The following is a 54,505-nucleotide window of genomic DNA, read 5'->3' as shown; positions in this document are numbered from 1 at the left end:
ATTTTCGATCACGATGTGTATGCACCAGGACAGCACCAAGGCTAAGGCCGTCGCAATCAGCAGCGCAAGAGCTGACGGTAAGCCCCAGCCGACCATGAGCCGGATACCTACATATCCCATTGCCGCATGGCACGCGTAAAGCGGGAAGCTAATATCGGCGAGGAAGCTGAACACCCGGCCACCGGTCCAATCACGCGCAAACAGGTACATGATTGTGAACAGGACAAAGCTCGATATGTAGGCAATCAAAACAATGTCGGCCCATTTCTCTTTGGCACACACGTAAGAGAAGACGCCAATCATAAAGATGGAGATAGCAAAAAGCTTTTCTGTAGTTAGGGTTCCACGATAGTGATAGTTGAATACTATCCCTATGCACATGAAGAACAAGTATTTAATCGGAAACAATATATTCAAAAACAAGGTATCCGGATTAGAAACACCAACTCCATATCGAGAAGCAAAAACCATTGCAATACAGAGAACAGCTATAGGCCACAGCTTTTGATTCGCGATTGCCCCCCAGAAAACCAGCATAAACAGATAGAATTTCGCCTCGACCTCAAGAGTCCACACGACCCCATCAATAGCTAAATAGCCAGTCCAGTCACGAAAAAGAGACACATGTGCCAGAAGGTGACCGAGCGTATAAGACGTTGCCGTTCCGGAAACATAAGACGCTATTTCAAGCGCTGCAAGCGAAACCGCGAAGCCCACGGCATACGTAGGCCATATGCGGAACACTCGATTTATAAAAAATCGGGTTCGCCCTGAGTTTTTGGAGGCAAATGAGGAAACTGAAAACGGAATAACAAACCCACTAATGAGAAAAAACAAAGACACCCCGAAAGCGCCCAAGTTAATCATCGAGAAAAAGTTTACGGAATTAACAAGCCACGGATGATAAAAAGCCCCAGGCAGAGAGGACAACCCCGCGTAACTGCCTTGCATATAGTTAATCATCAGTACGTAGTGCAGTAAAAGAACACTTAGGCTCGCGACACCGCGTAACGTATTCGCAAAAGCAATCCTTTGCATAGAAACCTCAGACACCAAGAATGTGTCATTTTTACTACAATTAAGAATTTTTCTCCACCGAAAAACACAGCACGCCTTGCTTTTTATGGTCTAGGTGATTTTCTAGTGTGTCATTACTGATACATCAGCCACGACGGTGGCGAATGACTTGGTACCGGTATTTCCAGAGTTCAGGGATTTCCGTGTAGCGAAGACTCGACATCGGGAAGCTCAGCGACCTTAAGTCTCGACCGAAACCATCGTCCAAGCTCAGGGGGTCAGATCGAGGGCCTGGCAATGTGCGGAAGGCTTTCCCAGTAAAGCGGCATCCACGACTTCGTTGCAGCGCTGAGCATGCCCAATGCACTTGCGAACTCCATCGGTGAATTGCCCATGGAGCGCTACAACGTCGCCCCGACAACCCAAGCCACCCTTCTCCACCTGCAGGGCGATCTGCTACACAACGACCTGGTGTGCTGGGGATGGCGACCGCACTGGGCCAAGGATCGCGCCGCGCCAATCAACGCCCGCATCGAGAAGGTAGCCCACGGCCCGTTCTTCAGTGCGATCTGGCCCCACAGGGCAATCACACCCGTCGATAACTGGTTTGAGTGGGTGGACGAAGGCGGCCGAAGAAACAGCCCTACCTGATCCGCCACCGGCATGGCACGCCCGTGGTGTGCGTCGCCATTGGCCATCTGTACGACAGCGATGAAGGTCCGGGCAAGCAGAATGGTTTTGTGATTATCAACACCGATAGTACCCACGGCATGGTCATCCACTACCGATACCATGCAGCCCTAAAACCGAAAATCGATTGGGGCTGACTGGATCGGTCCACATCAAGGCGCGCAAAACTAATGATGATGGCCTCTAGGGGAACCTTCCGAAGTGTATGAGGGGTTCGAAGCAGTTACAGCCCTTGCCTATTCAATAAGCAGGAGGCTGTACCAATAGAGCTCAGCAGCCGATAACAACCTTAATTAGTAACATCCGCAAAACTGGAAAGATAAGAATCTCAAATTGGAATCAAACTGGCTTGATTTTCATAAAGTCTTTGAAGCCGATTATCTCGCCAACCCACGAAGAAATCATGGATGTCATAGCTTTGTGAACGGCTCCATTGCCCCAGGTATCACCAAACTCGGTAGCCGCTGACGCCTCAGGAACAAAAAACAGGCGAAACCCCCTGTGAAACATCGGAATCATGCCGGTAGGCATCCCGATGACACAGATGTTTGAAGCAAAGCCTGAATATATGAGCGTAGTAATTCCGGCTCCCCTTAAATAGACCTCAAAACTCCTATCATCTACATCAGAGTGATAAAGAACGCTCGCCTTTCCCGCATCAACTATTGCTTGTAAGGCTGGGTAGATTTTTGACGCGTAACCTAGATTTACTTTGGCGGGATCATTGGTAATGATAACAACCTTAAAGCCCATCTCGACGGCATGCTTTACCAGCGGGACAAGCCTTTTTGAAAAAACATTTTTAAAATGCTCATTCATCTTTGGAGACCCGCTATCCTGCCAAGGATCCATAACCACCAAAGCCGTTTTATCTTTTGGAAGCGCTCTGACAAATGTATACTTACCTTCTTTGACCTTATAAAAAGCCTTACCATGCCGCTGCTCTGGTATGAGCGCGCCATTTTTATCCAGCGCAAAGTGGGACTGCCGCCAAGTCTTTATCGGATAACTCGGTTCTGGCACTATCACATCAGAGTAGGCAGACGCCGACACAATAAAAAACACGAAAAAAACTACGATTGAATTTATTCCCACAATGACTCTCTCGACGTCTAAACTTAGCCACTAAATTTCTTTAGAGTTTTATTTACTTGCTTTGTACGGCCATTATATCACACTCATCACTGATGAATTACCCAGAAATTCAGGCATCAATATTTGCCACATTATGTGTCGATCATATGGTATTTTTAGGCCCCAAAAATCATAGACGCCTCCGACATGGGAAAGTCCATTTTAAGTATTCCGGCCAACCCTAGCCGCTCGCAAAATATCGACACGCTTCGATTCCTCCTCGCCGTCTGGGTTGTCGTGACCCATCTTGTGCCATGGATTTTCGCCATTCAAGGGCCGGAAGCAATACCTTTTGCCCTAGTCTGGTTTACGAAAAAAATGGAAATATTGTTCCAAAGTGGTGGTGAAACACACCCTGCAGTTTTAGGCTTTATTGTATTGAGCGGTTATTGCATTCACCGGAATGGACTTCGCGGGCATTCCGGAGGAGTGCGAGCGTATTTAATACGTAGATTTTTCCGAATATACCCAGTCTTCTTCATCGCTTCATGTTTCGGCTTCGGCATATTTTACATAGCATCGCAAATAAATCCAGACTCTGTATTTTCTGTATCAGGAACTAAAGAGCTTGCATTCGAAAACATATTGAGGAAGCTATTAACCACTGAAGTATTAAACCCACAAGACTACTTCCTTTCAATTCAAGGTAATGGCCCCCTGCAAACCGTAGCAGCAGAAATGTGGCTTTATGCGCTCTACCCAATCGCATTATGGGTAATTACTCGCACGTCAGACTTAACATGGTGGATAATAGTAGCTATTTGCATGATCTCCACAGCCTGCATCAATACATTCATACCGGAATGGCGCCCATGGTCATTCAATGCAAGCTTAATTGGGTTTATAACATCCTGGTGGATTGGCCTAAAGTTTACCGACAAAAAATTCGCAAATTCAATTTGTCGCTCCATCATGCTTCCAGCAGGCATTTGGATAGGGCTAACTTTAATTCAAAATGACGCACAGCAATATGACCAACTATTAACTATAGTGCGCCAGATAATGCTTTCCCTCTGCTTTGGATGCTTAATAGCTTCTATCGATAAAGAGACAGCTGAATTCAATATCCCATTGAGATCTGTAGGATCTGCTGGTTATAGCATATATGCATTTCATGCCCCCATCGTTTATTTGATGGTGCTATGCGACGCTGCATGGTGGGTTATAGGCTTGACAGCAGTCGCCGCTGGAGTTGTGGCATTCCATTTAATTGAAAAACCCTTCATAAGAGTAGGCAGAAGACTCACCCGAATCCCCCCCCTGACTGACCAACCAGCTTAAGAAATTGGCAACCACCAGTATGCCCTGCTCATAGATTCTCTTACCGAGACTAAGGCATTGCTACGGAAGGCGCGATAGAACGAAAGCAGTCAAGGTCGCAATGACGGAACGCGAAGAACTGAATAGCGCATGCACCTAGCTCCAAACTATTAGCAGGAAGCTAGCAGCACAACAGCGCGATAATCAGTTCATGCTGCGGGAGCTTGGCCTACTCACAGCCCTGACGTACGCCTGGCAAGCCCGCAGCGCGATCAATCCTTGGTCTCCGGCGTCGGTGATGCCGATAATTCGTTGAGCATGCGCTGGGTCAAGTTGGGCTCTACGGGCTGCATGAACCACGCCGACGGCGCCGGGGGTGGCAGGCACGTTGCAGCCACTGGCTGAATCCGTGGCGTCGAGAAGGACTGACAGCCGCACATTTGCAGTAGCAAGGCGGTCACGCAGTAGAGCCTGGTTGCGCTGGGCATCGGATAATTCCTTGGTGTGTTGTTGATCGGAGGCGGCCAGTTGCTGCTCGGTGGCCAGCCGCTTTTCTTGCTCGGTACGTGCCTGAGCTGCAGCGGCATTGCCGATCGCGGTCAGGTCCGTTTCGAACTGGGCGCCCTGCTCTGCCACCACCCTGCCGAGGCGCCAGTCCTGCACCTGCCAGGCAGCGCCGAAGCTCGTGGCCATGGCCATGGCCAACAGGATCAACGCAGCCAGCCCGGCAAGCTTCTGCACGAGCGTCATACCAGCACCCGCAATGCCGTCTGATACAGCGCCAGGCGATCGGCTGCGCCATTCGGCACCTTGCCCTTGCTGCCCGTGTTAATGAGGCTGCCGATGTTCTGCATGTCGCCAGAATCGGCCAGGGTATTCAGCCCGTTTACGGACCAGTACCAGGCCGCAGACAGCGCGGCGTATCGGGGTTGCTCCAGCAGCTCAGGGTGATTGATCAGATCGATACCCAAGGCCTCACCGCACGCCCGATGGTTGTCCTTGCCGGTGATCTGGATCAGGCCGCGACCCCGGTAGATATAACCCTCACCAGATGCTTCCGGGCCGTTGCCCATACGACCGCCATAGACGGCATTCCCCATCCGCGCGGAGCTTCCCGCCAGCTCGGCGGCACGCGGCACCAGGGACCGCCAGCGGGAACCCGGGCTGGCGGCATTACCCAGGGCAACGATCCGGTCCGCCCTGTAGTTCAGGCTCTCGACCAGGCGCGTCAAATGGCTGGACTCGTGCCCGATTTGGGCGATGAATGCCGCGATGCGCTTGGGCGTAACGATGCCGTACTTGCTCATCGCAGTATTCAGCACATCGACAAAGAGCCCGGCTTGGCGGCCAGCGTTCGGGAGGATCAACAGCAACTGCTGCAGGGTGATAGACATGTTTTCTCCAGGCAAAAAAAAGCCGCCAATCGGCGGCGGTCAGAGTGGTTAAACGGGTGTTCCTGGGAGTGATGTCAAAGCTCTAAAACCTTGACCACCTTGGTTTGCTTCGTCTTCTTGCTTTTGGCCTTGGCCTTCCCTTTCTTACCGCCGTTGCACTCAACGGTGGTGGACCAGCCCGCTTGGGTGAACACCTGCTCAACCGAGTCGACCAAGTACTCACCATCGATGCCGACCTTGAAGCCGGCGGCGTTTACCGATCGCTCGGCAAACAGGTCGGTACGTCCTACCATTTCAAGGCGCACACCCGCCGAGGACCGATTGAAGGCGGTCAAGCGAGCCTTGGCGGCCTGTTCCGCTGCGGTTTTGTTGGGGTAGATATGGCGATCGGTGTGTACCGCCGGCAGCCCGTCGGGCGCATCGGTGTTGTCCAGGCTGATCAGCTTCAGCTCACCGGTTTTCTTGTCCTGGTGCTTGGTGGCCACCGCCTTGTGCGTGTTGCGATCACCTAAACGGAACTGCCACCGGCTGACGTCCGCGCGCGTGATGGTGACGGCGCCAAAGGACTTGCCGCTCGCGCTGGTACCGCCGTCGCGCGTCATCACGATCAACTTCCCATCCGCCACCTTGGCCGTGCAGTCGTGCTGCTTGGCAATGCGAGTGATGAAGTTAAAGTCGGATTCGCTGAGCTGGTCAGCCCGGGGCACGTTCGTGGACACGTTGCATACCGGCGTCCAGCCGTTGCGGGCAGCCACGTCGGCCACGATCTTGGACAGCGGCACGTCTTCCCAGCTACCGCTGCGCACCGTCTTACCTGAGCCGCGCATATCGCCGGCCTTGCCGCGTATTACGATGGTGTCAGGTGGGCCGGATATCTCGACCTCATCCACCATGTAACGCCCCAGGCGCACCATGGACGTTTCGGCGTAGCCCATGTAAATCTCAATGCCGGCGCCGCGCTTGGGCAGCGCCACGGCGCTGTCGCGGTCATCGATGCGCAGCTCAAAGTCATCCGACTCCATGCCGGGCTTGTCAGTGGTTTTCAGCAGCAACAGGCGGTCATTGATCAGCGCGGTAATGTCTTTACCGTCTGCAACGACGCGAAAGCTAGGGGTCATAGGTTCACCCGGTTACCCCGCCAACGCGGGGGAATGTCGGCGGCCGTTACGCGTAACGGAAAGAAAGGACAGTCAGGCCTGGCTAATCCCAAAGCATCACAAGTTCTTCAGTCGGTGCCGGCATGTCCGGCAGGACAATCACCACGCCTGCCCGATACGGCTGGGCCTCATCAGCCAGGCCCTGATTGGCATCCAGCACGGCCTCCACCGTGCCGCCCAGATGCCCGTAGTAGTTGTGACAGATGGTGTCCAACAGATCCCCGTCAGACGTTCTGCATGTCGTCGCCATAGCGTACAAACTCCAGGGTAAAGCCTTGCTTACGCGGGATGCCGCCTGCCAGCAGCGCGCTTTGTTCTTCTTCAACGCTGGTCATGCACCAGGTGCCCAGCACGTCGCCGTAACCGGTGGTCAGTGTCAGGGGCTGCAACTTGGCGCCCAGACTGCGCAGGGTATCCAGTTGCTTGATGCCACCCCTGAAGCCCGGAAAGATTGCGCCCTTCAGCGTCAGCTTCTCGTCACCCATACCGACAGCCTGTTGCGCGGGTCGACGCGTCAGCCGCTCCTGGGAGGCCCAGCGAAAGGCAGACGAGCGCCGCAGCTCATCAAAGGCCGCCGTATCCAGGTTGAAGAAGTACGGCTGCTGCTTCGGATCGCGCGGCTGCATGATCATCAGGTGCGGGAAGGGTTTCACCGCCTCCGGCGCCGGCGTGGCATCCGCCGCAAAGGCCCCGGTCGGAACGATGCCCGACAGTGAGGGGCTGACCTTGCCGGCGATGTTGTTGATCGCCGTTGCCGCCCGGCCGGCCTGCTCCTTCAGCGCACCCAAGCGCTCATCAATCTGAGACGCTGCCCGGGTGGCCGAGCTGTACACCGACACCAGCTGGCCAACCTTCGCCTGGGCCGCCGTTACGCCACGCATAACACGCTGCAGCTTTTCGCCAACGGCCGGCCCCACAAAGGGCAAGCCCTCCAGCTCAGAGGCCGCACCGCTGAGTTCACTGATTGCGCCGTCCACCGGCGCTATCATCCCGTCCAGGCTGCGGCGGCCGGTCTCACCCGCCGCCGCCAAGGACTTCACGCTTGATTGCAACTGATCCATGTAGCCCATGGTTTCCCCCGTCAAAGATGCGCGTCGTCGTAGAGCTTGCGGCTTTCCAACTGCTGAGTTATTTCCCGCTGTTGCTGCTCGATGTACGGGCGAAGTTCGCGGGCCAGTTGCGCCGGATCCTTCACATCCCCTTGCACCGTCACCTGAATGGGCGCGCTGATATCGACCTTCTGCTCAATCTTCGGCGCCGGCGGCTTCACCGGTACCGCCATGAGCGAAACCGCAGCGGGCGCGCTCGATGCCGGCGGCGAAGCCAGCGAACGCACCACATCACCACCAACCGGCCCTGGCGCCTTGACGGCCTCGGGCATCAACAACGGCCCCGAGGCTGCCGCGCCGGCGCCGCTGCTATCAGCCGCCATCTTGAGCGGCCCAAGCCCCATGTCCTTCGGCGCAAATGATGCCGCGATATCGCCCAGCACCGGCGGGATATCCTGCCCGGCATTGGCCATCATCAGCGGACCCGCGTCGGGCATTTTCTTCAGCCCGTCGTCACCACCAAATGCCGCTTTCCCCAGGTACCCGCCGAGCGCATCACCGCCCATTCCGCCCAGGTAAGCACCCAGCAACCCGCCGACCACAGTACCGATCACCGGTATCACCGAGCCAATGGCCGCACCTGCCGCAGCACCCGCGAGCGTGCCCGCCAAGCCCCCGGCGGCTTCGCCGTAGCCTTCTGCCTTTTCATCCCGGGTCGTGGCGTTGTCGTAGGTGTCTTTGACCTTGAAACCGGCTTCAACGACCGCCAAGGCGCCGATGCCCTTCAGCATCGTCCCGCCTTTGCCATCCGACTTGCCGCCCTTCCGTCCCTTTCCGCCGTCTGCACCACCGCCATCGATGCCGCCCAGGCCGCCGGCAGGCAGGTTGGTCACGATCACCTTTTGAGGGATGTTCGGATTGCCCATCAGCGAACCACGGCCAACGTTCAGCAGGCCTTTGCCGATTTTCAGCGCACTCAGCGCGGCACCCAATGTGACAGCGCCGGCCGCTACGCCGGCAATCACCGCCGTCACCGGCTGGTACTTGTTGGCCAACTCAGCCAGCGCATAGCCAACCTTGCCCAAGCCATCCGCGACCTTATCGGTCAACGGCCGCAGTCCATCCCCGAGGCTGATCATGGATGCCTCCATGCCCGCCGTTGCCGCCGACCATTTGCGGTTGGACGTTTCGCGAGCCTTGGCGGCGTCCGCCTCGATCTTGGTCTTACCGTCCGTTTCCTTGATCGCGACCATGTCGGCCTTGATCTTGTCGCCGTATTTGATTTGCGCGAGCAAGCCCGCACTGGCGCTCTGATCGCTGACGATGTTGGCCAGCCCCGCCGCTTCAGTCAGGGCCACCATGGCCTGCTGTTCCTCGGCGCTGCCGTCGGCTGCTGCCTTGATCTTGGCCTTGAGGGCTTCGATCTTTTTGGCCTTCGCTGGATCCTGACGCTTAATCATTTCCTGGCTGAGCATGATGAATGCGTCGACCGGGTTGGCCGCCTTACCGCTTTTGGTCGCGGCAATGATCGAGCCAGCCAGGTCGTAGCCTTCCTTGGCAAACCGTTCCTGGCTGGTGCTGCTGATCACGGCGCTCAACAGGTTGTTCATGTTGGTCGCTGCGGCCGCCGAATCCTGCGTTTGCGAGTACTGCGACTGCAAGCTGGCACCGAGAAAGCGCACCGCCTCCGGGCCTTCCATGCCCAGCCGCTTGATGTTGCCGAGCATGGCCGGCAGGTACCGGGCCATGTCCTTCGGACCGAAGGCCCCGATATCGCCCGCCGCTGCCACCTGGCCCAGCATGCCGGCCATGTCCTCTTTCTTAACCCCGGCCTCCTTGAACGAGTTGATCAAGGTAGCGATGGTCTCGGCTTCCATGCCCTGGCCGTCGATCAGGTCGGCAATTTGGCCGGCGTACTCGCTGGCCTCCTGCCACTCAACGCCCTTTTCGATCAGCCCACCGACTGCCTGGGCCAGCAGCTGCCGACTCATGCCCTTGTCGTCTGCGATGGTCGAGACCATCTCGGCCATCTTGCCTTCGTCTTCAGTGCCGGCCGTGTGCGCCCACAGCGACATCTGGCGCATTTGCGCCTGATAGTCACCGGATATCTTGGTGGGAATGGCAATCGCCGCTGACAGCGCCGTAGCCTGACCAAGCGAGCCCTTTAACCCATCCTTGCCCTGCTTGATTTGCGTATGGCCCAGGGCCTTCAGCTCAGCACCACGGGCCACCTGGCCAAGTTTCTGGTACTCGTTGCGCAGCTTGCTGACCTCAACGCCCTGATCCTTCAAGGTTCTGAGGTTGGATTCCAGTTTCTTCAGCAGGCCGTCCGCCGACGCGGATCCGGTGTCATGGGCTTTTTTCCACTCATCCCGCAAGCGGATGGTGTCGCCAATGGTGTTTTGCAGTACCCGGGCTTTCGTGCCCTGGTCACTGAGTTTCTTGATGCGCCCTTCAACATCCTTGAAGGCCGCGCCAACGGTTGAACTGATAGCGCCGCCGATGACTACGCCAAGCGCCAGGTTGTTCGCCATGGGGGGTCACTCCGAAAAGGTCCAGGCGGCTCACTCCTTGAGCCACCAGATCATCGTTGAGAAAGACATGGACTCAATCTCACTGGCCGAGAAAGACATTTCCCGGGCCAGTCGCTGAGCCAGCTTTCTCTGTATTTCTTCGTTAAACCCGGTCCTCGCGCACCAGGCGAAAATAGGCAGCCTGAAGGCGTTTGTAGTCACGCACGCTCAGCTCCCCCAGATCGTTGGTGCCCGCATCCGTCAGGCTGGCGAACAGGATCATTTCGCTTTGCTCTTCATCATCCGGGGCCGCCTTGGTTGCATGGCGAACCTCGCGAACGGTTGGGGAGCGCATGGTCAACTGATCAGTCTCGACCTGATTGACCTTGACGATTTTGGACAGCTTGATGGTTGCCGAGTCAGCGCTGACGGTCAGCCATTCAGGGATTTTGTTTACGTCTTGAGCCATGGGTAATTTCCTTAAAGGCCGAGGTCGCGGCGAACGCCCGCGAGTTGGTCAACGCCGTTGATGACGCGTACCGCGTTGACAGGATCGATTTCGAACATCAGCACGCCGCCGACTTCCAGCTTGTAGTAGCTGACGCTGACGGCGTACTTGAATTCAGCGTCGCCGCCTGGCTTCCACTCGCCCGGATCCAGCTCGGAGAGCATGCCGCGAAGGGTGGCGACCACCGCAGTGGTGGCCCCTTTCTGGCCTTTGAACGAGCCACGGAACACCGAGTTGAACGCGGTCTGATCAGCCAGGCCAAAGAACTTCATCGCGTCGCGGCGCACGCCCTTGGTGCTGAAGGACGCCTCCAGTTTTTCCATGCCCTGGTCCATATCAATCGGAGCATCCATGCCGCCGGCCTGGTACTCGGCGGTTTTGATTTTCAGCTTGGGCAAGCTCAAGGTAGGCACGTCACCGGCGAAGTTCATGCCGTCAATAAACATGTTCATCATGAACAGCGTTTGGGGAATCATGGACATTGCGAAGCCTCCTTAGGCTTTGTTTTCCAGGACTTCGGTGAGCCACTGGTTAGTGACTTCAACGAGGAATGTCGGGTTTTCTGCCGGCGGCACGTCGGTGAAACGAATCCGCCAATAAACCTTGCCCTGTTCCAATTGGCTGGCCGTGTTCAGCTCGTCGTCCGGGAACACTTCGAAGTTGATCACCGCGCCCTGCTTTTTCAGGTCGCGCATAAAGTTTTCCAAGCCGTTGGTCACGTCGGCGACGTAGGTCTTGGTGATCGCGCGGTCCACGGCCCACTTGTGCCCGTAGAGAATCGCGTCCATGACGATGTCTTGGGTGCGTACGCGCGTGACAAAAGCCCACTTCGGATCACTGGAACAGGTGCGGTTGCCCCACAGGCGATAGCCGTCATCACGGATGATCGTGGTGATATTGGCGTTGTTCAGCAGGTTGGCCCGGCATGTCGCGTCACCGTCCAAAAACTCAATCGGCCGCGCGGTACCCGTGATGCCGACAAACTCCTTGTTCGACGGCGAGGCCCAGAAGCCGTACTCGTTGTCAGTCCAGGCGAACAGCCCGGCCACCCAGGCCGACGCCGGCGCATCAACGGTCTCGCTGAGGACGGTGTCCCAGCTCTGTACACCCGGGTCGACCAGAAACACGCGCTTGCTGCCGAAGTTCTCGGCGTAGGCAATGGCCGCCTCATCGGTGGTGTTCGGACCGTCGACGATGGCGATGCCGCGCAACTTGCCCGCAAGTGCATCCATCGCCGTGGCCACGGCCTGGGTCGCGCTATGACCTGGGGCAATCAGCAAACGGGGCTGAGCATTGAAACGGCTCTTACCGTCCAGCAACGACTGCATGCCGGTCCGCTGACCGTCAGCCAGGACGCCGCCGATGATGGCCGAGGTCTGCAAGGCCGGGGTGGTCAGCTTCTCAACGCCGCACGCCACGATCACCGCCTTGGCGCGCATGTAGATCGCCTTGATGGACTTGGTGATAGCCGCGTCTTCGCCCCAGGCCGCCACCGCTTCGCTTTCGCGAGTGATCAGCAGCACCTGGTTAGGTTTGGCCGTCACCTTCGGCCCTGGGGTGAAGGAATCGCACAGCCCGATAATCGAAGACGAGGGCAGCGAGATAGTGCGTGCGCCGGTGTCCACGTTGGTGACGGTCACACCGTGAAAGAAACTCATAGGGCAATCTCCAGAAACGAAAAAGCCCCGCATAAGCGAGGCCGAGGGGGATGTTCGTTGTTACGCGTAATGGGAAAAAAAATGCCCCGTCAGTGCGGGGCGCTATTCGGTTTGCTCAATGATCCAACTTGGGGCGACTGGTCGACGGTTACTGTCAGGGAAATCTGGCGATTGCGGCCAATTGCGCAGGGCCTGCATGAACACCAACAGCCCTTCGAACTGCTCGGCGGTGAGCGTTGTCGGCGCGCTAATTTCAAGCTGGTCGCGGTGCCGATCACGCAGCCAAGCTGCTGACGTCAGTACTCCATCACGCCAAGCGCGTTCGGCCAGAGCCACAGCATCGGGATCAACCGGCGGTTCAACCAGCTCAAGCGAACCATCCTCGGACACTTGCGCGAGCAGACCGCGCGATATCCCTGCCAGCAGGTCCCTTCGTTGCGGCTCCGTGACCGCAACCGCATCGGTCGGAATCTGCTTTTTGCTATTGAGCGCAGTGTCGAAGAAACCACGCTCTGAGGGGCTGTAAAACGCTGCCATAGGTGTACCTCTTTATCGGCCTAGCGCCAGCCAAGCGATATCGCCTGCTGACTGGGTGTAGTTGTTCTGAACCCGGATCACAGACCTCGACACGTAGCCTGCTCCAGGCGTAAATGCTGCCCCGGTGATCATCGTCGTGAAGGCCATGCAGGCGCCCACCCACATGATTTCGGTCGGGAAAGTCACGGAAAGAGACACGTCACGGCCCGGACCTTGGGAGGTACCGCTGTTGGTCGCCTGCCCAACCCCGACCGCTAGCCCCCATTGCAGAATCCAGCCACCCAGCCAGGTTGGCATTGCGATGTGACCATTCGCGCCAAGTACCCATGAAACACCAGCGCGCAGCTTTTTGGGCGTCACGGCTTTTGTGTCGTCAACTCCTGCATTTACTTCGGGTTGAGTGGCAAGTTGTACAACGCCCAGCACGCCTTCTTGAGCGGCCTGCCACAACGCAGCCAGGCGTGTGGCAAGTGTCAAAGGGCTGACCATCGTCGATGGTTCAGTACCACTGTTGACTGCAGTCTGCGAAGCAAAACGGGCGATACCTGCAACGCTTGTTGTCGCCTGCACAACTTTTGCCGCGATTGCCTGCCAGACCCGTAGCGCCGTCATCGGCTTGGTCGTGTCAGAGCCTTGCTCAGCCTCCGTTTGGCTCGCAGCGATGATGCCGTAGCCAGACAAGGTGTTCGGCAGGCCTGTCAGCGCAGCAAAGGGCACAGAGTACAAACCAGCTCCGCTTCCAGTGATCGTGCCGCTGATCTCAACAATCCCCTCCGACTTGATCCGGATGCCGGGGCCGCTGGACCAAGGATCAGTTCCCAGCCCCAGGAATGCGGTCTTGAATACACCGTCAGAGCCACCGTAGAAGCCAACGCCCCCCTTAATTGACCCGGGCACCCCGGCAAACACTCCCAATCCCCATGAGGGCGTATTTCCCGGCCCGATATAGAGTCTGCTGTTCTCCGTCAGTTGGACATTCCCTTGCAGGGTGCCGCCATTAATCGATAGTGCATCGGTGATCCCGGCCGCTGCGAGCGTAGTCGGGTTCGTGCCGGCAATGACCCGCCCGTACTTGTCGACAGTAACCTTGCCATATGAACCCGCATTGACCCCCGTGCGCCCCGCCACCATCTCAAAGGTCAGCGCAGTAGTGCCCAGGACAATTGGCGCATCGGTTACCAACTGCCAAACGCTGTCGCTGTTGAGCGTGCCCGTCTCGACGCTCACAAATAGACCTGGCGTCACCTCGATGCTGGTGTCTGCATCCTCGGCGCGTTTCCATGGCCCAGTTGAGGAAACTACCCACAGACCGTTGTCCTTGGCCGTCACTTGATTCTTCACCAGAACGCGGGCCCCGGCTTGCAACGCTACGCCGTCAACGGTCTGAAGACCGCTCAGCGTGGTGTTCGCTGTCGTGGCTACCAGTACGGAGTGCTTGAAATCTTGCTTGTTCAAAGCCTCGGTGATTGCCAACTCAACATAGTCGCGGGTAGCCAGTACCACCGACGGATCAATCTTCAATTCGATGTTGGCCACACTGGAGACGATCAGGTTCATCCGTATGATTTGCGTCCGGCCGGATCCCTGCGCAAGCAAAGGCTTGAAGGTCGGGGCAGTGTTGGCAACCGCCACCAAATCGCCGTCCTCATCATACAAACCGATTTCACGGATCCAGAAGCCGCCCACGTTCTCGGGAATGACCTGCTCAGCCACAAAGACAGCAGCGTTTTTCGGGTCAGGAACAAGCTGGTTAAGCGGTGCACGCCGTAGCTCATTGACCAGCTTTGTTTGCGTGGCACTAGGGACCGGATCGGTACCGTTGGCATCGCCAACCGCCAGAGCGGTGATCTTCCAGGGAAGTCCCAAGGCGTTAGCGTTAGCCAGTTTGGCGGCCCCCACATTGGTGAGGATCGCCATAAATTGCGAGTTCTTATCAATCATGGGTACACGTCCAGGGTGTCAATGCTGTGTTCGCGCCCAGCCACACCGATGTAGCCGCTGACTTCAATGTCACGCGCTGCGGGTGGGTAGACGTCGAGTACGTCGCCGTCATAAACGGCAACACCGATATTGATGGTGCCTTGCGCTTCCAGGCTGATGGCCAATCCCGTCATATGCCGCGAGACGGGCTTGGCGTCATCAATGAGCCGGGTTAGCTCTTGATACATTTCCTCGGTAATGCCGCTTTCCAGCACACCGACCTTCAGTGCGAAGGTGGCCGGCGCCCCCTCGGGCACCGTCTGCCACCACTCAGTCACCTCCAGCAGGTAGCCAAGCGGCTCCACCACACGGCGCAACGCGCCAATGGTTCCTTTGCGGGAGTGGATGTAGAACGACGACCTTATGGCGTTGCGCTTGGCCGCCTCCGTCCAGCGATCATCCCAACGGTCCACAGACCAGGCCCACGCCAGGTGCGGCAGCAAATGAACGGGGCACGTCGCGGGGTTGTATAGCGAACGCAGCGGGATCACGGTCTTATCCGCGCTCGCCGCCTCAATCGCACGCTCAAGCTGGGTGCTGTTGATCGGCAGTAGGCTTTTCATGTCACTCCCCCAGCTTGACGCTATAGCCGGTGCAGAACGCCGCCTGAGCCGTTGTAGGGGCCAGATCCATCCACGCGGTCAACTCAACGCGCGAAACGCCTGGGACGTGCAGCTGCGCATCCACAGCGGACCGCGCCACCTCAACCCCCAAGCGTTTGCGCGGGTTGATCCAGGCAGCGAGTCGCCTTTCCGCCTCTGCCAGCGCGACGGCGCTTTCAGGGCCGGGGCCTTTCATATGCAGCACCGCGTCAACGCGATACGGCAGGACCTGGGCGCTTTGCACCGTCACCCGGTCGCCCAATGGCCGAACGTTTTCGTCATTGAGCGCACTGGCTACTACGGCCAACAACTCAGGGCCCACCGCCCCATCGCCCGACAGGCCCAGCACCGTTACCGTAACGCACGCCGGCGAGGGGCTTTCCGCCGATGCATCCGCCACCAGGGCAGACGCATTGCGGGCATGCAGCTTGTAGCTGTTGCGCGGCCCCGCCGTGGTCAGGCCCTCATAGGCCAACTGGATCCGCTCGCGGTAAGCATCGTCGCCCTCCCTGACCTCCTCCACCGGCGGTATAGCGCTAAGGTTCGCCGCCTGGATCACCAAGCGCGGGGTGTTCACGTTCGCCCCGAGCTGATCGAGGTCGCCACGGATTGCATGGGCCAACAGCAACGCCTTGGCGGCATCGTTTACGCGGGCGCGATCACCGATGCCCACATAGGCACCGACCTCCAGCAGCTTGACCACCGGATCACTCTCAAGCGGTGCACTCCAGTTGTCGCCCATGAACTCGCGAAAGACACCCAGCCTTTCCGCATAGACCTCTTCAAAGTCCAGAGGCTCAAGCACGTCAGGCGCCGGCAACTCCGACAGGTCAACGATACTCATACACTTACCTCTAGCAGTACGCTTTCGCCCCGGTAGCTACCGGTGACCTGAATCTTGATCAGACCGCCCAGGACAGAGACGGCTTGCACGCGCTCCAGCTTCAGGCGGGGCTCCCAGCGGCCTAGCGCCCTGCTCGCCTCAGCCTGAACCGCTCCCTTCCAGCCCTCGTTAACCGGCATATCCACGTAACGACGCAGCTTGCTGCCGTACTCCGGCCGCTCCCGACGACTTCCCAACGGGGTGCTTAGAATGTCCTCGATGCACTGACGCAAATGCGCAAGGCCCGAAATCGGCTGGCCGGTGTGGCGGTCCATTCCGATCATCTAAATCACTCCTGCAGTAGTTCGAATTCCTCGTTGGTTTCGAGGTAAGCCCGCGCCTCGGTATCAGCTGCCGGCACCGACACCTGCCGCTTGAGGACCGCCAGAGCACGGCCACTGTCGGGCAGAATCAGGGTGCGCGAGGTATAGAGCTTGTCGCGGAACGTTGCGCCAGGCTCGGCACCGGCGACGGGTTTTTCAGAAGTCTTGGCCATGGTTTCCCCCGGGCACAAAAAAGCCCGCACGCGGCGGGCCAGTGATATTGAACGGCTAGTGTTTGTGGTTCGCGCTGTTGCCGCCGGCGTCAATGATCTTGCCGGCACTGGTGATGTCTTTCACCGCATGCAAACCGCCCTGGACAGAGACGTCTTTCGTTACGGATAACGAACCTTCAATTGCAACGTCTGCAATCAACTTGACGTTGGTCGTTGTGACCGTCACCGCGTTATCCGTAACGACCGCCTCGGTCGCCCCTACCTTGATGCTCACCGTACCCGTGGGCAAAGTGATCGTGTAGCTGTTGGCCTCCCAGTCATAGATCAGAGAGCCGCCATCATCAAAGCGCCACACCTCGACATGATCCCGGTTATCCGGCGCGGCACCGGCGCCGCCGTACAGCCCCGGAACAAACGTGCCCATACCGGCCTGGCCGCTGGGATTGAACAAAATTCCCTGCTCGCCCAAGGTCGGCGCCCGCCAGTGGCGGGCCTTGCCGGCAGCCTGGCTGTGCCAGCGCACCCAGGCGCTCACCCAGTCGCCCGATTTGACTCGCACGGCCGGGGCCATCAGATCCACCCCGACCACCACACACGGTATCAACATCGCCGCAATCATGCGGTCATGCTCGCCCTCCGCCCAGCTCATGGCGTGCTACCTGGTGTATCGACGTCCGGGTACGCTTCCAGGTTGAGTTTGAGCATGCTCGGTTTCTCTTCAGGGAAAGGCCAAACCTCAACCCCCAAATAGACCTGCTGAGTCCACTCGACCACCCATATGACATACCCATCCAGCTCAGGCTTGGTCCAATCCTGAGTAGCGCGCACAAATTGCGCGACGTTGACTTCAAGGCCCCAAGTCTGCTGCCGAAGCAGCACCGCCAGTTGCGAAACCAAATGCACTGCCTGCTCGTGATGATTGGCTTGTATCGGGTCAACGATGATTCGCGCCTCAAACTTACAAACCACGCTGGTTTCGCCGGTGCCGATATCGATACCCGGCTCAAACTCGGCCATTTCGAGAAACACCGAAGGCAGTGGGATGCCCTGGTTTTCCTGAATGTCCGGCCAAAACACTACCGCTTTAATGCCCGATAGATGCTCCGTCAGGTGTTGCTCAATAGCCTCGTACAACTGGCTCAGGCTGAACAGCTCATCGGACATTGGCGCTCCCCTTCAGGTACTTCTGCAGTTCGTAGTTGAGCTCTTGCTCGAGGACAACCAGCAGTTGTTCATCGGCGCGTTTGATCCACGCCTCAAAGTGCGGCCGGGCCTGCTCCAGCGATACCTTGGCCTTCGCCAAAGGAAAGCGATCGTCGTTTTCCTGAACGAAACCACTGCGCCGCCGGCCTTGAGTCGCCTCGGGGTAGTCATCACTGTTGAAGTGCTTGCTGGCAGTACGGATCCAGATATCGGCGCTGTTGCCGTACACCTGTTTGTAAAATGCACCCTGGTAGCGCCGTCCTGCCACCGAAACGCCCCTACCGGTCTGACGTGCCCGACCGATGCGACTGGCCTCAATCGCGTTGAGGCCAAACCACAACTTGCCGCGCATTGCGCCGCCGCTAGTGGGATACGCGCGCAACCGTTGCCGGACAGCGCCGATGGCGATGCGCTCTTGCTTGCCCACCGCCCTGGCAATGTGGGTACGCAACCACCCCAAGGTTTTGTTGATCGCACGCCGCTGTGCAGCCGCCGCAGCTTTTGGCACAACCCGGGCGAAGTCCTGAAAGATCTTCAGATCCGCCAGTGACGGCTGGATGTTGATCAAGCCACCATCGCGTTTCTGCTGTGCGTAGCTGCCAACGCTCATGGACGCTTCCTCAAGATCAGGGCCACCAAGCCATCGCCGCCGGGCTCCAGCTGCAGCAGGTCGTATTCGCCGCCACCGTCCAGGGCCGGCAGATCGACGGTGACGCGCAGACCTTTGCTGAGACCGTCTGAATCACGGACGCGAACCTCAAAGCGAGGTTCGCGTATCGCGGTCTGGGTCTTGCCAAACTTCGGCGCCATCCATGGCGCCATGAACATGCCCAACACCGGCTCGGCGTGGCCTTCGATCTGGGCGGAATCACCCAGGGTTTCGAACACCACGTCATCGATATCGTCGATCAGGTCGCGGAAGGCCACCGTTAGAGTTCCAGCAGGATCTGCGCCCGAGGCCGAGTGCAGATGTGTAGCGGGTTGGACTGCGCCTCGCCTGCTACGCCTTTGTTGAACGCCAGTGGCTCGATCTTGCTGTAGTACGGAATGCCCTGAGTGTTCACCGTTTCCATGTAATCGGCCGGTGCGAAGGACGAGATATACAGGTCAGGCACGCCCTCGGGAATCAGCAATGCCTTGTCGTCGTGGACGAACGAAATGCCAGCGACTTTACCGCGATAGCGCTCCCAGACGATCCCGCCAAACTCGAAGCTTTCACGGGCATCACCGCGCAGAGCAGCGGCCTGCATGGTGTTGAGGTAAGTCTCCTTGACCGAATCATGCACGATCAGCTTGTTCCAGAAATTCTTGCCGCACATAGCACGGGAGCCCGTGCTGGTGATGCTTCCGAGGGCATCCTCTTGCATATCCAGGGCTTCGCCACATTTGACGCGCAATTGGGTTTCGGGAGCGTTAAGGCCCATCTTCAGCTTCTGGCGCTCCACGCCGAAGCGATCATAGATATCCAACAGCACCGTCTTGCCATCGGCATCCAGCACCTGGCCGTTCAAAGCGCCCATGCGTTGAAATTCGTGGGTGGCATCCAACTGACGGCGCGCTTTCGCCAGGCGTTTGTTGACCACATCCTGCACCGCCTGCAACTCACTGCGACTGCCGAAGGCACGGATGCCTTGGATCTCATCGGCCTTGATGGTGAAGCGTTCCGGCAGGTGCACGGTGTTGAACGGGATCAGCGTACGCTTGGTGCCACCGACCACAAGGCCCGAGGTACCGCGTTCACCTGCAGGCACCAGGGCCAGCGTGTCGCTGTCCTTCTCGATCTGCACGGTCAACGTGCTGATGCCCTCTTCGCGGAACAGGCCCAAGCTACTGATACGGCCCGGCAGGTATTCCTGGTCATTGATTGCAGCGGTCAACGAGGAGACGCTGAATGCATCGTCTTCAAAAATAGCGATATCGGCCATGGGGTACTCTCCAGAAACGAAAAATCCCGCACTCGGCGGGATGAATAAAAAGGGTGAACGTCTTAGCGGACGATCACGAAATGGGTAGCCAGGGCCTTTTCGGCGGCAGGATCGAGGCCGGTCAAATGCGCTTCGCTGACCTCGGCCAGCCGCACGATGGCGCGACCTCGACGCGGCACATCCGACTCACCCAGCGGCCCGTAGAGGATCGCGATCGCGTTTTCGGTACCGTCTTCGGCGGTCGGCTTATAGGGGGCGAACTCGCTGGTAAGGGTGACCAGGCCAAGAATTTGACCAGGCTCCAAGGCGGCACCAGCGGCGACGTTGATCGCTTCGCGGGAAATGTTGCCAGCACCTTCGGACAGCAGGAACTCGCCTGCGTGCATCGATTCAGTTTTCATGCTCTTGCTCCTTTCGAGGTTCCGTTCTGTGCCGCCTGACGAGTGGCCCAGATTGAGTGGGTGTCGACCTGTTTGGCCTTGACCGTTAGGGCCGGGTCATCATCCAGTGGCAGGCTGTTGTTGATTTCAAACGTGCCGCCGCTGCTCACCAGCTTGTCGAACAACCGCGCGCGGACTGCTGCTTCGTCGAGACCGGCGCTGATGAACTCGCCGGCAAGCTCTGGCAATCGTGCTGCTACGCACAGGCCGTGCAGGGCTTTGGCTTTAGTCAGCGCGGCCTGGACCACGGCTTCGCTTTCCAGCTTCGTCGCAGCGAGTATCGGGTCCACCAGATTGCTGATGCATGCCGCTGCACATCCCTGCGTGACCATCAGAGCCAGCCTGGCCGCGTCCAGAACGGGCGCGGGATCTGGCTCAGGCGGTTCGGCTTCAAGATCTTCATCCAACTGGGCTAGCAATTCAGGCGGCGCATGCTGGAAACGCTGCAACACGTTGCCCTGGCCGAGACAGGCGCTGACCTTGAGGCCATCGCCGACTTCATCGGCCAGACCCAGCGCCACAGCTTCATTGGCCGTGAGCCATGTTTCAGCGTTGACCATGCGCCGCAGCTCAGCTTCGTCGATGTCCGGCGCCTTGGCCTTGTAGGCCGCGATGATCGCTTCCAGGGTCTGATCCAGGACATCGGCGACGCGGCGAAAGTCTTCGGCATCGCCCCCCGTAAAGGTGTACGGGTTGTGGATCATCAACATGGCGTTGGCAGCGATCACCACCCGGTGAGCGCCGCACACCGCGACACTGGCCGCGCTGGCAGCCAGAGCATCGATGCGGCCGGTACAGCGCTCGCCCAAGCGCGACAGCGCGTTGTGGATCGCCAGGCCATCGAACAGATCGCCACCGATGCTGTTGAACGCAACGATCACCGGCGAAACGCCGTCATCCATGGCGCGAAGGTCCTGCACGAACTGATTGGCGGTGACGCCCCAAGCGCCAATCTCGCCGTAAACGAAGATCTCGATGTTGCGTTGCTCGGCTTCGCCGCTCGCCTGGAGTGTGTACCAGCTTTTATCCGCGACCTTTACCTGCTTGCCCGCCTTGTCATAAACGCGCGGTTTCGTTTTTTTGCTCATGGTTGTTCCTTGTCATCGATCGTCTCGATGGCTTCAAGAGTCGTGTAGTTGAGTCCGAGGTGCGTGGCCCTGGCGAGATCCGCAGCGTTTTCCGTGTCGACCGTTTCCGCGTCGTAGCCGGTACGCAGCACCATCTCGCTACGTGAAGCAAAGCCCGCCTGCACTTCCATCCGCCGCGCCTGCACGTCCTGCACCGGCTGGATGTAGGCCCATCCCTGCGGCACCCAACGCGTACGCAGATATTCGCGTCGACGTTGCGCGTAGTCGGGAAGCACCAGGGCACCGGACAACACCGCCATGTCTATCCAGGCAGCCCGCACCGGGCGACACAACTGGTGCACATACACGCCGAACTGCAGTTGCTCCAGACGCCGCCGGAACTCGTTGAGCACAACCCGCAGCGCCCGGTCGTTGACCTCGCGCATGTCGCCGGTGAGGATCTCGTAAGGCGTACCAGAACCAGCCGCTGCAGCCATCAGTTGCTGCCGCATGAAGTCCGGATAGTTGTTGCCGGCGTCCGGTGGCTTGGAGAACTCCACCTCTTCACCTGGCCCCAGCTCCTGCATGGTGCCGGGCTCCAGGGCCACCATCGGTGTGAAACCGTCGCGGTCAACGTTCAATGGCATGCCCGTAACGGGATCGCGAGGCTGCTGCGTTGCCTCCGGTGCCGGGCGCTTGATGAAGCCCGCGAACAGGTTCGCCACCTCCTGCCGGAACAGCACCGCGTCGTCGTAATTATCCAGGCTGCGCAGGCGCTTCAGCACCGGCGCCAAGCGCGGCACGCCGCGCAACTGTCCAGGCTCCATCGGTTCGAAGATGTGCAGCACCTGTGTTGCCGGTACGCGTACCACCTGGTTGTATCCAGCGTTCAACCATGACGAGTCGCGGGGATGCGAGAGGTACATGTAATACGCCACACGCTTGCCCGCCGGGTTGAACTCGATACCGGCGCGAATCACGTTTCCGTTTTTGGCAATCTCGAATTTATCGTGAGGGACAAATTCAGGGGCCAGCGCCTGCAATTGCAGCGGCACAGCCAAACCTTCGCTCGGGCTGCGGGGTCGCAATCGCACAAAGCATTCACCGGCCGTTTCAACGGTGCGCGCCACCAGAGCCTGCATGCCGTAGAAGTCGGTCAGCTCATCGGCGTCCGCCTCATCCACCCAGTCATCCCACAGCTGCTGCTTTAGCTTGCGCAGCTCGGCGTCGTCCGTGGTCGGCCTGGGCGTGATACCGGTGCCGATCAAGTTGCTGACGCGTTTGTCGATGACGTTGAACGCGTACGGGTCATTGCGCACCGCCGCCCGCGAACGCGCACGCAGATTGCGCAGGGCCGGGGTATTGATGCTGTTGATGCCGTTGTCGGTGGCTTCCCAACTGGCCGAACGTCGGCCCTCACCGGCGCCTTCGTAACTGGCCTTGATGTTCGACGGCAGCAAGAATCCGTTACGGGTTAGCGTCGGATAATGTCGGGCCATTAGAGTCCTTTGCCTCCGTGGGTGAGCCGGATCACGCGAGAGCGCGGCCCGGCGGCTTGACTCAGCGACGTGCGGATCTCGTCACGAGCCTTGAGCAGTTCGTCGATGGAGCGGTACTCCACCGTGCGGTCGCTGTAGCGCACGGTCTTTTCACCGCGTGCAATAGCGCGCTCGATGACTTCGAGGTGCTTCGGGGTAAACGACATATCAGCGTCTCTTCAGGTAACCGCTGGTGGAGCTGCGGCGTTGTGGGGGTGCAGCAGGTCGCGGTTGGGCCACAGGTGCTGCAGGTGGCGGTGCCGGGAGCGACTGACGCGCCGCAACCGGTGCTGGTGTTTCGTCAGCGTCGAGATGCTCGCCTTGTACGGGCTTGACGCCCAACACATCGTCGAACAAACCGGACTGAGCCAGCGCTTGGCGTACCCGCTCCCAGTCGTGTTCCTGGTAGCGGTTGATGCCCAGGTAATGCGCCATCGCCAGGCAGTACACCATCAGGTCGAGCGCTTCGTTGCGCTCGGCCTTGCCCTTGACCCACTCGATACGCTTGTAGCCTTTGACGTATCGGGCGACCTTGCGCTCGGCCACGCACTGGGCGAAGAAATCGTCCGGCAGGTCATTGGCAAAGTGCAGCGAACCGGGGCCGTCCTCGAAGGCGTAGCGGTTGTAGATCCAGTCCTTCGCGGTGTCGGTACCGACAAACCACAGTTCGTCGCCGCCACGTTCGGTCTGCCCCTTCCATGTCACATCGACCATGGACGGTCTTTGAGCAATCACCGGTTTGCCGGGCTTGCTCGCGCCCTTAATGGCGAAGATGTTGCGCCAGCGCCGCACACGGCAGAACTGGTACACCTCGTCGGTGTGGTGACCGCCGGAGTCGACGCCCGTCGCCAGGATCGCCAACGCGACACCGCACGGGTGCCGATATCGAACCTTGAGTTTTTCGTCCAACACCGCCCAGGTGCGCTCATCGGCAGGGTCGCCCCAGATCACCTGGTGGTCGACCACCCAACGTTCCATGCCGACACCGAAGCCCATCACCATCAGCTCCAGGCGGTTGGCCTGGACGTCGACGGCGCCGGTCAACATCAGCACGCCCACCGGCATGCTGCCGAGGGTGTAGGTCTCCAGTCGCGCCCGAGCGACCAGCACTTCGGCCTTGGTCTGCTCTTGCGCGCTGTCCCAGACCTTGGCGAGACGGGTGTTGTAGAACACCTGCATCAGGCCCATGTCACCCTTGGCCTGGGCCTTCTTTGCGTCTTCGAACTCCTCGGCAAGCGAGGGCCAGTCCTTCCAACCAATCGGTGAGTACAGGGCGTTGAGGTGAAAGCCCACCGTCTTGCCATCGCCGCTGCCATGGGCACGCCACTCGCCACGGGCGAGCATGTCAGTCTTGTGGTGCTCCTCAATCAGCACGTCACATTCAGGCGCCGCGCACTGGTAGTGAACCGTGCTGTAGTCCTTGCTGTAGAGCAGCCGCTCCCACTCCAGCACCTGCATGTGCCCGCAGGTGGGGCATGGCACGTAGTAGTAACGCTGGTCGCTGGACTCGAACAGGTCCGAGATCCGCGAGGCGCCTTTAATCGTGGGCGAGCTGGAGAAGTAGATCTTCGCGTTGCGGCCGAAGTTGGTCGCCCGCGTCTCCGCCAGCACGATTGGGTCACCTTCCTGGCCCACATCGTTTTCCCAGCGGTCGACCTCATCGCCGTAGATGTAACGCGCCGACAGCTCGGACAAGTTGGCCGCCGAGCCTGCCGTCGTGACGTACAAGGCACCGCCCTCAAACTCCTTGGTGTCCATGGTGTTGCGGGCGTCCCGCGAGCGGCTGGCCGCCACACGCTTTGCCAGTTCTGGGGTCGCCTTGATCGTCTTGCTGATCCGCCCTGAGACTCGCTTGGACAGGCTCAGACTGGGCAGCAGCGCCAGGATGTTGGACGGTGCCATGTGGATCAAACCGCCCATCCAGTTCAGGGCGATCTGCGTTTTCATCAGCTGGGAAGCCACCATGGTGACGACTCGTCGGCACGGGTGAGCCGGTGACAGGCAGCGCATGGGTTCGCGAGCGTACGGCGTCCGATCCGTGCGGTACTGCCCGGGCTCAGGGGCGCCGGTATCTCGTGGGATGCGCATGTACTCGTCGGCCCACTCGTCGATCCAGAGGTCAGGGTCGGGTCGCAGTCCACGGAAATACGCCTCACGGTACGCACGGTCACCGTCAGGAAACTCCGTGGTCATAGGTCAGCTCGCTCTCATAGCTCGTTCAAGGTCGGACGAGGACATGCGCTCAGCCTCTTCCAGTGATTTACGGAGTGTCGCCGTCAGGTGTTTTTCGATATCCCATGGGTCGGTCATTACGGCCAGCTTGTGGGACAGCTGGGGCAGCAGGCCAAACAACTGGTCTCGCAGATGGCGCCCGGCGTTGTATGCCCCCAGCTCGACAGCATCCCTGGACACCAGCGAGCCTTGTGCCTTGTGCAGTTCGATCTCGGCCAGTTGCGCCAGGTTGTGTTCGCGCATGGCGCGAGCCTTCTGGAAGTCGTGGCCCTTGGCGCCGACAGCAATAGGTTGCTGCGGCGCAGCCGTGTTAGTCGGCTCGACCAGGGGGGACAGTTGGCTGTAAACGTCACGCTGGATCCGGTCCTGTTGGTGTCGAGCCGCGACGGCGGCCTTGCTGGGGTCGGCGGTTTCGCGGATCAGCGCTTCAGTCGCCAGCACGTCAACTTGTTTGCCATCCGGCGCCAGCACCAGGCGGTTGTTGCCTTTGAGCCACGTGATGTAACTCGGCGTCCTGCCGATGCGAGCCGCGAAAGCGCTTTTAGACAGGAACAATGGATCCGTCATAAGCCCCCCTTTTTCAACGACTTCTCAATGGAAACCTTTCAATTTCAATGGATTGAATTTCAGTAAGCTGGCAGCCCATCCGCTAACGCGTTCCCGCGGGTTTCATGCCCCGTGTCCCTTAGATACCGCCAGGGTCCCCGGCGTTTTTAGGCGCATCATTTTGATGCGGGCCACGTATTCCGTGCCATCCAGCACTTCAGGCAGGCCCACTTCCCGAGGGTGGCACATCGCACACGCCCAACCGCTTGGCGGCCCAGCGTTCGTACAAGCCAATAGCGACATCGGCGCCGGCCATCGCCGTGAGGCAGCCAATGCTGCCCGCAGCCAGTACCGACATGCCCGATGCATGCAGCAACATCATGGTGGAAAGTCCACAGACCACGCAGGCACCAGACCGAAGGAGCAACCGGCGAACCAATGACCAACCGCTTACCCCTGCTTTGTCTGCCCGCCACGCCTCGCCCGATATCCCACCAACCAGGGAGAGCACAATCACCATCCAGATCGGCATATCAATAAGTGTTTGCTGCTCGTTTGTCATAATTTGCTCCGCAAATAACCATCAAACAGATGGCGTTTGGAAAATGCGCTACTAATATCTATTCGCCATCAATATTTGCCAGGAGGCCTTATGGACTTTCTTCACCGCCGAGAACATCTGTCGCAAGGGGACATCGTAGAAGTTGAATGCTCGCATCAATGCAATGTCCTACTGACGTCGGACGCAAATTTCGCTAGATACAAAGACGGGGTGGGATACAGCTACTACGGCGGTTTCTTTGAAATGCTGCCCGCAAGAGTCGTGGTACCAAGTACTGGATACTGGAATATCACGATTGATATAGCTGGCCGCCGCGCAAATATTGAGCATTCAATCAGGATTATCCCAAACCGCTAGCTCCCCTTTGCACTGGGCAAGGGCCAGTTCAAGGGCCTTCTTGATCTGTTCCAACGTGCCATCGCTCCTGTATGCGGAAGATGTATATCCGCCTATGGGGGCTCTTGCCCAAACCAATTTTCCTTCAGTGTCTAAAATCTGTACGTCCATCCGCGACACCTCGAACCTTTGAATCGCCTGTCCCTAAAACGCAAAAACCCGGCGCAATGGCCGGGTTTAGTGTGGTGGTGAGTCCCGCTGCTTGCGGTCGCACCTATCGAAGATGGGTACTTTTTACAGGCGGATTCCGGTGGCAGCAAGGGAGTTTTAATGCCACAGCGCAATACGGGTACAACGTGGGTATGACGCAGGTACAACGGAGGGACAACGCATTCAATCGGCTATCGCTTCTGGTGCCCTGTCCTGCCTGTCCCACTATTCAGAATCGAAGTAGGACAGCTACAGGCGCCTAAATTCGGGGCCCTGCCCTACTGTCCTACCTTATTTAACTTTCTCTTGTGTATAGAGAGAAAGCTAAAAGCACGCGTGCGCGCCATGTGCGCGAATACGTGCCCGCTATGCTTACGTGTGCATGGGCGGGAAAAGGTTGGACAGTAGGACAGCTCAACAACGGCGCGGGCTGCGCCTGTCCAACTGCACTAAATGGCAGTCGGACAAGGCGGGACAGTAGGACAAGGGCACGCGGAGTGATGCCGATGGTCATGCAGCCTTCCCCATCAACATGCCGGCGATGTGCAAGTGTGCTTCGTGCAGGCGCTGGTAGTAGGTGTCACGACTGCATCCGCAGTGGGTGTACTTCTGCGACAGGAAGCTTTCGTGGTTGCAGTAGTGCTCGCGCACAACGACAGACAGCTGCGGTGGCAAGTGCTTGTTGACGATCAGTTCGATATCCGCCGATTCGTCCAAGAGCACCCGACTGCCGCGAGTGCCGCGTATCAGCTCGCCCTTGCACTCCATCAGCATGGCAATCATGTTACCGCCACTTGGCCCGCCAACGTTTTCCGACACAGGCGAATGCAGATCCTGCGCCCATAGCTTGAGCATCTCATCGATTCGCTTAATCAAAGCAAGGCTCCTCTACCACAGTCTGCTGCAACGCAGACCCACGGCCCCAGGTCGCCGGCTTCTGATAGGACCAGGGGCGCACACCGCTCTTTGCCAACGCCGGCATGCGCTTCTTCCGCCAGCCCAACCGATGCATGATCGCCCCGACCCGCATTTGCTCGGGCTTGCCCCAATGGCCGAAGTCCAGCTTTAGCGCCTGGCTCAGGATCTCGTTGCCCGTGGCGGTTTCGCCGATCTGCGACTCCTCCAACCAGGTCAGGATCGGGCCTTCCCATTCATCAACCACGAAGCGTTCGTCCTGGGCTTCGGTGAACATCCGGGTTTCATCCTTCGTCACCCACCAGATATCTCCCGCCTCAAAGCAGAACAGCGCCTCAGCCCAAAGCTGGTCGCGGATCTCGCGCAGTTGCTCCAAGTCGACCTTGTTGCAGAACACCGGCCAGTAACGGCGGTTGCCGGTGGCGTCCTTCAGGTATTCCTCTTGGTTGGTGGTACCCACGAACACACACTGGCGCGGCACGTCGTTCGTTCTGCGGCCATAGCTCTCGCGGTAGGTGTCGGTGGATGCAGAGAAGAACTGCTTAGCCTTGGTGCTCTCAGCCTTGTTGAAACTATCCAGCTCGCCCAGCTCGACAATCCACTTGCCGCGAATTGCCTGGAAGCTGTCCTTGTCGCCGAGGGCAAAGGGCGTGTCCATAAACCACTCGCCGCCGAGAACGCCCATGGCGGTCGACTTGCCTTCACCCTGCCCGCCTTCGAGGATCATCACCGAGTCAGCCTTGCAGCCTGGGCGCATCACACGAGCAACGGCCGAGATCGGCCAGCGCTTCCCGACCTTGGCCGAGTATTCGGTGGCCTGGACGCCCAACACGTCGGTCAGCCAGGTTTCCAGCCGAGGCACGCGGTCCCATTCCAGCTTCTCCAGGTACTCGCGCACCGGGTGAAATGCATGGTCGTGGGCAACAACGCTGACCGCTTCGATCACATGGGACGCCTTCACCCGCAAGTTGTACTGCTGCGCGAGCCACTTCATTACCCGCATGTCATCGATGTCGGCCCAATCGCCGGCACCGCCGCCAAAGGGCGCAGACCGCAGCTTGACGATCTTGGAGCTGAACACGCTGTAACCGATGACGCCGGCCCAGCGTTCGTCATTGCCCAGGATCAGTTCGACGTTTTGCATGTGCGCGATCAGGGAGCCGTTTTCGGTGCGGGCCAATTGGTCTTTCCAACCACCAGCCGCTGGAGGCTTGACCACCGCAAGGACCTGGCGGCGGACGGCCTCCAATCCCTCCGCAACGTGCAGGTCATTGAAGTCGGTCCACTTGATTTCACGCTCGCCGGAGAACACCGGTGCAACCACCTGACCACCGACGATCAGCGCGGCGTTGCTGGCTTTTTCTTCGCCGGGGTTCCAAGGGTCGCCGTTGGGGCGTTTGGTCTTCCAGTCGTCGTCACGACAGATGATCAGCGGGCAGCCCGGGAAGCGCTCGCGCATGGCCTTGGAGACTGGCAACAGGTTACCCGCATCGAAGGCGATGGCGACCGTCAGCGAAGTCGCCATGTGCAGGCTGGCGCCCGTGGCGTAGCCCTCACACACCAGCACCGGCTCACCTGGTTCAGGGTGCGGGCCGATCAAGTGGAAGGCGCCTTCTTTCGACATACCGTAGGGCCAGTAGGCCTTGTCACGCCCGGTGTCCTCCTGCTTTGCCGGGAAGATCACCTGCAGGCCGACGATCTGGTCGCGCACGTTGCACATAGGCACCAAAAATGCGCCGGTACGTGGCGCATAGCGAACCTTGAAGCCGACGATCTGCTTTCGATCCAGGTAAGCGCTCTTTCCCTTCTCGGGCATGCGCTTGAACAAAGCCGCTGCACGGCTGGCCGCTCGACGTGAGGCATTCGCCGCGACCTCGGCAGCTTTACGCTTGGCCTCTTCCTGGCGAGCGCGCATGACTTCGCGCTCCTCAGGGCTTATACGCCCGGCCTTGACCTTGATCTTCTGAGACTCACCGGATCGCCAATCACCGAAGCTGCCGAAGATCAACGTTCCGTTTTTCTCGGTGACATGCTCGTGGACCACGTACCAGCCGTTTTTTTCCTTGCCCTTGTCCTGGGAGGTTTTGCAACGGGTCAGCTTGCCGAACACCAAGGGTTGATCAGGCTCCAAGCCGTAATCAGAGAATTGATTGAATACATCATCGAGCATGGCGGGCCTTCCTGGCTTCGTCGATGGACTGGCAGGTCACACACTGGGTGCAACCAGGGATCGCAACACGGCGTGCTAACGGGATCGGCGTGTCGCAGCTTTCGCAGAACATGAACGAATGTGCAGCGGTAACCGTTTTATTCGCATTGCGCGCCGCGAGCGCCTGATCCATCCGCTCTTGCACCAGGTCGTTGGCAAAATCGATAACGTCAGCCACGGTCGGTACCCCGCGTAGTCTGGTTGACGTACTTGGCGCGGTTGAACATCCCCAGCAACCCCTGAATACCGCGAAACACCTGCAGGCGAATCTCGGCCAGTTCCTGATCACTGACGACACCGTCGCCAATGCTCTTGGCCCACGTATCAGCCAAATCAGCCACCTGACGGAAGTACGAGGCAATACCCGTGGTGAGAGTCTCGGGCATGTCACTGGTATAGGTTTCAGCCAGCTCCTGCCATGTGGTATCGCCGACCAGGGCATGCACCGCATCAAGAATGCGGCGGTCCTTGGTCAGTTCGAGGATCTCCCCGAACTCCTGGATGTTCACGGTGTGAGACGGATGGGTGGGAGACAGCTTGTGCTGCAGCGTGGTGGCATTACGGCCGGTGGTGGCGGCGATTGCAGCGGCACCGCCGGGATAGTCCCGTGCGGCGTGGTAGAGCGCTAATTCGAGCGTCAGGACTTCCCTTTGCGCTCGATCAACACAGCTTAAAGCTATTCGGCTCATGGCATTACTCCTACAAAGTTGCCAGTGCCCCGCGACATGCAGTGGTGATACATTTGCCGCGTGGCTTGAAAAGGCCCAAAACGCCGGCTAGATCTAGGGATCGAACCGGCACCGTGCCGAGGCGAACAATCCGTTGTTCACCTCTGGCGCAACAGCTGCCCAATCTGTGGTGGAAAAGGCAGCAACCCAAGACGTCCGTGTCTTGGTAGCGCGGTAAAGAGAGGTGGTTTGCATGTGGTGTGCCCGCAACTCTTTAACGCGACCCGACAGCACTGTGGTGGTGTGTGCCGGGAGGAACTGGGCGGCCCTTGGGTCGCCTTTTTTCTATCTATGCTGCGGCTTTTTTGGTAGGAGGGGTTTCGATGACCCCAAAATGCTCCAGAACCTCAGCAAGCGAAACTGAGCCCTCACTCTCACGAGCTAATGACTTGATCAGTGAAACGCTTGGATCCTTGCTCGCATATTTAACGTGCAGCCGTAGGTAGCTGACAGCGATACGGCAACGTCCTGCGTAAGCAGTAATCGCATCGGAGTCCAAATGATTGATGTAATCGCGTAATTTCATGATGTGTACCTCCTTGAAGGCGAATTTAACCATAAAGGTTAATTTTTGCAACACCTAAAGGGGTATTCACCCGAAAGGTTAATAGGTCCAAAATCTGCACATGAAAATTTCCGATACCCGACTGCAAAATTTCCGACGTGTGATAGCCGAACGGAAGCTTCGTCTGACAGACATAGCCGAGCTTCTGGACAAAGCACCTGCTCAGGTGAGCGCTTTTGGAGGTAAAAATCCAACGAAGGGCATCGGTGATCAAATTGCTCGCGAAATTGAGAAGGCCCTGAAGCTACATAACGGCTATCTGGATATGCCATTTGGACTAGGTGAGTTCAATAACGCCACAATACTTAGTCATACCGGCCGCAAGCTACCAGTGATCGGATCTATTGCCGCCGGAGCTTGGTGTGAAGCCAATAGTAATTTTGACGCAAGAGACGCAGAGGAATGGATCGATGCTCCAGGTCCTGTTGGACCTAAAGCCTTCATATTAAGAGTAGAGGGAATGAGCATGGAGCCCAAGTTTAAAGAAGGCGATAAAATTGTAATAGACCCAGCACTGGAAGCTTTACCAGGACATTACGTAGCAGCAAAACGCTCCAGTGATCAAGCTGCAACACTAAAACAGCTTCGCCAAGAAGGTAACGAAAAGTACCTGTACGCATTAAACCCTGACTGGCCAGATCGCATTATTCGCATGACAGAAGAATGGAGTATATGCGGGAGAGCACGTTGGATAATTTCAGATCTTTAAGCTTCTTCAGGCTCACTCACAACTGGTTTAGCTGCATGTGAAGGCGTTTCTTCAGAAGTCCTTTTTGGCTCTTTTTGCTTAGGATCCAATTCAGATAAAGTTATACCCCCTCCCAAGTTTTTTGCTAAATGTGATTTAAGCATTTCGATTTTCAATCTAGTTCTGAGATGAAACTTTTCTTTAGCATCAACACCAAGATCTTCCGCAGTAGAAAAAACAGTGTTTTTTGCCAAAACAAGTAATTTGGCAAGCGTCAAACGCTCCTCCTGAATTTCAAAAATCTTTTTCATAAAGCTTGAACCAATTATCCATGAATAGTATATGGCACCGCCTACTGCTGCAGCAAAGGGAACTCTCAGCAAAATAGACGCCATAATATCCTGACTCGTTTCGTAATGCCCTACGATCAAATCATTAGCACCATTGAACAGAACCGCCACACTGCCCGCCATCACCAGTACGGGTAACGCCATTAACTTTATGTAGATTGCAGCCTGCCCCTTGCCTTCCTTTACAAAGTCGGAATATTCGTCAGAAATCACACTACGATCATTAACCAAAGATGACAACTCCTGATTTAAATCGGCGACATCTATATTTAGCTTTTTAGACTCTCTCTCTAATTGCTGTATGTTATTTCTCTTCGCCTCTATCTCAGAGTTCATACTCGCTGCAATAACCTCTGCCGCCTTTAGACGTGCTTCCGCATCCAAAAGCTCTTTGTTTTTTGCAGCAAGGATATCTGCGACCTCGACCAACTCTCCCTCTGTTGCACTTAGACTTTCTTGAGTCTCTGCCAAAACTGCAACAGCGTTAGAGTTACGCAACTCTTGAGCCGCCACAGTTTTCTTTGCGTCCGCTAAAAAACCAGTAAGTTCATAATTTACTGACACAAACTCAGTAAGTGCAGTTCGCATCTTTTGCTGATGCTTAAAGTCAAAGCCAAAAATTTTTATCCCAGAAAGTTTTGGCTTTGCAAATGTACCTTTTGAACGGAGTGTGAACTTTACACAGAATTCATGAACAAGCGCAAAACTGCCACTTGCATATTCGTAAATTGCTATTTTTCTGGCAACACCCTCAGACGTGAAAACAGTCAGCTCCAAATTCTTAGTATTCACACCGAAAAAATCAATCTTTCTTAAAAAGACCGGATTTTGACAGGAGAACGTTCGCTCGCGTTTATCGATATCGATGGCTGCCTTTGCTGGATCTTCAGGTTTGAGCAGAGGCGAATAGTAAACCGTTGTGCTAAATAGATCGGTTATCGACGTTACATTAAATGTTAGTGCCAATATTTTTGTAGTTAACTCTTCCAATCCATCTGAAAAACTAGTCATTTCTGTAAGGTCCTTTTCATACGATGGCATCATGCTATCTCTATTCCCAAGAGAGATCCAGATAGGTGCGCAAACTGAAGATTTACCATTAAGGTTATTTTTTTCTTGACTGAATAACCTTGTAGGTTATTTTACTCCTCACTCTTCCACCACAGAGCGAGGCAACACCATGCACACCACTGCCACCCTGCACGTCCATCCGGCCGCTGCTAACCCCTTCCGCATCTTCGAAATTCGCCGCCTGGCGCAAGATTGCGGGTGCACCTTCATCGCATCCAAACCCAAGCTGAAAGAGCGCACCGCGCCCGCACCGTTCGATCCGAACGGCGGAGGGCACGCAGCATGAGCAAGTTCAAACTCGACAACCGGACCCTTGCCCTGCTGCATGCCCAGGTCAACCTCAGCGAGACTTTCAACCACACGTTGCGCACCACACCACGGCGCGATGTGCTGGCTTTCCGCCTGAAAGTTGAACGTAGCAAAGCGGACACGCATTTCACCGTTGAGCTGGGGAGCGAACGCCACACGCTGACCCTGACCAACAGCAAAAAAATGCACCTCAAGCTGGCCGACTTCATCGAAGAAATTGCCAATGGGCCGGCCGATCCCACCGTACTGCCTGAATCACCGCCGACTCTCCACACAAACCGCCGCTTTGGCGCGTTTGATGTTGAACACAAGCAGCAAGTGTTCGAGCTGGTGCGCACGGGAGGGTCGATCAGTCTCGACCTGGGCTTCGAGCTGCCCATCTACCTGGCGGTTCACCGCAACAAAACCCGCTCCGGCATCACCACCATCATGAGCATCGGCGTGAAGTCGCCGCGCACTCAGTGCTTCACCGTGTACGGGACCGACGTGGAGCTGTACGGCATGGTCGTCGAATCCATCAACCACTTGGCCGCAGCAGCTACACCTGCCGCGCATGCAGCGTAGGAGGCCGTGATGGAACGTAGCCTGGAAAAAGCCGCCAAGTACTTCGGCATCACTCGCCCCAAGCTGATCGCGCTCATGCGTGAAAAGGGCTTGCTCAACGACCGCAACTTGCCAGCCTTCCCCGTCCGTGACCGTGAGTACCTGCGGATCAAGAACGGCAACTGGTACCACGAGACCGCGGGCATGCAGTACAACCAGTCGACCAAGGTCCGACAAGCCGGTATGCCCTGGCTCGCCGAGCAACTGGGGCTCGAACTGCCAGCCATCCCGGCAGACAACCGTGACGTGGCCTAGGGAGTACGCCCGCCAGATCGTCGCCATGCGCACACGCGAGGAGCGCAACGCCGCGCTCCTCGAAGTGCCGGAGCATCTGCGGGAGCTGACCAAGCGTCATTGCCTGAATGCTTGGAACCATCCATCACGACTCAAACGCAAGGAGGCCGAGGCCCATGAGCAACACCAGTCAAACACCGCTGCGGCTGCAACCCGCGCCAGATAGCGCGACCGTCGAGATGCTGCATCAACTCTTCGGCGACGTGCTTATTCCACTGGAAAAGCTGCGCGTGCACTACTTCAAGAATCTCAATGAAAAGACATTCATCGAGGCGATCAACGCCGGTCGCATCCAACTGCCGGTGACCACTCTGGACCACAGCGCCAAGGCATTGAGGTACGCCCACATCAAGCACGTCGCCGCCCTGATCGACATCCGCGCTTACCGAGCAGATGAAGACATGCCGAGACCCGAAACCGAATCAACCGAGTAACACCAGTTAACCCAACGGCTGCCACCACCAGCCAAAAAACCACCAGGAGCACACCACATGACTTCAATTCAAATCTGCGCACTGATCAGCATCGTTATCGCGCTTGGGATCCTCTATTGGGTCGGCTACAAGGGCGGCCTAACGGATGGTCGAGCTGAGGGCTACGACGACGGCCACGCTCAAGGTTTTATGGAAGGGATGGACCAGGGCGAGTCAGCAAGCTCTACCGAGCTTGAGCAAGTCACCGAACGATGCCGGCGTCTACAACTTATCTTGGATCTCCAACCACAAGATCGACTCACTCTGTTGGCCATCGCCGAAAAGCTCAAGCTTGCGGCCGACACCTTCCGAGCAGTGAGATCCGAGAGCCAGGCAACGCAAGCACTTGCTTTACGTGACAAGGCACTCAGCATGGCTGCCCTGCTGGATCCATTCACTCAGGAGGATGCAGCATGAACTTCATCCTCACCGTCACCGGCAAGTACTTCAACCTGTACGAGCCAGACGCCGACATGATCGACCCACGGGACATATCGCACTCGTTGGCACACCTGTGTCGGTTCAACGGCCACACCCGCGAATTTTACAGCGTGGCACAACACAGCTGCATCGTCGCCGAGCTGGTGCCGGAGGAACACAAGTTGGCGGCCCTGCTCCACGATGCGCCCGAGGCGTACCTGGGCAATATGACCCGGCCACTCAAACAGTGGATGCCCGACTACCGAGGATTCGAGGACGTTGTATGGGGGCGTGTCTGTGAGCGCTTCGACCTGGCCTTCGATCTACCCGCATGCATACACCAGGCTGAACTGATTGCGCTGGCCACCGAGCGCCGCGACCTCATGCCAACCGATCCGGCTATCTGGGATTGTTTGGTCGGCGTCGAGCCCATGGTTGAAACCATTCGCCCATGGCCTGCCGCAGAAGCACGCAACACCTACCACCAGCGCCTGATGGACCAACTCGCTATTGAACACCGGAGGAAAGCGGCATGAAGAACCACCAGGATAATATCAGCACCCTGCCCGCATTGCTCCGCACTCCCGTGAGTGTCAACACGCTAGAAACAAACAGCCTCTGCTGCGCAGCAGCAAGCAATATTGCCTCTTCCAGCGCCACTGGCGGGGCAGTTATACCCCACGAAAGGCTGCGCGGGGCGGCGCTCGCTGATGCAACGCTAAACGCTCAGAAGCGCCCGCTCGCGCAGCCTGTCGTGGGGTATATGACTATATGGCAAACAATCAATTTACAGTGCTTAGAGAAATACGAGCGATGGTTGCCCACCGAGCCTACGTACTTCATCGCTCGCTTGAGACTCGAGACGTTGAAGGATTGGAATACTGTTCCAACATTTGCTGCGAACATCATCGAGCGAGGGAGACTCTTGCCCCCCGAAACAACTCACCCAAGCGTGAAGCTCAAACCGAAGGCTGAGGCCTATGTTCAATCTCTGGGAGTTGACCTCGCTCCTTTGAATATCGGTCAACCTCGCGAGAAGGCCAGTGTAAATCCCTTTGCAATATTCCTGAGCATAGTAGTTGTCAAATTTACTTCTTGGCTCAGGCTGTTGAAGCTGAACAACCTTACGGACCTCAGTACAAAGACAAAGAAGCTGTTCGGACTGGGCAACCTCACGTGCGTTTCTCTCATCAGCTCTGATAGCCATTTCATGACGTTTCTGACTCCACGGAACGGCAATCGCAATCGCAATACCAAAAACCGCACCGACCGCTTGTACCCACCCGGCAGCATCCGGTGGCAGCATCCCATTCCTGACCCAATAAGACACAGCTCCGGCGAGCAACCACAAGCCTGCGCTACCGATCATCAAACACCACACAGCCCAAAGAGTTCCTACAACCATTTGTTCAGGAATTTCCAGCTTCATTGCTCTTCGCTACTCCGTTTTTTTTCTTAACTTGCATAAGCTTCTTGAATTACGTGAAGCCCGCACAAGGATGGGATTCATGAGTACACACAACATAGTATCGGTGAGCGGAGGAAAGGACAGCACCGCGACGCTATTGATCGCTATTGCTCAAGAGGTACCCAACCTGCAGGCCGTCTTCGCTGACACCGGCAACGAGCACCAGCAAACCTACGATTACCTTAACTATTTGGAACAAGCAACACACACAAAAATTACCCGGGTTCGCGCTGACTTCACCCAGCGCATCGCAGGTAAACGGCGGTTCATCGAAACGAAATGGGGGGAGCAAGGTGTTCCCGAAGCGGTGGTGCTGGCAGCACTCGACGTCCTGCGGCCCACCGGGAATCCTTTTCTTGACCTATGTATCTGGAAAGGTCGGTTCCCCAGCCGCAAAGCTCAGTTTTGCACCATGGAGCTGAAACGCGATCCTATGCTGGAACAGGTCGTGATGCCCCTCATGGGTCAAGGCGAGATGATAATAAGCTGGCAGGGTGTGCGCGCTGATGAGTCGTTAAACAGGCGCTATCTGACCGAGTGCGATGAAGTTGGCGGAGGCCTGTTCAACTACCGACCGATTTTGAAGTGGGATATTCCAGCGGTTTTCGAAGCACACCGATATATGGGCATCAAGCCGAACCCGCTGTACTCCCAAGGCATGGGCCGCGTGGGCTGCATGCCCTGCATCAACTGCCGTAAGGATGAACTGCGCGAAATCGCGCTTCGATTCCCTGAGGTTATTGACCGAATCGATCGCTGGGAGCGAATCGTTCAGCAGGCCAGCAAGCGTGGAGCCGCCACATTCTTCGCTGGCTCCAATGCTAAGCACCCGAAAGGCACAATAACCGATATGACAGCCCTAGAGGTCATGGAGATCGCGAGCATCCGGCAGGCAGTCGAATGGTCCAAGACCGCCCGAGGCGGAATTCAGTACGACCTACTGACAACAGGCGCAGATAAGACGGCCTGCGCCAGTGCTTATGGGCTCTGTGAATCAACCTGGGAGCCAGTGAAGTTCAGGGAAGTCGCATGATGGAACTCAGAACCGAAACACTTACAGAAGAAGAATTGGCCACGATCACCGGCTACCTGATCCCATCAAAGCAAATCCAATGGTTAGCCAAAAACCACTGGGAGTTCGTTTTGACGGGCGCTCCGCCCAGTCGTGGGCAGGGTTTATGCCCGACTAAAACTCGCTGGTGTCAGACCTTCTGCGGTCAATTCCGTGACTGAAACTTGGTCGCTCGACCTAGCGAACGTGAGCTAACTGATGCGCCAGAAAAGCATAGCCAATCGCGACCTTCCACCTCGAATGATACGGCGCACCCGCAAGCGTAAAAGCGGCGCCGTGTGGACCTCGTACTACTACAACGGCAGGGACGCCGACGGCAACCGAAAGGAAATACCGCTTGGAAGCGATCTCGACGCAGCGAAAGTCGAGTGGGCTCGGCTGGAACACCGCGCACCTCCAAAGCCCAATCATCTGCTGGGCGCGCTGTTCGACAGGTACGAAAAAAAGATCGTTCCGACCAAATCAATACGGACACAGTCCGATAACCGCAAGGAACTGAAACAGCTGCGGAAGGCATTTGAGAACGCACCTCTCGACTCAATCACTCCTCAGGTGGTTGCGCAGTATCGAGATGCCAGAACCGCCAAGGTTAGGGCCAACCGAGAAATTGCGCTGCTGTCACATATGTTCACGATCGCGCGCGAGTGGGGCCTAACCAACAATGCCAATCCTTGCTTTGGCGTACGCCGTAACAAGGAAAAACCGAGGGACTACTACGCCGGTGAAGTCGTGTGGAATGCGGTGTATGCAGAGGCCATGCAGGAACTAAGGGATGCTATGGACCTGGCCTACCTAACTGGCCAGCGCCCCGCTGATGTGCTCAAGGTGGCGACTACCGATCTGAACGACGGGTTTGTGGGCATCCGCCAGGGTAAGGGTGGCAAGCTTCTGCGTATCCGCCTGGACGATGCCGGCGAACAATCTGCGCTCAGTCAGTTCCTGGACAACCTGCTAGAACGCAGAGCGTTGAATGGCATCAAGACCTCGACACTGATCACGAACGCCTCCGGCCTTCGGATGAGTCAGCAGATGCTCCGCAACCGTTGGGATGAGGCGAGGGATAAAGCTGCCATCAAGGCCGGGGCCGACGGTGATCCTGCCCTCGCTGTGCTTATACGTCAGTTTCAGTTCAAGGACATACGCCCGAAAGCCGCCAGCGAGATCGAGCTGACACATGCAAGCCGGTTGCTCGGCCACTCCACAGAGGAGATGACGAAGAAAGTCTATCGGCGGGTCGGAGAGATCGTTAATCCCACGAAGTAAATACCCCCGCCAGGTGCTGTTCTGCACTCTGATTTCGATCAAAAAGCTTAGGGGTTGCGGAACACATCTCAAAAGTTGCGGAACACATCCAAAATCACAGGCAATAAAAAACCCCGTAGATCATTGATCTACGGGGTTTCTAAGAGTGGAGGCCGAGGTCGGAATCGAACCGGCGTAGGCGGATTTGCAATCCGCTGCATAACCATTTTGCTACTCGGCCTCAAACGATCAATGCCTTACAACCGACATTCACCGCATACAAACTTGAGTGGGCTGTGTGAAGCTTGCCTCTACTCTATCTCATTGAAAACATTGAAGTTTTTAATGCTTCAGTGCGTTCGATGGGCGCAATTATGTACTCATTTGCCAGGGCTTGCAACCCCTTGATTTCAAAAAATATTCTCTCAAGGGGCATCGATTCCCGTGGGCTACCCTACCGCCCGGCCTCTTCCTTGTCACGGATAACCTGCAATTGGTACTGCGGGTCCGCCTTGATCTGCTCTTCGGTAAACGGCAGCGGGCTGAGCTTTTTCTCGGAGAACGCCTGGGTCTGGTCCTTGAAGTATTTCGACGCCGGGTCGCTGGACAAGGAGAACGCCAGTACGCCCTCGGCCTTCGGGCCCTTCTCGTCAAACGTCACGATCTGCAGGTAGCTGCTGCCGCTGACCACCTCGCGTTTGCCATCCGCCCGAGGCACGCTTTGCATGGCGTTGTACACGCCCAGCTCTTGCGGGCCGCCATGGATCGGCGTTTGGCCCGAGACCTGGATATCACCCCAGCGGCTGTCGGCGGTCAGCCCGCGTTTGGCCACGTCGGCGGCTGAGGCCAGCATCGCGTCATGCAGTGCCTTGGCCACGTTTGCTCGCTCGACCGCCAGCCCACGCGGCGTGGTCAAGGGTTGTGCCGGGTCGAAGCCCACCTTCCACGCATCGGGCGCCTGTGCCAGTTGCTCCGCCAGGTTGATGAAGTGCACCAGGCCCAGGCCGCTGTCGAGGTTGGCCCGCTGGTCCCAGCTTTTCAGGCTGTCGCACACTGATTTCACGCCGGCGTCGGCACCCGCGCAGAATTTCAGCAAGTCAGGCATGACCTGGCCGGCGAGGTACACCTGGTTGTCCATGACCATGTTTTGCAAATCGATGACCTTGATCGGCTGCTTGTCGAGTTCCTGCAAGCGCTGCAAGGCGAAACGGGCACGCGGGCCCAGGCCGATTTTTTCCTGGCTGATCACCGGTGAGAAACCGGTCAACGGGGCCTTGGGGTTGACCAGCCATGCCGAGTCGTTGGAGTGCTGCACATAGTCGGTACGTTGCAATTGCGGCAGTTGATCGGCCGGGAAGATCCCGGCCTGGGCGGCGCGCGGGTCTATGTCCCAGGCGCAGGCGCTGCGGGAGCCGTCGAGCATGATGAACTGCAGGCCGACGCGCGGGTCGCTGCACTGCGCGAGTTTTTTCGCGCTGACGTTCGGCACCACCGACAGGTTCATGTACAGGCTCTGGCCCTGGTCATCCGCCGCCACGGTGTTGACCCACGGGATGCCTTGCAGGGTGTGCACCGAGGCTTGCAGGTCCTTGAGGTTCGCGGCGCGGTTCATCGCGTACCACTGTTGCAGCACCCGGTCGTTGCCCAGGTTCGCATCCCGCAGGCTGAAGGCATATTTGTTGTCCCAGTCCAGCTTGCCCGGCCATTGCACCACCGGGCCGAACTGCGAGCTGTAGACGGTGCGGGACTGTTGCTTGGTAGTGCCGTCGGCGGCTTTCACCGTCACCTTGATAGTGGCTTTGTCCATGGGCACGGATTTGCCGTCCAGCAGGTAGCGGGTCGGGTCTTTCGGGTCCAGGGTCAGGCGGTACAGGGTGAAATGTTTGGAGGTATCGACCGTGTGGGTCCAGGCCACGTGCTGGTTGAAGCCGATGTTGATCACCGGCAGCCCCGGCAAGGCAGCGCCCATCACATCCAGTTGGCCGGGAATGGTCAGGTGCATCTCGTAGAAACGCATGCCGCCCACCCAAGGGAAATGCGGATTGGCCAGCAGCATGCCGCGGCCGTTGAACGAGCGGTCGCGGCCCACGGCAACAGCGTTGCTGCCGCGGTCCAGGGCGAAGCGTTGCTGGTTGGCGGCGGCCACCTCAAACGCCTTGGCGTCCATTTGGGCGACGGCATTCGGCGGCGTGGCGCCCACCAAGGCCTCGGCAAACTGCCCGACGCCACCTTCCACCAGCAGCCGGCGGGTCACCTTGACCAGGTCTTCAGCCGTGATCGGCCGTACCCATGCCGCCTGGCACTGCGCCGGCAAACCCTGGGCGGTACGCTCCTTGAGGTAACGGTTGTAGCCGGCGACATACCCTTCGATGCGCTGCTGCATCGCCGGGGTCTGTGCCTTCCAGAACGCCGCAACGGCCTCGGGCGTGTTCAGCCAGGTGAAGAACACGTCGTTGGTGAGGTTGTTGCGCCCTTCCAGGGTGGCCTGCTCAGGCCCAAAGTACCTGGCGCGCTCGCCGTTGACCGTCACCACCTCATTGGCCAACAGGCAGAGGTTGTCCTGGGCGTAGGCGTAACCGATGCCATAACCCAGCCCGCGCTCGTCGCTGGCCCGGATATGCGGGACACCAAAACCGGTACGGCGAATCTCGGCCGAGGCCTGTTGCTCCTGCACCCGCGCCGTGCCGCAAAGACTCAGCCCCAGCAACGCCCCAGCCACGCACACCCTGAACAACCCGTTGGAAATAATCACGCAGACTCCACAGCCAAATTAAACACCGTGACGAGGGACAGCTTCGCCAACACCTCAGTAAAGACGTAAACACCCGGAAAAATTTAGAAGATCCACGGCGTGAGCCGGCGGTTTTTATGTCTCCAGGATGTTACCGACAAAATTTCTACATCCTGCACTTCATGATTTCGGCTGCTCGTACGTCTTATTAGGTAAGAGCACCATCATTTTCCTGATCAGGCTCTGATAAGGAGTTTTTGCATGTACAACCCGCAACTGCCCACGGAAGGACACTCATCCATGCATGACGGCGCGTTTGGCTCCGGCAACCAGGCGTTCGGCAAGGCGCCGGAACACGGCAACCAGCGCATTCGTCATTTGCTCAAATGTTTTGGCCTGCGCACCAGCCTGATCCGGCTGAAAGTCATCGACGCCCTGCTGACCGCCGCCGACAACCAGCGCACCCTCGGCGTGCGGGGCGTGCACAGCCATTTGCTGGAGCTGGGCATCCCGCTGTCGTTTCTCAGCGTGCGCGAGGTGCTCAAGCGCCTGTGCATCGAAGGCGTGATCACCCTGAACGCCGACAAGAGCTACAGCCTGCACGAGCAGGCTGCCAAAGTCCTGGAGGGCCGGGCCTGACTTACAGGTTAGGCTTGACCTTGCGGCGCATCACACCGTTGATCACCACCACGGTCACCGCCACGGCAATGGCGATGTACTGGAACGTTTTCTCGCTGATGACCCCGTTGGTCTGCAGGTAGGACAGGCCAAACATCGTCCCCAGCACCACCAGGGAAATCAGAATCGAATATTTCAGACGTTGCTTTTGGGTCATGACGGGTTCCTGAAGCTGAAAAATTGTATCCACTTTGTATCGACGGCCACACCAAGCACATACCCATTGCCGGGGATGGACTGGGGTCGGCGGGGTCTCATGTTACAGGCGATGAAAAACTTTGGCTTGCACAACGCCTGATTGAACCTGTGAGCACCCTAGAGGATTTTGAAATGCTTCGTCGAATCACACTGCTGATTCCCTTGCTGATCATGCTGAGCATGAGTGGCTGCATCATATTCCCCCACGGCGGTGGCGGTTGGCACGACCATCGCTACAGCGAAGGCGGACCTGGGTATTACCATCGCTGATCGCGCCGCATAAACAACAAACCCGACATCACGTCGGGTTTGTTGTGAAAGGCCAGGCCTAACTGTTTGCACCATGCACCCAACGCTGATGCAGCCACCGCGCAAACGCATCCAGGGCAAACCCCAACAGGCCGATCAGCAGCACCATCGCCATCAGCTCCGAGTAGGCCAGCCGGTCACGGGTGTCGAGGATGTAATAACCCAGCCCCGCACTGACCCCGAGCATCTCGCACGGCACCAGCACAATCCACAGAATGCCGATGGCCAGGCGCACACCCGTCAGCACATGCCCCATCACCCCGGGAATAATCACCCGGCGCAAGGTTTCCCAGCGCGTGGCGCTCAGGCTTTTGCTCAGTTGCAGCCAGCGCGGGTCAAGCTGACGCACGCCCGCCGCGGTATTCAGCAAGATCGGCCACACCGCCGCGAACGCCAGCAGGAAGTAGATTGGCTGGTCGCCCACCCCCATCAACATCACCACGATGGGCATCCACGACAGCGGCGAGATCATCCGCAGAAACTGGAAGGCCGGCGTGGTCGCCGCCTCCAGCTTGCGCGAACTGCCCACCAGCAAGCCCAACGGCACGCCAATCAGCAACGCCAGGAACAGCCCGACGAAAATCCGCTTGAGGCTCACCGCAATGTTCAGGTACAGCTCGCTGCGCCCCAACAATTCCCACAGGCTGGCGAAGGTCGCCGACAGCGAAAACCGCGCAGACAAACCGTCTGCACTGCCAAACACCTTCACTCCCAGCCACCAGAGCAACAACAAGCCAGCCAGCCCGCTCAAGCCGAGCAGCCAGCCCGGCAACGCCAAGGTTTTGCCGTGGTTCAAACGCCAATCTCCTCGTTTCGCTCGAAGCCTTCCGGCAGGCCGAAGGTCTTCATGCCGCCGACTGCCGCGATGGCGCTACGCACGAAGCGGTCATCCACCAGGTCTTTGGCGACGAAGGCAGGGTCGAGGTCGGCGAGGAATTTCTTGTCGCCCTCGATCAGCGTGTCTTTCAGGCGGCGTACCAGTTCTTCGGTGTAGCTCGGGAATGGGTACGGTTGGAAGTCGATGCGGTGTTCGTCCCAGTTGGCGTGCTGGATCGCGCCGTCGGCGAGGTACGCCGCCCGGTCGCTGGCAGCCGGCGCCAGGACTTTGCGCAGCACCGGCTCGGCGTGCGGGGTGTAGCGGTTCTCGCCGTCCTTGGACAGCAGCTTCACCGCTTCTTCGCGGTTGTCGCGGGTCCAGACCTGGGCCTTGACGATGGCATTCACCACCTTCTGCGACCATTCCGGGCGGTTGGTCAGGTCGTGCTCGTGCATGAACACCACGCAGCAGGCGTGGTTGCGCCACACATTGCCGGTAAAGCGCTGCACGCGACCCACATTGAGGTTCTCCGCCAGAGCGTTGAACGGCTCGGCGACGATGTAGCCGTCGATGCGCTTGCTGGCCAGGGCTGGCGGCATGTCCGAGGGCGGCAATACGATCAGGTTGACCTCGTTGGCGGCAATCGCGCTGCCGGCGGCGCGGGCCACCGGGGTCAGGCCGTTGTCGCGGAACAGCTGCTGCACCACCACATTGTGGATCGAGTACCAGAACGGAATCGCCACCGACTTGCCGCCCAGTTGCTTCACGTCGGTAATCCCCGGGGACACGGTCAAGCCCGAGCCGCCCACATGGTTCCAGGCCACGACCTTGGCCGGCACCTTGCTGCCATAACGGGCCCACACGGTCATCGGCGACAGCAGGTGAATCACGTTGACCTGGCCCGAGATAAACGCCTCGATCACCTGGGCCCAACTGCGCAACAGCACCGGGCGCTCGGCCTTGATGCCTTCGGCTTCGAACAGGCCATTGTTGTGGGCCACCAGCAGCGGCGTGGCGTCGGTGATCGGCAGGTAGCCGATGCGCACCGGTGCGTCCGGCTCACTGGCCGCCCGGGCCTGCAAGCTGCTGAGCAGTGGCAAGGCCCCGGCGGCACTGAGCACGGCCGAGAGTTTGAGAAAGTCACGGCGCGAGTGAGTGAGGTCATCCAGACACATGGCAAGGCTCCAGCAGTTCATTGGGTTGGGGGTTAGTGCGGCTCGCCTGCCGTAGGGTTTTGAGAATCTCGATGCGCAGGATGCCGATGGCTTCCACCTGTTCTTCCCGCGGTTGCGGCAGGTCGATGCGCCATTCGCCGAGGGTCCGCGCCGGGCGGTTACCCAGTAGCAGAATCCGGTCGGACAGCAGCAGCGCTTCGTCGATGTCATGGGTGATCAGCACCGCCGCCGAGCCTTGCTCGCGATTGACCTTGAGCAGCAAGTGCTGCATGTCGGCACGGGTCACTTCATCCAGGGCGCCGAAGGGTTCGTCCAGCAGCAACACCTGCGGCTGGCGGGCCAGGCAGCGGGCCAACGCGGTGCGCTGGGCCATGCCGCCGGACAGCGCCGCCGGGAATTGCTGGCGAGCGTGTTCAAGGCCTACGGCGTGGATCGCGTGGTCGATCCGGCTGCGTCGCTCTTCAGGGCTGAGGTGCGGTTGGCGAGCGAAGTCCAGGCCGAAGGCCACGTTCTTTTCCAGGCTCAGCCATGGCAGCAGGCTGGGGTCCTGGAATGCCACCGCCACTCGCGGATGCGGGCCGTCCAACGGCTCGCCCAGCAGGCTGATGCTGCCGCCCTGGGGCGCCTGCAAACCGGCGAGCACCCGCAGCAGGCTGGACTTGCCAACGCCGCTGGGGCCGAGGATCGACACCACTTCACCCGGCTGCAGTTGCAGGTCAAAACCTTCCAGCACCGAATTACCCGCGTACCCCAGGCAAATCCCCTGGGCGTGCAATACCGCCTGGCTCATAGATTGGCCTGACGGTTCAACTCAGTGCGCAACTGCACCAGGCTCGGGGTCACGATCGGCACAAATGCCGACTCGCGCCAGCGCCGGGCAAAGCCGCTGCCGTGGGCGGTCAAATAGGCTTTGCCGCCGCTGGCTTGCAGTTCAAGTTGAACAGCGCTGGCGGCAATTTCGGCGAGGGCAATGCGCAGGCGGAACAACGGCACCGGTTCAGTACCGAAGCGGCCACTCAGCAGGCCTTTCTTGAGGTCGTTGACCGCCTGTTCCAGCGAGGTACGCAACACTTCCAGTTCTTCGCGCAATACGGTGCGGCTGGAGCCCAGGTGATTGGCCACCTCGGCCAGCGAACGCCGGGCCAGGCCGATGGACATGCCGCATTGCAAACCGAGAAACGCCGGGCGTACGGCCGGCAGGAACTTGCGTGCGTCCTCGTGCAGCAGCCAGTCGCGGCTCAGTTCCACGGCTTCAAAGCCAAGGGCTGCGGTGTTGCTCGATTGCAGGCCCAACAGCTCCAGGTCGCGGGAGCGTTGCAGGCCACTCACCGAATCCGGAATCGCCAGGATAAACGGCGCGCCGCCCTGGGCATGCTCGATGGCCGCCGCCACCACAAACCCGTTCTTGCGCAGATTGGTCACCCAGTGCAGGCGGCCATTGAGGTTCCAGCCGTCATCCGTCGGCTCGGCGCTGATTTGCAGCGTCTCGATACCAGACAAAAACTTCATCGCGTTGGACAGCCCGGTCGCCCCGGCCAGCTTGCCGCTCAGCAGGTCCGGCAGCAATTGCTCACGCAGCCGCTGGTTAGGGCTTTGCAGCAGATATTCGATAAACGAGCGTTGGCCCCAGCACACAAACGCCGAGGCCAGGGAATGGCTGGCCACATCGGCGATGGCTTCCACCGCGCCGGTGACATCGCCGCCCAGGCCACCGAGGTCCTTGGGCACACCGATACGTAATACATTGGCCTCTGCCAGCCGTGGCAGCACTTCCTGCGGATCGCAACTGCCCACATCCAGGGCCTGCGCTTGAACATCGAGCCAACGGCTCAAGATTGGGTCAAGCATTCATGTTTCTCCTTGTTACAGCATGTTTACCATCGCGAACGCTTGCGCGCCTTCAGCTTGCCGGTTTTTCCCAACGGTATTGCGCCAGCTCCGGGTTCAGCGGGGTGCGGGCAAACACGTTGGCGAAATTGCACAGGGTGGCCAGGCTCACCCCCAGGATAACTTCCAGCGCATTACCGTCGGTGTAGCCCGCCTCACGGAACGCGGCAAAGCCGGCATCGCTGACATCACCGCGGGTAGCGATCACTTCCCGGGTGAACTCGGCGAGTGTCTCATAACGCGCGTTGGGCAGTTCACCACGCTGGCGCAGGGCGTCGATCACGTCTTCCGGCAGCTTGGCCTTGTTGCGCGCTACGGCAGTGTGCCCGGCGACGCAGAAATCGCAACCGTGGGTGGTGGCGGCAATCAGCTGCACCACCTCACGGTCGGCCAGGCTCAGGTCAGACTTGGCGTTCAGGCCGGACACGGTGATGTAGGTTTCCAGTGCCGCCGGGGCATTGGCCAGCACCGCCAGCAGATTGGGGATGAACCCGGAACCCTTCAGGGCATTTTCCAGAAAGGGCTTGGCCGCCTCAGGAGCGGTTTCCAGGGTTAGCATCGGTACGCGGGACATGGAGTGGTCTCCTCATGGATTCGTGTACCAAGTCTGTTGGTTATAAAAAATCCGCTCAATAGTCTAAAGTAGCGATTACTTGCTCTAGAGTCTTTCCGTTAGATGAATTCGTCCAGTGCGCTTGTCGATTGGTTATTAGATAGCCTTGAACTCAACACCAGCCTGTTTCACGTCGGGCGCTACTGCGGCGACTGGCACGCCAGCACCCACGGTTTGGCCAGCGCGAGTTTTCATCTGGTGGTGCAAGGCCAATGCTGGATGCACATCGACGGCGACTTGACGCCCTACCCGCTGAACAATGGCGACGCGGTTTTCCTGCTGCGGGACCTGGCGTACCGCTTGTCCAGCGATGGCACCGCCGCCGGCGCCCAGGAATGCCCGCGCAAACCGATGGTGGCGCTGGACAGCCAGGCGAGCGATGGCGTGGGCCTGGTGTGCGGGTTCTTTCATTTCCAGTCCGGGTTGTCGGCGATGATCGTCGACAGCCTGCCCGCCTGGATCATCCTGCGGGCCGGCGACCCTTCGTTGACCGCCGCGCGTAACCTGTTCGATCTGATCCTGCAGGAATGCGAGCGCACACCGGCGCCCTCGCCCGCGCTGCTGGAGCGCCTGTGCCACCTGCTGTTTCTGTATGTGCTGCGCCAACAGGTGCTGGATAACACCGAACTCGGCGGCCTCGCGGCGCTGGCCCGGCAACCGGCCTTTGCCGGCCTGCTGGAGCAGTTGATCGCCCGCCCCGCCGATCCCTGGACCCTGGAAAGCATGGCGGCCTGCACCGGCTTGTCGCGCTCGGCGTTCTTCAAGCGCTTCAATGAGCTGTGCGGCCAGTCGCCGGGGCAAGTGCTGCTGATGATGCGCGTGCGCCACGCCTGCCAATTGTTCAAGCAGGACCAGACCGTGGCCGACGTAGCCCTGGCCGTGGGCTATCAGTCGGTGGCGGCCTTTACCCGGGCCTTCCACAAAGTCACCGGGTTTCAGCCCGGTGCCTATCGCAAGGCTCAAGGCTGACGCTGCAACCCGTTGTCCGGTCGGGCGCAAAGCTCCACCAGCCAATCGACAAAGACCCGCACCCGTTGTGACAACTGGCGGTGCGGCGGGTACAGCGCGGTCAATGGCAACTTCGGCGGTTGCAGGTCCGCCAACACCTCCACCAACGTGCCCGCTTCCAGCTGGCGAACGGCGTGATAGTAAGGCGTCTGCACCAACCCATAACCCGCTTCACAGGCCGCCAGGTAGCCGTCGGCGCTGTTCACTGCGACTTGCTTGGGCAAGTCCACCAACCGTATGTCATTGCCCATCTGGAACTCCAGGCCATAGCGCTTGCCGCTGGTGCTGGAGAAATATTCGACCACCAGATGGCCGGTCAAATCATCCAGTGTCGACGGCATGCCGAACTGCTGCACGTAGCCGGGACTGGCGCAGGTCACCTGGTCCATCATTGCCAGCGGCCGCGCCACCAGTGACTCGTCCAGCGCCAGGCCACCGCGCAACACGCAGTCCACACCTTCGCGGATGAGGTCTACCGGGCGGTCGTTAAGGCCGATTTCCAGGTCGATCTGCGGGTAGCGCGCGGTGAACTCCGGCAGCGCCGGAATCACCAGGAACCGGCCGATCCCCGACGGCATATCAATGCGCAACGTACCGCGCGGGTTGCGGCGGCTGGTGGAGAACACCGCCTCGGTTTCCTCAAGGTCGGCCAGCAGGCTCACACAACGCTGATAGTAGGCGGCGCCGTCGAGGGTCGGGCTGACCTGGCGCGTGGTGCGCTGCAACAACTGCACGCCCAGGTGCGCCTCCAGTTGCTTGATCAGGATCGTCACCGAGGCGCGCGGCAGTTGCAGGCTGTCGGCCGCCTTGGCAAAGCCGCCCAATTCGACAATCCGCACGAACACACGCATCGCATTAAAACGGTCCACGGGCGGGCTTCCTTCAGGGATTGTTTAGAATTTCATAATAGTGATAGTGGTTTTAGCCGGTTTATCCCGCTTTTGTCGAGGGCAACAATGGCGCCCTTCCCTACACAGGAGCTGGACCCATGCACACTCGTCAACTCGGCAAAAACGGTCCCCAGGTTTCCGCCATCGGCCTCGGCTGCATGGGCATGACCGATTTCTACACCACCGGCACCGACACCACCGAAGCCATATATACCCTGCACCGCGCCCTGGAGCTGGGGATCAACCTGCTGGACACCGCCGACATGTACGGCCCCCACACCAACGAAGAACTGATCGGCAAGGCCATCGCGGGCAAGCGCGACCAGGTGTTTCTCGCCAGCAAGTTCGGCATCGTGCGCGACCCGTCGAACCCGGCGTTGCGTGGCGTGAATGGCCGGCCGGAGTACATCCGCAGCGCCATCGACGGCACCTTGAAACGCCTTGGCCTGGAAACCCTCGACCTGTATTACCAGCACCGCATCGATCCGGAAGTGGCGATTGAAGAAACCGTCGGCGCCATGGCTGAACTGGTCAAGCAAGGCAAGGTACGTTACCTGGGCTTGAGTGAAGCCTCGGCCGCCACCCTGGAGCGCGCCCACAACGTGCACCCCATCAGCGCCCTGCAAAGCGAATATTCCCTATGGAGCCGCGACCAGGAAGACAACGGCTGCCTCGCCGCCTGCCAGCGCCTGGGGATTGCGTTTGTGCCGTACAGCCCGCTGGGCCGGGGCTTCCTCACCGGCGCCCTGAAAAGCCCGGACGATTTTGCAGCGGATGACTACCGCCGCTTCAGCCCGCGTTTCCAGGGTGATAACTTTGCGAAGAACCTGTTGCTGGTGGAACAAGTGCAGGCACTGGCCGCCGACAAGGGCGTGACCGCCGGGCAACTGGCGTTAGCGTGGGTGCTGGCGCAAGGCGACTACCTGATCCCGATCCCCGGCACCAAGCAGCGCAAGTACCTGGAAGAGAATGTCGCGGCACTGGAGGTCAAGCTGAGCCCGACCGAACTGGCGGCCCTGGAGGCGATCTTCCCGGCCAATGCAACCGCCGGATTGCGTTACCCGGAAGAAGTCATGCAGATGCTGGATAAATAATCCGGCCGGTCTGGATCGGGGCTGGCGTGCCAGCTCCGATCATTCAACGCATGCCGTGCAACTTTCTTGCACCATGGTACCTAAAGCTCCCCCGTCCCAAGCCGATAGCCCTTCGAAGCTCTAACAAAGCCGCGTCGCACAATAAACGCTTCGTAAGGACGACCCCATGCCCTCATTGCGCTCTATCCAAGCCCGTTACACCCTGTTCCTGGTGCTGTTCGTCCTGTTGTTATTCGTATTGACGGTCGTGGGCATCGGACAGTTGGTGGCGCCCACGCTGCGCCACACCGAAGAACAGGTGGTGCTCAATCGCATTGCCGAAGTGGCCGGGCAGATCCAGGGCGAGTTGAACAAGGTCCAGGCCCAACAACGCACCATCACCCAAACCATTCCACTGCTGGACAGCGACGCCATCGACAAGGTGCTGCCAGGCCTGGTGGACCAGTACGGCGAATTGAAAGTGTTCGGCGGCGGCATCTGGCCACTGCCTAACCAGCGCACGCCGGGGCGTAACAAGCACAGCACGTTCTGGCACCGCGATGCCTCGGGCAAGCTGGCGGTCAATACGTTCTGGAACAGCGACGCGGCCCCCAATTATTACGACCAGAGCTGGTACAAGGGCGGGCTCGCCTCACCCCGTGGCCAGTGCGCCTGGGCGGCAGCCTACAAGGATGACGCCAGCCAGGAGCCTCGCACCAACTGCGCGATGGCGATCCAGCGTGACGGCGCGGCGTACGGCGTCGCCACCATCGACGTGACCCTGGGGTTCTTCAACGACCTGGTGGCCAGCAAGGAAAAAGACCTCGGCGCCGAAATGCTGATCGTCGAAGGCGACGGCAAGATCATCAGCAACAGCACGCGCATCAGCGGCCCGGTGGTGTTGAAGAACATCAGCGAACTGGCCGGCACTTCCGCATTTGCGGCCCAGGTCAGCGCCGGCCTGGCCCATCGCGACCAATCCCTGCAGCGCAGCGAGTTCGACAATCAGGGCGTGGCCAGCACGTTCTTCATGCGCCCGATCGAAGGTACGCCCTGGTTCCTCGCCACCGCACTGCCGACCTCGCTGATCACCGCCCAGCGTGATGACGTTTTAGGCACCCTGGCGATGCTGCAAATCCCGATGATCCTGCTGCTGGTGCTGCTGCAGGTGTATGCCATCCGGCAGTTGGTGCACCGGATGACCGCGCTGAAGACCAATATCGACGCGCTGTCCAACGGCGATGCCGACCTCACCCGGCGCATCACCATCCGCGCCGAGGACGAACTGGGGGCGATCGGGCATTCGGTAAACCGCTTTATCGTCTACCTGCAAAACATGATCGGCGAGGTGACCGAGGCCACCGGCGCCATGTCGTCGAGCCTCGCACAGTTGCAGCAGACGTCGGCCCAGACCAACCAGATCCTGGTGCGCCATGCCTCGGAAACCGACCAGACCGTCACCGCAATCACCGAGATGAGCTCCACCGCCGACACCGTGGCCGAGAATGCGGCCGAAACCGCCGCGTTCACCCAGCGCGCCAACGAGCACGCCGACCGTTCGCGGGTGGTGGTGGGTGAAGCCTCCCGCAGCGTCAGCGCGTTGATCGGCGAGGTCTCCAGTGCCACCCACACCGTGGAAAACATGCGCCAGGACGCCGCGCGCATTACCGAAACCCTTGGGGTGATCGGCGCCATTGCCGGCCAGACCAACCTGCTGGCCCTCAATGCCGCCATCGAAGCCGCCCGGGCCGGCGAACAAGGCCGGGGGTTTGCGGTGGTCGCCGACGAAGTGCGCGCCCTCGCCGCCCGCACCCAGGCCAGCACCTCGCAGATCAACGAAATGCTCGCACGCCTGACCACCGGCGTGAGTTCCTCGGTGACCGCCATGGAAGCCACCCAGGCCAGCTGCCAGTCCGCAGCTGATGCCACCGCACGGGTGAACACGGGCTTGGATGAGATGGCCGGCTCCGTCAGCCATATCAACAACCTCAGCACCCAGATCGCCACTGCCGCCGAGCAGCAAAGCGCGGTGACCGAGGAAATCAACCGCAGCATGGTGCACATCCGCCATATGGTCGAAGAGCTGGTGCAAAGCGGCCACGCCACGGAACACAACACCCAGAGCCTGCTGGATGCAAATGGCCGGGTTATTGCATTGATGGGACGCTTCAAGGTGCGTTGAAAAATAGCCTGCCGACTCCCGTGCAATGTGCGGGAGCCGGACTATTCTGACAGCTCAAAGTGCTTAGTCTCGCCACACAGGAGGTGTGTCATGCATGCAGTTGAGCACCCGATCCGCCTGGAGCGGATCAGTCAGGAACGCTATATCCAGGCCCCTATCGAAACCGTTTACGACTATGTCACCCAACCGGATCGCTGGCATGAATGGCATCCGACGTCCTTGGGCGCCGACACCGGTATCACCGGTTCATTACCCACCGGGCACCGTTTTACCGAAACCATCGACCTGCTGGGCGTGCGGGTACCCATGAGCTATCGCGTGCAGGTTGCGCAGCGACCGCGGGAGTTCAAGACGGCGTTCACTTCGTTGGCCGTCGACGGTTGTATCCACTATCTGCTGCAAACCCAGGGCAGCGGCACACTGTTCAAGCGCATCCTGACCTATGAAACCGAACTGCAACTGACCACCTTGCATGAGCGCATGGTTGCGCTGTCCAATCAGGCCCTTGATCAGCTCAAGCAGCGCCTGGAATCCTCGATTACCTGACAAAACCGTCATCCCCCCCTCAGTTTCCGAAAGCACCAGGCCGTTATTCTGGTGCTGTCGGTTTTTCGTAAAACCTCGTAACACTCCTGGGAAATCCTTTTGTAAAAAGCACGGAGAATGGCCGCCTGTTGCCCTTTATCTGACGAGATGATGATGAAAACCACCCTGCGACTGGCCGCACTGTCGGCCCTGCTTATGAGCCCCTTGGCCCAGGCCGCCGAGTTGATCCCGATTGATGTGCACCGCGATGCCAACTGCGGTTGCTGCAAGAAGTGGATTGCCCACCTGGAAAACAACGGTTTCAAGGTCAATGACCATGTGGAACCCAACATGAGTGAGGTCAAGCAACGCCTGGGCGTGGCGCCGCGCCTGGCGTCGTGCCACACCGGCGTGATCGACGGCAAGTTTGTCGAAGGCCATGTGCCTGCCGACCAAGTGCTCGCCTTGCGCAAGCGTGATGACTTGCTGGGTATTGCGGCACCGGGCATGCCCATGGGCTCGCCGGGCATGGAGATGGACGGCAGCAGTGATGCCTATCAAGTCATCGGCCTGACCCGTGAAGGCAAGGACGTGGTGGTGGCTGACTACCCGGCACGCTGATTGATGCTTGCCGGTTACCTGGGACTGTTTTTCGCCGCCTTCGGCGCCGCCACGCTGTTGCCGATGCAGTCGGAGGCGGTGCTGGTGGGGCTGTTGATCAGCGGGCATTACAGCCTGTGGCTGCTGCTTGTGGTTGCAACGGTTGGCAACGTATTGGGTTCGCTGGTCAATTGGCTGTTGGGACGCTCGGTTGAGCGCTTCAAGGAGCGGCGCTGGTTTCCGGTCAGCCCGAAACACCTGGAGAAGGCCCGCACCCACTATCAACGCTGGGGTCATTGGTCGTTGCTGCTCAGTTGGGTGCCGATCATTGGCGACCCATTGACGCTGGTGGCCGGGGTGATGCGCGAGCCGTTGTGGCGTTTTTTGCTGATCGTGACCCTGGCCAAGGGTGCGCGGTACTGGATACTGGCGCTGCTGACGTTGAGCCAGTTCGCTGGCAGGTAAACGACCACTT

63 protein-coding genes, 1 tRNA gene and 2 pseudogenes (1 of these 66 cut by a window edge) are annotated in these 54,505 nt (G+C 58.7%); 22 read left to right on the top strand and 44 right to left on the bottom strand.

Features of this window, described 5'->3' with window-relative positions; genetic code table 11:
* Positions 1-1,053, bottom strand: the 5' portion of a protein-coding gene (locus V3W39_RS25695) for an acyltransferase family protein (RefSeq protein WP_330213601.1). It extends 84 nt beyond the left edge of the window; 1,053 of the gene's 1,137 nt are visible here — the first part of the coding sequence; the start codon lies at positions 1,051-1,053; the stop codon falls past the left edge of the window.
* A gap of 318 nt (positions 1,054-1,371) precedes the next feature.
* On the opposite strand from V3W39_RS25695, the pseudogene V3W39_RS25690 reads away from it, so the two are divergent.
* A pseudogene (locus V3W39_RS25690) lies at positions 1,372-1,974 on the top strand (SOS response-associated peptidase family protein).
* Positions 1,975-2,046: 72 nt separating this feature from the next.
* On the opposite strand, the gene V3W39_RS25685 reads toward V3W39_RS25690, so the two are convergent.
* On the bottom strand, positions 2,047-2,772 hold the full coding sequence (locus V3W39_RS25685) for a hypothetical protein (protein WP_330213600.1): 726 nt from the start codon (positions 2,770-2,772) through the stop codon (positions 2,047-2,049).
* A gap of 216 nt (positions 2,773-2,988) precedes the next feature.
* Here V3W39_RS25685 and V3W39_RS25680 point away from each other — a divergent pair, with 216 nt between their 5' ends.
* Positions 2,989-4,122: an acyltransferase family protein gene (locus V3W39_RS25680; RefSeq protein ID WP_330213599.1), complete on the top strand. Its 1,134-nt coding sequence runs from the start codon at positions 2,989-2,991 to the stop codon at positions 4,120-4,122.
* A gap of 183 nt (positions 4,123-4,305) precedes the next feature.
* On the opposite strand, the gene V3W39_RS25675 is transcribed toward V3W39_RS25680, so the two are convergent.
* From V3W39_RS25675 to V3W39_RS25545, 27 genes are all read right to left on the bottom strand, one after another.
* Positions 4,306-4,851 carry a lysis system i-spanin subunit Rz gene (locus V3W39_RS25675; RefSeq protein WP_330213598.1) on the bottom strand — a complete coding sequence of 182 codons (546 nt, stop codon included), beginning with the start codon at positions 4,849-4,851 and terminating at the stop codon, positions 4,306-4,308.
* Positions 4,848-5,495, bottom strand: coding sequence for a glycoside hydrolase family 19 protein (locus tag V3W39_RS25670; RefSeq protein ID WP_330213597.1), 648 nt, complete (start codon positions 5,493-5,495; stop codon positions 4,848-4,850). The genes V3W39_RS25675 and V3W39_RS25670 overlap by 4 nt, the downstream gene beginning before the upstream one ends.
* Positions 5,496-5,569: 74 nt before the next feature.
* Positions 5,570-6,613 carry a phage late control D family protein gene (locus V3W39_RS25665; RefSeq protein WP_330213596.1) on the bottom strand — a complete coding sequence of 348 codons (1,044 nt, stop codon included), beginning with the start codon at positions 6,611-6,613 and terminating at the stop codon, positions 5,570-5,572.
* Positions 6,614-6,695: 82 nt separating this feature from the next.
* Positions 6,696-6,902, bottom strand: a complete 207-nt coding sequence (locus tag V3W39_RS25660; RefSeq protein WP_177041855.1) for a tail protein X — start codon at positions 6,900-6,902, stop codon at positions 6,696-6,698.
* Entirely contained in the window at positions 6,877-7,722 is an 846-nt protein-coding gene (locus tag V3W39_RS25655) for a phage tail protein (protein WP_330213595.1), read from the bottom strand. The genes V3W39_RS25660 and V3W39_RS25655 overlap by 26 nt, the downstream gene beginning before the upstream one ends.
* A gap of 11 nt (positions 7,723-7,733) precedes the next feature.
* Entirely contained in the window at positions 7,734-10,235 is a 2,502-nt protein-coding gene (locus tag V3W39_RS25650) for a phage tail tape measure protein (RefSeq protein ID WP_330213594.1), read from the bottom strand.
* A gap of 142 nt (positions 10,236-10,377) precedes the next feature.
* Positions 10,378-10,683 carry a phage tail assembly protein gene (locus tag V3W39_RS25645; RefSeq protein ID WP_177041850.1) on the bottom strand — a complete coding sequence of 102 codons (306 nt, stop codon included), beginning with the start codon at positions 10,681-10,683 and terminating at the stop codon, positions 10,378-10,380.
* Positions 10,684-10,694: 11 nt separating this feature from the next.
* Complete coding sequence (locus V3W39_RS25640; protein ID WP_177041966.1) at positions 10,695-11,198, bottom strand: phage major tail tube protein; 504 nt, start codon at positions 11,196-11,198, stop codon at positions 10,695-10,697.
* Positions 11,199-11,216: 18 nt separating this feature from the next.
* Positions 11,217-12,380 carry a phage tail sheath family protein gene (locus tag V3W39_RS25635; protein WP_330213593.1) on the bottom strand — a complete coding sequence of 388 codons (1,164 nt, stop codon included), beginning with the start codon at positions 12,378-12,380 and terminating at the stop codon, positions 11,217-11,219.
* 102 nt (positions 12,381-12,482) lie between these two features.
* A complete protein-coding gene (locus tag V3W39_RS25630) occupies positions 12,483-12,917 on the bottom strand; it encodes a hypothetical protein (RefSeq protein ID WP_330213592.1) in 435 nt (144 codons plus the stop codon).
* Between the two features lie 12 nt (positions 12,918-12,929).
* On the bottom strand, positions 12,930-14,858 hold the full coding sequence (locus V3W39_RS25625; RefSeq protein ID WP_330213591.1) for a phage tail protein: 1,929 nt from the start codon (positions 14,856-14,858) through the stop codon (positions 12,930-12,932).
* Positions 14,855-15,460, bottom strand: a complete 606-nt coding sequence (locus V3W39_RS25620; protein ID WP_177041845.1) for a phage tail protein I — start codon at positions 15,458-15,460, stop codon at positions 14,855-14,857. Before V3W39_RS25620 ends, V3W39_RS25625 begins: the two co-directional genes overlap by 4 nt.
* 1 nt (position 15,461) lies before the next feature.
* Positions 15,462-16,343: a baseplate assembly protein gene (locus V3W39_RS25615; protein WP_330213590.1), complete on the bottom strand. Its 882-nt coding sequence runs from the start codon at positions 16,341-16,343 to the stop codon at positions 15,462-15,464.
* Complete coding sequence (locus V3W39_RS25610) at positions 16,340-16,666, bottom strand: GPW/gp25 family protein (RefSeq protein ID WP_177120606.1); 327 nt, start codon at positions 16,664-16,666, stop codon at positions 16,340-16,342. The genes V3W39_RS25615 and V3W39_RS25610 overlap by 4 nt, the downstream gene beginning before the upstream one ends.
* 5 nt (positions 16,667-16,671) lie before the next feature.
* Complete coding sequence (locus V3W39_RS25605; RefSeq protein WP_330213589.1) at positions 16,672-16,878, bottom strand: hypothetical protein; 207 nt, start codon at positions 16,876-16,878, stop codon at positions 16,672-16,674.
* 55 nt (positions 16,879-16,933) lie between these two features.
* Positions 16,934-17,527: a phage baseplate assembly protein V gene (locus V3W39_RS25600; protein ID WP_330213588.1), complete on the bottom strand. Its 594-nt coding sequence runs from the start codon at positions 17,525-17,527 to the stop codon at positions 16,934-16,936.
* Positions 17,524-18,042: a hypothetical protein gene (locus V3W39_RS25595; protein WP_330213587.1), complete on the bottom strand. Its 519-nt coding sequence runs from the start codon at positions 18,040-18,042 to the stop codon at positions 17,524-17,526. The genes V3W39_RS25600 and V3W39_RS25595 overlap by 4 nt, the downstream gene beginning before the upstream one ends.
* Positions 18,032-18,691, bottom strand: a complete 660-nt coding sequence (locus V3W39_RS25590; protein WP_330213586.1) for a hypothetical protein — start codon at positions 18,689-18,691, stop codon at positions 18,032-18,034. Before V3W39_RS25590 ends, V3W39_RS25595 begins: the two co-directional genes overlap by 11 nt.
* Positions 18,688-19,008, bottom strand: a complete 321-nt coding sequence (locus V3W39_RS25585; protein ID WP_330213585.1) for a head-tail joining protein — start codon at positions 19,006-19,008, stop codon at positions 18,688-18,690. Before V3W39_RS25585 ends, V3W39_RS25590 begins: the two co-directional genes overlap by 4 nt.
* 2 nt (positions 19,009-19,010) lie before the next feature.
* Positions 19,011-20,006: a major capsid protein gene (locus tag V3W39_RS25580; protein WP_330213584.1), complete on the bottom strand. Its 996-nt coding sequence runs from the start codon at positions 20,004-20,006 to the stop codon at positions 19,011-19,013.
* A gap of 62 nt (positions 20,007-20,068) precedes the next feature.
* Positions 20,069-20,407 (bottom strand): head decoration protein, encoded by a 339-nt coding sequence (locus tag V3W39_RS25575; protein WP_330213583.1) that lies wholly within the window; start codon positions 20,405-20,407, stop codon positions 20,069-20,071.
* Entirely contained in the window at positions 20,404-21,534 is a 1,131-nt protein-coding gene (locus V3W39_RS25570) for a head maturation protease, ClpP-related (RefSeq protein WP_330213582.1), read from the bottom strand. The genes V3W39_RS25575 and V3W39_RS25570 overlap by 4 nt, the downstream gene beginning before the upstream one ends.
* Positions 21,531-23,012: a phage portal protein gene (locus tag V3W39_RS25565; protein ID WP_330213581.1), complete on the bottom strand. Its 1,482-nt coding sequence runs from the start codon at positions 23,010-23,012 to the stop codon at positions 21,531-21,533. The genes V3W39_RS25570 and V3W39_RS25565 overlap by 4 nt, the downstream gene beginning before the upstream one ends.
* Positions 23,012-23,218 (bottom strand): phage head-tail joining protein, encoded by a 207-nt coding sequence (locus V3W39_RS25560; protein ID WP_074847148.1) that lies wholly within the window; start codon positions 23,216-23,218, stop codon positions 23,012-23,014. Before V3W39_RS25560 ends, V3W39_RS25565 begins: the two co-directional genes overlap by 1 nt.
* Before the next feature lies 1 nt (position 23,219).
* The gene (locus V3W39_RS25555; protein ID WP_330213580.1) at positions 23,220-25,244 is read right to left on the bottom strand and encodes a phage terminase large subunit family protein; all 2,025 of its coding nucleotides are present in this window, start codon (positions 25,242-25,244) and stop codon (positions 23,220-23,222) included.
* Positions 25,245-25,247: 3 nt separating this feature from the next.
* Positions 25,248-25,850, bottom strand: coding sequence for a terminase small subunit (locus V3W39_RS25550; protein ID WP_330213579.1), 603 nt, complete (start codon positions 25,848-25,850; stop codon positions 25,248-25,250).
* A 196-nt stretch (positions 25,851-26,046) separates the two neighbouring features.
* The gene (locus tag V3W39_RS25545; protein WP_330213578.1) at positions 26,047-26,391 is read right to left on the bottom strand and encodes a phage holin family protein; all 345 of its coding nucleotides are present in this window, start codon (positions 26,389-26,391) and stop codon (positions 26,047-26,049) included.
* Positions 26,392-26,481: 90 nt separating this feature from the next.
* On the opposite strand from V3W39_RS25545, the gene V3W39_RS25540 reads away from it, so the two are divergent.
* On the top strand, positions 26,482-26,748 hold the full coding sequence (locus V3W39_RS25540) for a DUF1883 domain-containing protein (protein ID WP_330213577.1): 267 nt from the start codon (positions 26,482-26,484) through the stop codon (positions 26,746-26,748).
* Positions 26,749-27,447: 699 nt separating this feature from the next.
* Here V3W39_RS25540 and V3W39_RS25535 read toward each other — a convergent pair.
* From V3W39_RS25535 to V3W39_RS25515, 5 genes are all read right to left on the bottom strand, one after another.
* Positions 27,448-27,813 carry a PA0613 family protein gene (locus tag V3W39_RS25535; RefSeq protein WP_330213576.1) on the bottom strand — a complete coding sequence of 122 codons (366 nt, stop codon included), beginning with the start codon at positions 27,811-27,813 and terminating at the stop codon, positions 27,448-27,450.
* A complete protein-coding gene (locus tag V3W39_RS25530; protein WP_330213575.1) occupies positions 27,806-30,022 on the bottom strand; it encodes a VapE domain-containing protein in 2,217 nt (738 codons plus the stop codon). The genes V3W39_RS25535 and V3W39_RS25530 overlap by 8 nt, the downstream gene beginning before the upstream one ends.
* Positions 30,012-30,239: a TraR/DksA family transcriptional regulator gene (locus V3W39_RS25525; RefSeq protein ID WP_178912106.1), complete on the bottom strand. Its 228-nt coding sequence runs from the start codon at positions 30,237-30,239 to the stop codon at positions 30,012-30,014. The genes V3W39_RS25530 and V3W39_RS25525 overlap by 11 nt, the downstream gene beginning before the upstream one ends.
* Positions 30,232-30,750, bottom strand: coding sequence for a phage regulatory CII family protein (locus tag V3W39_RS25520; protein WP_003207604.1), 519 nt, complete (start codon positions 30,748-30,750; stop codon positions 30,232-30,234). The genes V3W39_RS25525 and V3W39_RS25520 overlap by 8 nt, the downstream gene beginning before the upstream one ends.
* A gap of 328 nt (positions 30,751-31,078) precedes the next feature.
* Positions 31,079-31,315: a hypothetical protein gene (locus V3W39_RS25515; protein WP_330213574.1), complete on the bottom strand. Its 237-nt coding sequence runs from the start codon at positions 31,313-31,315 to the stop codon at positions 31,079-31,081.
* Positions 31,316-31,415: 100 nt separating this feature from the next.
* On the opposite strand from V3W39_RS25515, the gene V3W39_RS25510 reads away from it, so the two are divergent.
* Entirely contained in the window at positions 31,416-32,063 is a 648-nt protein-coding gene (locus tag V3W39_RS25510) for a LexA family protein (RefSeq protein WP_330213573.1), read from the top strand.
* Here the strand turns inward: V3W39_RS25510 and V3W39_RS25505 are convergent.
* Positions 32,060-33,403, bottom strand: coding sequence for a hypothetical protein (locus tag V3W39_RS25505; protein WP_330213572.1), 1,344 nt, complete (start codon positions 33,401-33,403; stop codon positions 32,060-32,062). The two genes, V3W39_RS25510 and V3W39_RS25505, sit on opposite strands and share 4 nt — an antisense overlap.
* A gap of 169 nt (positions 33,404-33,572) precedes the next feature.
* Between V3W39_RS25505 and V3W39_RS25500 the strand changes: the two genes are divergently transcribed.
* From V3W39_RS25500 to V3W39_RS25455, 10 genes and pseudogenes are all read left to right on the top strand, one after another.
* Positions 33,573-33,749, top strand: a complete 177-nt coding sequence (locus V3W39_RS25500; RefSeq protein ID WP_330213571.1) for a hypothetical protein — start codon at positions 33,573-33,575, stop codon at positions 33,747-33,749.
* On the top strand, positions 33,746-34,336 hold the full coding sequence (locus tag V3W39_RS25495; RefSeq protein WP_330213570.1) for a hypothetical protein: 591 nt from the start codon (positions 33,746-33,748) through the stop codon (positions 34,334-34,336). The genes V3W39_RS25500 and V3W39_RS25495 overlap by 4 nt, the downstream gene beginning before the upstream one ends.
* A 9-nt stretch (positions 34,337-34,345) precedes the next feature.
* Positions 34,346-34,630 carry a phage antirepressor KilAC domain-containing protein gene (locus tag V3W39_RS25490; protein WP_330213569.1) on the top strand — a complete coding sequence of 95 codons (285 nt, stop codon included), beginning with the start codon at positions 34,346-34,348 and terminating at the stop codon, positions 34,628-34,630.
* A gap of 155 nt (positions 34,631-34,785) precedes the next feature.
* Positions 34,786-35,103, top strand: a complete 318-nt coding sequence (locus tag V3W39_RS25485; protein WP_177120626.1) for a pyocin activator PrtN family protein — start codon at positions 34,786-34,788, stop codon at positions 35,101-35,103.
* 57 nt (positions 35,104-35,160) lie between these two features.
* On the top strand, positions 35,161-35,559 hold the full coding sequence (locus tag V3W39_RS25480; protein WP_330213568.1) for a hypothetical protein: 399 nt from the start codon (positions 35,161-35,163) through the stop codon (positions 35,557-35,559).
* On the top strand, positions 35,556-36,098 hold the full coding sequence (locus V3W39_RS25475) for a phosphohydrolase (protein ID WP_330213567.1): 543 nt from the start codon (positions 35,556-35,558) through the stop codon (positions 36,096-36,098). Before V3W39_RS25480 ends, V3W39_RS25475 begins: the two co-directional genes overlap by 4 nt.
* Positions 36,095-37,021: a hypothetical protein gene (locus tag V3W39_RS25470; RefSeq protein WP_330213566.1), complete on the top strand. Its 927-nt coding sequence runs from the start codon at positions 36,095-36,097 to the stop codon at positions 37,019-37,021. The genes V3W39_RS25475 and V3W39_RS25470 overlap by 4 nt, the downstream gene beginning before the upstream one ends.
* Before the next feature lie 49 nt (positions 37,022-37,070).
* The gene (locus V3W39_RS25465) at positions 37,071-38,063 is read left to right on the top strand and encodes a phosphoadenosine phosphosulfate reductase family protein (RefSeq protein WP_330213565.1); all 993 of its coding nucleotides are present in this window, start codon (positions 37,071-37,073) and stop codon (positions 38,061-38,063) included.
* A pseudogene (locus V3W39_RS25460) lies at positions 38,063-38,297 on the top strand (DUF4224 domain-containing protein). Before V3W39_RS25465 ends, V3W39_RS25460 begins: the two are co-directional and overlap by 1 nt.
* A gap of 3 nt (positions 38,298-38,300) precedes the next feature.
* Positions 38,301-39,365: a phage integrase gene (locus V3W39_RS25455; RefSeq protein WP_330213564.1), complete on the top strand. Its 1,065-nt coding sequence runs from the start codon at positions 38,301-38,303 to the stop codon at positions 39,363-39,365.
* Positions 39,366-39,511: 146 nt separating this feature from the next.
* Here the strand turns inward: V3W39_RS25455 and V3W39_RS25450 are convergent.
* Together V3W39_RS25450 and pvdQ are read right to left on the bottom strand one after the other, a co-directional pair.
* A tRNA-Cys gene (locus V3W39_RS25450) sits at positions 39,512-39,585 on the bottom strand.
* A gap of 213 nt (positions 39,586-39,798) precedes the next feature.
* The gene (gene pvdQ / locus V3W39_RS25445; protein WP_330213563.1) at positions 39,799-42,096 is read right to left on the bottom strand and encodes a bifunctional acylase PvdQ; all 2,298 of its coding nucleotides are present in this window, start codon (positions 42,094-42,096) and stop codon (positions 39,799-39,801) included.
* 240 nt (positions 42,097-42,336) lie between these two features.
* On the opposite strand from pvdQ, the gene V3W39_RS25440 reads away from it, so the two are divergent.
* Positions 42,337-42,714: a fe2+ zn2+ uptake regulation protein gene (locus V3W39_RS25440; protein ID WP_177041780.1), complete on the top strand. Its 378-nt coding sequence runs from the start codon at positions 42,337-42,339 to the stop codon at positions 42,712-42,714.
* A gap of 1 nt (position 42,715) precedes the next feature.
* Here the strand turns inward: V3W39_RS25440 and V3W39_RS25435 are convergent, their stop codons facing one another.
* Positions 42,716-42,910 carry a hypothetical protein gene (locus V3W39_RS25435; protein WP_177041777.1) on the bottom strand — a complete coding sequence of 65 codons (195 nt, stop codon included), beginning with the start codon at positions 42,908-42,910 and terminating at the stop codon, positions 42,716-42,718.
* A 173-nt stretch (positions 42,911-43,083) separates the two neighbouring features.
* Here V3W39_RS25435 and V3W39_RS25430 point away from each other — a divergent pair, with 173 nt between their 5' ends.
* Entirely contained in the window at positions 43,084-43,221 is a 138-nt protein-coding gene (locus V3W39_RS25430; protein WP_003207572.1) for a hypothetical protein, read from the top strand.
* Positions 43,222-43,279: 58 nt separating this feature from the next.
* On the opposite strand, the gene V3W39_RS25425 is transcribed toward V3W39_RS25430, so the two are convergent.
* From V3W39_RS25425 to V3W39_RS25405, 5 genes are read right to left on the bottom strand one after another with little or no spacing between them, the layout of a single operon-like run.
* Positions 43,280-44,038 (bottom strand): ABC transporter permease, encoded by a 759-nt coding sequence (locus V3W39_RS25425; RefSeq protein ID WP_177041958.1) that lies wholly within the window; start codon positions 44,036-44,038, stop codon positions 43,280-43,282.
* Positions 44,039-44,052: 14 nt separating this feature from the next.
* Positions 44,053-45,252, bottom strand: coding sequence for an ABC transporter substrate-binding protein (locus tag V3W39_RS25420; protein ID WP_330213562.1), 1,200 nt, complete (start codon positions 45,250-45,252; stop codon positions 44,053-44,055).
* A complete protein-coding gene (locus tag V3W39_RS25415; RefSeq protein ID WP_177041773.1) occupies positions 45,239-46,042 on the bottom strand; it encodes an ABC transporter ATP-binding protein in 804 nt (267 codons plus the stop codon). The genes V3W39_RS25420 and V3W39_RS25415 overlap by 14 nt, the downstream gene beginning before the upstream one ends.
* On the bottom strand, positions 46,039-47,100 hold the full coding sequence (locus V3W39_RS25410) for an acyl-CoA dehydrogenase family protein (protein WP_177041772.1): 1,062 nt from the start codon (positions 47,098-47,100) through the stop codon (positions 46,039-46,041). Before V3W39_RS25410 ends, V3W39_RS25415 begins: the two co-directional genes overlap by 4 nt.
* Positions 47,101-47,152: 52 nt before the next feature.
* Positions 47,153-47,713, bottom strand: coding sequence for a carboxymuconolactone decarboxylase family protein (locus V3W39_RS25405; protein WP_177041770.1), 561 nt, complete (start codon positions 47,711-47,713; stop codon positions 47,153-47,155).
* A 102-nt stretch (positions 47,714-47,815) separates the two neighbouring features.
* Here V3W39_RS25405 and V3W39_RS25400 point away from each other — a divergent pair, with 102 nt between their 5' ends.
* Positions 47,816-48,721 (top strand): AraC family transcriptional regulator, encoded by a 906-nt coding sequence (locus V3W39_RS25400; protein ID WP_330213561.1) that lies wholly within the window; start codon positions 47,816-47,818, stop codon positions 48,719-48,721.
* Here the strand turns inward: V3W39_RS25400 and V3W39_RS25395 are convergent.
* Positions 48,712-49,629, bottom strand: coding sequence for a LysR family transcriptional regulator (locus V3W39_RS25395; RefSeq protein ID WP_177114661.1), 918 nt, complete (start codon positions 49,627-49,629; stop codon positions 48,712-48,714). The genes V3W39_RS25400 and V3W39_RS25395 overlap by 10 nt on opposite strands.
* Before the next feature lie 119 nt (positions 49,630-49,748).
* Here V3W39_RS25395 and V3W39_RS25390 point away from each other — a divergent pair, with 119 nt between their 5' ends.
* The 5 genes from V3W39_RS25390 to V3W39_RS25370 all read left to right on the top strand — a co-directional run bounded on the left by V3W39_RS25390 (position 49,749) and on the right by V3W39_RS25370 (position 54,495).
* Positions 49,749-50,744 (top strand): aldo/keto reductase, encoded by a 996-nt coding sequence (locus V3W39_RS25390; RefSeq protein ID WP_330213560.1) that lies wholly within the window; start codon positions 49,749-49,751, stop codon positions 50,742-50,744.
* Between the two features lie 166 nt (positions 50,745-50,910).
* Positions 50,911-52,905 (top strand): methyl-accepting chemotaxis protein, encoded by a 1,995-nt coding sequence (locus V3W39_RS25385; protein ID WP_177076449.1) that lies wholly within the window; start codon positions 50,911-50,913, stop codon positions 52,903-52,905.
* 90 nt (positions 52,906-52,995) lie between these two features.
* The gene (locus tag V3W39_RS25380; protein WP_177076451.1) at positions 52,996-53,451 is read left to right on the top strand and encodes an SRPBCC family protein; all 456 of its coding nucleotides are present in this window, start codon (positions 52,996-52,998) and stop codon (positions 53,449-53,451) included.
* A 153-nt stretch (positions 53,452-53,604) separates the two neighbouring features.
* On the top strand, positions 53,605-54,051 hold the full coding sequence (locus tag V3W39_RS25375; RefSeq protein WP_177076453.1) for a DUF411 domain-containing protein: 447 nt from the start codon (positions 53,605-53,607) through the stop codon (positions 54,049-54,051).
* Between the two features lie 3 nt (positions 54,052-54,054).
* Complete coding sequence (locus V3W39_RS25370; protein WP_330213559.1) at positions 54,055-54,495, top strand: YqaA family protein; 441 nt, start codon at positions 54,055-54,057, stop codon at positions 54,493-54,495.
* The last annotated feature ends 10 nt before the right edge of the window (positions 54,496-54,505 follow it).

The organism is Pseudomonas sp. Z18(2022), from assembly GCF_036346535.1.
Classification (GTDB): Bacteria; Pseudomonadota; Gammaproteobacteria; order Pseudomonadales; family Pseudomonadaceae; genus Aquipseudomonas; species Aquipseudomonas yamanorum_A.
Note: the sequence above shows the minus strand (reverse complement) of the source record. Positions and strands in the feature narration are given on the sequence as shown.

Bases quoted from the DNA above. Each gene is read 5' to 3' on its own strand.
- V3W39_RS25540 (WP_330213577.1), top strand. From the start codon at position 26,482: ATGGACTTTCTTCACCGCCGAGAACATCTGTCGCAAGGGGACATCGTA.
- V3W39_RS25580 (WP_330213584.1), bottom strand. From the start codon at position 20,006: ATGGCCGATATCGCTATTTTTGAAGACGATGCATTCAGCGTCTCCTCG.
- V3W39_RS25645 (WP_177041850.1), bottom strand. From the start codon at position 10,683: ATGGCTCAAGACGTAAACAAAATCCCTGAATGGCTGACCGTCAGCGCT.
- V3W39_RS25665 (WP_330213596.1), bottom strand. From the start codon at position 6,613: ATGACCCCTAGCTTTCGCGTCGTTGCAGACGGTAAAGACATTACCGCG.
- V3W39_RS25455 (WP_330213564.1), top strand. From the start codon at position 38,301: ATGCGCCAGAAAAGCATAGCCAATCGCGACCTTCCACCTCGAATGATA.
- V3W39_RS25380 (WP_177076451.1), top strand. From the start codon at position 52,996: ATGCATGCAGTTGAGCACCCGATCCGCCTGGAGCGGATCAGTCAGGAA.
- V3W39_RS25640 (WP_177041966.1), bottom strand. From the start codon at position 11,198: ATGATTCCCCAAACGCTGTTCATGATGAACATGTTTATTGACGGCATG.
- V3W39_RS25410 (WP_177041772.1), bottom strand. From the start codon at position 47,100: ATGCTTGACCCAATCTTGAGCCGTTGGCTCGATGTTCAAGCGCAGGCC.
- V3W39_RS25545 (WP_330213578.1), bottom strand. From the start codon at position 26,391: ATGACAAACGAGCAGCAAACACTTATTGATATGCCGATCTGGATGGTG.
- V3W39_RS25480 (WP_330213568.1), top strand. From the start codon at position 35,161: ATGACTTCAATTCAAATCTGCGCACTGATCAGCATCGTTATCGCGCTT.
- V3W39_RS25435 (WP_177041777.1), bottom strand. From the start codon at position 42,910: ATGACCCAAAAGCAACGTCTGAAATATTCGATTCTGATTTCCCTGGTG.
- V3W39_RS25680 (WP_330213599.1), top strand. From the start codon at position 2,989: ATGGGAAAGTCCATTTTAAGTATTCCGGCCAACCCTAGCCGCTCGCAA.
- V3W39_RS25485 (WP_177120626.1), top strand. From the start codon at position 34,786: ATGAGCAACACCAGTCAAACACCGCTGCGGCTGCAACCCGCGCCAGAT.
- V3W39_RS25475 (WP_330213567.1), top strand. From the start codon at position 35,556: ATGAACTTCATCCTCACCGTCACCGGCAAGTACTTCAACCTGTACGAG.
- V3W39_RS25505 (WP_330213572.1), bottom strand. From the start codon at position 33,403: ATGACTAGTTTTTCAGATGGATTGGAAGAGTTAACTACAAAAATATTG.
- V3W39_RS25390 (WP_330213560.1), top strand. From the start codon at position 49,749: ATGCACACTCGTCAACTCGGCAAAAACGGTCCCCAGGTTTCCGCCATC.
- V3W39_RS25625 (WP_330213591.1), bottom strand. From the start codon at position 14,858: ATGATTGATAAGAACTCGCAATTTATGGCGATCCTCACCAATGTGGGG.
- V3W39_RS25670 (WP_330213597.1), bottom strand. From the start codon at position 5,495: ATGTCTATCACCCTGCAGCAGTTGCTGTTGATCCTCCCGAACGCTGGC.
- V3W39_RS25635 (WP_330213593.1), bottom strand. From the start codon at position 12,380: ATGAGTTTCTTTCACGGTGTGACCGTCACCAACGTGGACACCGGCGCA.
- V3W39_RS25630 (WP_330213592.1), bottom strand. From the start codon at position 12,917: ATGGCAGCGTTTTACAGCCCCTCAGAGCGTGGTTTCTTCGACACTGCG.
- V3W39_RS25555 (WP_330213580.1), bottom strand. From the start codon at position 25,244: ATGACCACGGAGTTTCCTGACGGTGACCGTGCGTACCGTGAGGCGTAT.
- V3W39_RS25370 (WP_330213559.1), top strand. From the start codon at position 54,055: ATGCTTGCCGGTTACCTGGGACTGTTTTTCGCCGCCTTCGGCGCCGCC.
- V3W39_RS25620 (WP_177041845.1), bottom strand. From the start codon at position 15,460: ATGAAAAGCCTACTGCCGATCAACAGCACCCAGCTTGAGCGTGCGATT.
- V3W39_RS25610 (WP_177120606.1), bottom strand. From the start codon at position 16,666: ATGATCGGAATGGACCGCCACACCGGCCAGCCGATTTCGGGCCTTGCG.
- V3W39_RS25575 (WP_330213583.1), bottom strand. From the start codon at position 20,407: ATGAAAACTGAATCGATGCACGCAGGCGAGTTCCTGCTGTCCGAAGGT.
- V3W39_RS25675 (WP_330213598.1), bottom strand. From the start codon at position 4,851: ATGACGCTCGTGCAGAAGCTTGCCGGGCTGGCTGCGTTGATCCTGTTG.
- V3W39_RS25650 (WP_330213594.1), bottom strand. From the start codon at position 10,235: ATGGCGAACAACCTGGCGCTTGGCGTAGTCATCGGCGGCGCTATCAGT.
- V3W39_RS25495 (WP_330213570.1), top strand. From the start codon at position 33,746: ATGAGCAAGTTCAAACTCGACAACCGGACCCTTGCCCTGCTGCATGCC.
- V3W39_RS25385 (WP_177076449.1), top strand. From the start codon at position 50,911: ATGCCCTCATTGCGCTCTATCCAAGCCCGTTACACCCTGTTCCTGGTG.
- V3W39_RS25470 (WP_330213566.1), top strand. From the start codon at position 36,095: ATGAAGAACCACCAGGATAATATCAGCACCCTGCCCGCATTGCTCCGC.
- V3W39_RS25520 (WP_003207604.1), bottom strand. From the start codon at position 30,750: ATGAGCCGAATAGCTTTAAGCTGTGTTGATCGAGCGCAAAGGGAAGTC.
- V3W39_RS25515 (WP_330213574.1), bottom strand. From the start codon at position 31,315: ATGAAATTACGCGATTACATCAATCATTTGGACTCCGATGCGATTACT.
- V3W39_RS25405 (WP_177041770.1), bottom strand. From the start codon at position 47,713: ATGTCCCGCGTACCGATGCTAACCCTGGAAACCGCTCCTGAGGCGGCC.
- V3W39_RS25530 (WP_330213575.1), bottom strand. From the start codon at position 30,022: ATGCTCGATGATGTATTCAATCAATTCTCTGATTACGGCTTGGAGCCT.
- V3W39_RS25440 (WP_177041780.1), top strand. From the start codon at position 42,337: ATGTACAACCCGCAACTGCCCACGGAAGGACACTCATCCATGCATGAC.
- V3W39_RS25500 (WP_330213571.1), top strand. From the start codon at position 33,573: ATGCACACCACTGCCACCCTGCACGTCCATCCGGCCGCTGCTAACCCC.
- V3W39_RS25590 (WP_330213586.1), bottom strand. From the start codon at position 18,691: ATGAGCGTTGGCAGCTACGCACAGCAGAAACGCGATGGTGGCTTGATC.
- V3W39_RS25565 (WP_330213581.1), bottom strand. From the start codon at position 23,012: ATGGCCCGACATTATCCGACGCTAACCCGTAACGGATTCTTGCTGCCG.
- V3W39_RS25510 (WP_330213573.1), top strand. From the start codon at position 31,416: ATGAAAATTTCCGATACCCGACTGCAAAATTTCCGACGTGTGATAGCC.
- V3W39_RS25660 (WP_177041855.1), bottom strand. From the start codon at position 6,902: ATGGCGACGACATGCAGAACGTCTGACGGGGATCTGTTGGACACCATC.
- V3W39_RS25420 (WP_330213562.1), bottom strand. From the start codon at position 45,252: ATGTGTCTGGATGACCTCACTCACTCGCGCCGTGACTTTCTCAAACTC.
- V3W39_RS25430 (WP_003207572.1), top strand. From the start codon at position 43,084: ATGCTTCGTCGAATCACACTGCTGATTCCCTTGCTGATCATGCTGAGC.
- V3W39_RS25655 (WP_330213595.1), bottom strand. From the start codon at position 7,722: ATGGGCTACATGGATCAGTTGCAATCAAGCGTGAAGTCCTTGGCGGCG.
- V3W39_RS25570 (WP_330213582.1), bottom strand. From the start codon at position 21,534: ATGAGCAAAAAAACGAAACCGCGCGTTTATGACAAGGCGGGCAAGCAG.
- V3W39_RS25595 (WP_330213587.1), bottom strand. From the start codon at position 18,042: ATGTCCGATGAGCTGTTCAGCCTGAGCCAGTTGTACGAGGCTATTGAG.
- V3W39_RS25615 (WP_330213590.1), bottom strand. From the start codon at position 16,343: ATGAGTATCGTTGACCTGTCGGAGTTGCCGGCGCCTGACGTGCTTGAG.
- V3W39_RS25550 (WP_330213579.1), bottom strand. From the start codon at position 25,850: ATGACGGATCCATTGTTCCTGTCTAAAAGCGCTTTCGCGGCTCGCATC.
- V3W39_RS25400 (WP_330213561.1), top strand. From the start codon at position 47,816: ATGAATTCGTCCAGTGCGCTTGTCGATTGGTTATTAGATAGCCTTGAA.
- V3W39_RS25490 (WP_330213569.1), top strand. From the start codon at position 34,346: ATGGAACGTAGCCTGGAAAAAGCCGCCAAGTACTTCGGCATCACTCGC.
- V3W39_RS25465 (WP_330213565.1), top strand. From the start codon at position 37,071: ATGAGTACACACAACATAGTATCGGTGAGCGGAGGAAAGGACAGCACC.
- V3W39_RS25560 (WP_074847148.1), bottom strand. From the start codon at position 23,218: ATGTCGTTTACCCCGAAGCACCTCGAAGTCATCGAGCGCGCTATTGCA.
- V3W39_RS25600 (WP_330213588.1), bottom strand. From the start codon at position 17,527: ATGAGCTGGGCGGAGGGCGAGCATGACCGCATGATTGCGGCGATGTTG.
- V3W39_RS25415 (WP_177041773.1), bottom strand. From the start codon at position 46,042: ATGAGCCAGGCGGTATTGCACGCCCAGGGGATTTGCCTGGGGTACGCG.
- V3W39_RS25375 (WP_177076453.1), top strand. From the start codon at position 53,605: ATGAAAACCACCCTGCGACTGGCCGCACTGTCGGCCCTGCTTATGAGC.
- V3W39_RS25605 (WP_330213589.1), bottom strand. From the start codon at position 16,878: ATGGCCAAGACTTCTGAAAAACCCGTCGCCGGTGCCGAGCCTGGCGCA.